At 70.9% G+C, this 47,368-nt stretch carries 53 protein-coding genes, 1 other RNA gene and 1 pseudogene; 27 read left to right on the top strand and 28 right to left on the bottom strand.

The window, feature by feature from the left end; genetic code table 11:
* Positions 1-72: 72 nt before the first annotated feature.
* Both AB0D04_RS02095 and AB0D04_RS02090 read right to left on the bottom strand, forming a co-directional pair.
* Positions 73-240 (bottom strand): hypothetical protein, encoded by a 168-nt coding sequence (locus AB0D04_RS02095; RefSeq protein ID WP_362698250.1) that lies wholly within the window; start codon positions 238-240, stop codon positions 73-75.
* 8 nt (positions 241-248) lie between these two features.
* Positions 249-1,766 carry a hypothetical protein gene (locus AB0D04_RS02090; protein ID WP_362698247.1) on the bottom strand — a complete coding sequence of 506 codons (1,518 nt, stop codon included), beginning with the start codon at positions 1,764-1,766 and terminating at the stop codon, positions 249-251.
* 285 nt (positions 1,767-2,051) lie between these two features.
* Here AB0D04_RS02090 and AB0D04_RS02085 point away from each other — a divergent pair, with 285 nt between their 5' ends.
* Genes AB0D04_RS02085 through AB0D04_RS02075 form a run of 3 tightly spaced genes read left to right on the top strand, consistent with a single transcriptional unit; the run spans position 2,052 to position 4,849 of the window.
* Complete coding sequence (locus AB0D04_RS02085) at positions 2,052-2,918, top strand: Nif3-like dinuclear metal center hexameric protein (RefSeq protein WP_362698244.1); 867 nt, start codon at positions 2,052-2,054, stop codon at positions 2,916-2,918.
* On the top strand, positions 2,915-3,658 hold the full coding sequence (locus AB0D04_RS02080) for a C4-type zinc ribbon domain-containing protein (RefSeq protein WP_362698282.1): 744 nt from the start codon (positions 2,915-2,917) through the stop codon (positions 3,656-3,658). Before AB0D04_RS02085 ends, AB0D04_RS02080 begins: the two co-directional genes overlap by 4 nt.
* Before the next feature lie 3 nt (positions 3,659-3,661).
* The gene (locus tag AB0D04_RS02075) at positions 3,662-4,849 is read left to right on the top strand and encodes a bifunctional RNase H/acid phosphatase (protein WP_362698241.1); all 1,188 of its coding nucleotides are present in this window, start codon (positions 3,662-3,664) and stop codon (positions 4,847-4,849) included.
* Positions 4,850-5,110: 261 nt separating this feature from the next.
* On the opposite strand, the gene AB0D04_RS02070 is transcribed toward AB0D04_RS02075, so the two are convergent.
* Together AB0D04_RS02070 and yaaA are read right to left on the bottom strand one after the other, a co-directional pair.
* Positions 5,111-5,773, bottom strand: a complete 663-nt coding sequence (locus AB0D04_RS02070; protein ID WP_362698279.1) for a bifunctional 4-hydroxy-2-oxoglutarate aldolase/2-dehydro-3-deoxy-phosphogluconate aldolase — start codon at positions 5,771-5,773, stop codon at positions 5,111-5,113.
* Between the two features lie 134 nt (positions 5,774-5,907).
* Positions 5,908-6,705, bottom strand: a complete 798-nt coding sequence (yaaA, locus tag AB0D04_RS02065; RefSeq protein ID WP_362698276.1) for a peroxide stress protein YaaA — start codon at positions 6,703-6,705, stop codon at positions 5,908-5,910.
* A 200-nt stretch (positions 6,706-6,905) separates the two neighbouring features.
* Between yaaA and AB0D04_RS02060 the strand changes: the two genes are divergently transcribed.
* Complete coding sequence (locus AB0D04_RS02060; protein WP_362698238.1) at positions 6,906-8,390, top strand: RNB domain-containing ribonuclease; 1,485 nt, start codon at positions 6,906-6,908, stop codon at positions 8,388-8,390.
* A gap of 485 nt (positions 8,391-8,875) precedes the next feature.
* Here AB0D04_RS02060 and AB0D04_RS02055 read toward each other — a convergent pair.
* Positions 8,876-9,506 (bottom strand): annotated as a pseudogene (locus tag AB0D04_RS02055) (MerR family transcriptional regulator).
* 77 nt (positions 9,507-9,583) lie between these two features.
* On the opposite strand from AB0D04_RS02055, the gene rnpB reads away from it, so the two are divergent.
* Positions 9,584-9,995: RNase P RNA component class A (rnpB, locus tag AB0D04_RS02050), an RNA gene on the top strand.
* A 192-nt stretch (positions 9,996-10,187) separates the two neighbouring features.
* Here rnpB and AB0D04_RS02045 read toward each other — a convergent pair.
* Both AB0D04_RS02045 and AB0D04_RS02040 read right to left on the bottom strand, forming a co-directional pair.
* Entirely contained in the window at positions 10,188-11,456 is a 1,269-nt protein-coding gene (locus AB0D04_RS02045; RefSeq protein WP_362698235.1) for a tyrosine-type recombinase/integrase, read from the bottom strand.
* A 5-nt stretch (positions 11,457-11,461) separates the two neighbouring features.
* Positions 11,462-11,788 carry a helix-turn-helix domain-containing protein gene (locus tag AB0D04_RS02040; protein WP_362698273.1) on the bottom strand — a complete coding sequence of 109 codons (327 nt, stop codon included), beginning with the start codon at positions 11,786-11,788 and terminating at the stop codon, positions 11,462-11,464.
* Positions 11,789-12,174: 386 nt separating this feature from the next.
* Between AB0D04_RS02040 and AB0D04_RS02035 the strand changes: the two genes are divergently transcribed.
* Complete coding sequence (locus tag AB0D04_RS02035) at positions 12,175-12,489, top strand: hypothetical protein (RefSeq protein ID WP_362698232.1); 315 nt, start codon at positions 12,175-12,177, stop codon at positions 12,487-12,489.
* Between the two features lie 64 nt (positions 12,490-12,553).
* Here the strand turns inward: AB0D04_RS02035 and AB0D04_RS02030 are convergent, their stop codons facing one another.
* On the bottom strand, positions 12,554-12,928 hold the full coding sequence (locus AB0D04_RS02030) for a hypothetical protein (protein WP_362698229.1): 375 nt from the start codon (positions 12,926-12,928) through the stop codon (positions 12,554-12,556).
* 14 nt (positions 12,929-12,942) lie between these two features.
* Positions 12,943-14,181 carry a helix-turn-helix transcriptional regulator gene (locus AB0D04_RS02025; protein WP_362698226.1) on the bottom strand — a complete coding sequence of 413 codons (1,239 nt, stop codon included), beginning with the start codon at positions 14,179-14,181 and terminating at the stop codon, positions 12,943-12,945.
* A 169-nt stretch (positions 14,182-14,350) separates the two neighbouring features.
* Here AB0D04_RS02025 and AB0D04_RS02020 point away from each other — a divergent pair, with 169 nt between their 5' ends.
* From AB0D04_RS02020 to AB0D04_RS01990, 7 genes are all read left to right on the top strand, one after another.
* A complete protein-coding gene (locus AB0D04_RS02020; protein ID WP_362698223.1) occupies positions 14,351-14,608 on the top strand; it encodes a hypothetical protein in 258 nt (85 codons plus the stop codon).
* Entirely contained in the window at positions 14,605-14,808 is a 204-nt protein-coding gene (locus AB0D04_RS02015; protein ID WP_362698220.1) for a hypothetical protein, read from the top strand. Before AB0D04_RS02020 ends, AB0D04_RS02015 begins: the two co-directional genes overlap by 4 nt.
* On the top strand, positions 14,805-14,975 hold the full coding sequence (locus AB0D04_RS02010; RefSeq protein WP_362698217.1) for a hypothetical protein: 171 nt from the start codon (positions 14,805-14,807) through the stop codon (positions 14,973-14,975). The genes AB0D04_RS02015 and AB0D04_RS02010 overlap by 4 nt, the downstream gene beginning before the upstream one ends.
* 400 nt (positions 14,976-15,375) lie before the next feature.
* On the top strand, positions 15,376-15,876 hold the full coding sequence (locus AB0D04_RS02005; protein ID WP_362698214.1) for a hypothetical protein: 501 nt from the start codon (positions 15,376-15,378) through the stop codon (positions 15,874-15,876).
* Positions 15,877-15,939: 63 nt separating this feature from the next.
* Positions 15,940-16,149: a hypothetical protein gene (locus tag AB0D04_RS02000; RefSeq protein WP_362698211.1), complete on the top strand. Its 210-nt coding sequence runs from the start codon at positions 15,940-15,942 to the stop codon at positions 16,147-16,149.
* Positions 16,150-16,475: 326 nt separating this feature from the next.
* Positions 16,476-16,631 (top strand): hypothetical protein, encoded by a 156-nt coding sequence (locus AB0D04_RS01995; protein ID WP_362698208.1) that lies wholly within the window; start codon positions 16,476-16,478, stop codon positions 16,629-16,631.
* A 71-nt stretch (positions 16,632-16,702) separates the two neighbouring features.
* The gene (locus tag AB0D04_RS01990) at positions 16,703-17,806 is read left to right on the top strand and encodes a methyltransferase domain-containing protein (RefSeq protein WP_362698205.1); all 1,104 of its coding nucleotides are present in this window, start codon (positions 16,703-16,705) and stop codon (positions 17,804-17,806) included.
* Between the two features lie 57 nt (positions 17,807-17,863).
* Here the strand turns inward: AB0D04_RS01990 and AB0D04_RS01985 are convergent, their stop codons facing one another.
* Both AB0D04_RS01985 and AB0D04_RS01980 read right to left on the bottom strand, forming a co-directional pair.
* Positions 17,864-18,544: a DUF4190 domain-containing protein gene (locus AB0D04_RS01985; protein WP_362698202.1), complete on the bottom strand. Its 681-nt coding sequence runs from the start codon at positions 18,542-18,544 to the stop codon at positions 17,864-17,866.
* Positions 18,545-18,706: 162 nt separating this feature from the next.
* Positions 18,707-18,868: a hypothetical protein gene (locus tag AB0D04_RS01980; RefSeq protein ID WP_362698199.1), complete on the bottom strand. Its 162-nt coding sequence runs from the start codon at positions 18,866-18,868 to the stop codon at positions 18,707-18,709.
* 563 nt (positions 18,869-19,431) lie between these two features.
* On the opposite strand from AB0D04_RS01980, the gene AB0D04_RS01975 reads away from it, so the two are divergent.
* The 4 genes from AB0D04_RS01975 to AB0D04_RS01960 all read left to right on the top strand — a co-directional run bounded on the left by AB0D04_RS01975 (position 19,432) and on the right by AB0D04_RS01960 (position 21,751).
* Positions 19,432-19,635: a hypothetical protein gene (locus AB0D04_RS01975; RefSeq protein WP_362698196.1), complete on the top strand. Its 204-nt coding sequence runs from the start codon at positions 19,432-19,434 to the stop codon at positions 19,633-19,635.
* Positions 19,636-19,841: 206 nt separating this feature from the next.
* A complete protein-coding gene (locus tag AB0D04_RS01970) occupies positions 19,842-19,922 on the top strand; it encodes a hypothetical protein (protein ID WP_362698271.1) in 81 nt (26 codons plus the stop codon).
* Entirely contained in the window at positions 19,912-20,805 is an 894-nt protein-coding gene (locus tag AB0D04_RS01965) for a hypothetical protein (protein WP_362698194.1), read from the top strand. Before AB0D04_RS01970 ends, AB0D04_RS01965 begins: the two co-directional genes overlap by 11 nt.
* A gap of 154 nt (positions 20,806-20,959) precedes the next feature.
* Positions 20,960-21,751 carry a hypothetical protein gene (locus AB0D04_RS01960; RefSeq protein ID WP_362698191.1) on the top strand — a complete coding sequence of 264 codons (792 nt, stop codon included), beginning with the start codon at positions 20,960-20,962 and terminating at the stop codon, positions 21,749-21,751.
* 7 nt (positions 21,752-21,758) lie between these two features.
* Here AB0D04_RS01960 and AB0D04_RS01955 read toward each other — a convergent pair whose 3' ends face one another.
* From AB0D04_RS01955 to AB0D04_RS01935, 5 genes are all read right to left on the bottom strand, one after another.
* Complete coding sequence (locus AB0D04_RS01955) at positions 21,759-21,986, bottom strand: hypothetical protein (RefSeq protein WP_362698188.1); 228 nt, start codon at positions 21,984-21,986, stop codon at positions 21,759-21,761.
* Between the two features lie 439 nt (positions 21,987-22,425).
* Positions 22,426-23,085, bottom strand: coding sequence for a hypothetical protein (locus AB0D04_RS01950; protein ID WP_362698185.1), 660 nt, complete (start codon positions 23,083-23,085; stop codon positions 22,426-22,428).
* A gap of 79 nt (positions 23,086-23,164) precedes the next feature.
* Positions 23,165-24,025 (bottom strand): PASTA domain-containing protein, encoded by an 861-nt coding sequence (locus AB0D04_RS01945; protein WP_362698182.1) that lies wholly within the window; start codon positions 24,023-24,025, stop codon positions 23,165-23,167.
* A gap of 160 nt (positions 24,026-24,185) precedes the next feature.
* Positions 24,186-24,398, bottom strand: coding sequence for a PASTA domain-containing protein (locus tag AB0D04_RS01940; RefSeq protein ID WP_362698268.1), 213 nt, complete (start codon positions 24,396-24,398; stop codon positions 24,186-24,188).
* A gap of 148 nt (positions 24,399-24,546) precedes the next feature.
* Complete coding sequence (locus AB0D04_RS01935) at positions 24,547-25,062, bottom strand: hypothetical protein (RefSeq protein ID WP_362698179.1); 516 nt, start codon at positions 25,060-25,062, stop codon at positions 24,547-24,549.
* Positions 25,063-25,186: 124 nt separating this feature from the next.
* On the opposite strand from AB0D04_RS01935, the gene AB0D04_RS01930 reads away from it, so the two are divergent.
* Positions 25,187-25,654, top strand: a complete 468-nt coding sequence (locus AB0D04_RS01930) for a hypothetical protein (protein WP_362698176.1) — start codon at positions 25,187-25,189, stop codon at positions 25,652-25,654.
* Between the two features lie 794 nt (positions 25,655-26,448).
* On the opposite strand, the gene AB0D04_RS01925 is transcribed toward AB0D04_RS01930, so the two are convergent.
* Both AB0D04_RS01925 and AB0D04_RS01920 read right to left on the bottom strand, forming a co-directional pair.
* Positions 26,449-27,045, bottom strand: coding sequence for a PadR family transcriptional regulator (locus AB0D04_RS01925; protein ID WP_362698173.1), 597 nt, complete (start codon positions 27,043-27,045; stop codon positions 26,449-26,451).
* 332 nt (positions 27,046-27,377) lie between these two features.
* A complete protein-coding gene (locus tag AB0D04_RS01920) occupies positions 27,378-28,112 on the bottom strand; it encodes a hypothetical protein (protein ID WP_362698291.1) in 735 nt (244 codons plus the stop codon).
* A gap of 382 nt (positions 28,113-28,494) precedes the next feature.
* Here AB0D04_RS01920 and AB0D04_RS01915 point away from each other — a divergent pair, with 382 nt between their 5' ends.
* Positions 28,495-28,866 (top strand): hypothetical protein, encoded by a 372-nt coding sequence (locus tag AB0D04_RS01915; protein WP_362698170.1) that lies wholly within the window; start codon positions 28,495-28,497, stop codon positions 28,864-28,866.
* Here AB0D04_RS01915 and AB0D04_RS01910 read toward each other — a convergent pair.
* Both AB0D04_RS01910 and AB0D04_RS01905 read right to left on the bottom strand, forming a co-directional pair.
* Positions 28,842-29,855 (bottom strand): peptidase, encoded by a 1,014-nt coding sequence (locus tag AB0D04_RS01910; RefSeq protein WP_362698167.1) that lies wholly within the window; start codon positions 29,853-29,855, stop codon positions 28,842-28,844. The two genes, AB0D04_RS01915 and AB0D04_RS01910, sit on opposite strands and share 25 nt — an antisense overlap.
* A 256-nt stretch (positions 29,856-30,111) precedes the next feature.
* Positions 30,112-30,945, bottom strand: coding sequence for an SDR family oxidoreductase (locus tag AB0D04_RS01905; RefSeq protein WP_362698163.1), 834 nt, complete (start codon positions 30,943-30,945; stop codon positions 30,112-30,114).
* 255 nt (positions 30,946-31,200) lie between these two features.
* On the opposite strand from AB0D04_RS01905, the gene AB0D04_RS01900 reads away from it, so the two are divergent.
* The 4 genes from AB0D04_RS01900 to AB0D04_RS01885 all read left to right on the top strand — a co-directional run bounded on the left by AB0D04_RS01900 (position 31,201) and on the right by AB0D04_RS01885 (position 36,530).
* Positions 31,201-32,847: an alkaline phosphatase D family protein gene (locus AB0D04_RS01900; RefSeq protein ID WP_362698160.1), complete on the top strand. Its 1,647-nt coding sequence runs from the start codon at positions 31,201-31,203 to the stop codon at positions 32,845-32,847.
* A 136-nt stretch (positions 32,848-32,983) separates the two neighbouring features.
* The gene (locus tag AB0D04_RS01895) at positions 32,984-34,309 is read left to right on the top strand and encodes a multidrug effflux MFS transporter (protein ID WP_362698157.1); all 1,326 of its coding nucleotides are present in this window, start codon (positions 32,984-32,986) and stop codon (positions 34,307-34,309) included.
* Positions 34,310-34,365: 56 nt separating this feature from the next.
* A complete protein-coding gene (locus AB0D04_RS01890; protein ID WP_362698154.1) occupies positions 34,366-35,436 on the top strand; it encodes a serine hydrolase in 1,071 nt (356 codons plus the stop codon).
* A 107-nt stretch (positions 35,437-35,543) separates the two neighbouring features.
* The gene (locus AB0D04_RS01885) at positions 35,544-36,530 is read left to right on the top strand and encodes a small ribosomal subunit Rsm22 family protein (RefSeq protein ID WP_362698151.1); all 987 of its coding nucleotides are present in this window, start codon (positions 35,544-35,546) and stop codon (positions 36,528-36,530) included.
* 5 nt (positions 36,531-36,535) lie between these two features.
* Here AB0D04_RS01885 and AB0D04_RS01880 read toward each other — a convergent pair whose 3' ends face one another.
* Positions 36,536-36,712, bottom strand: coding sequence for a DUF6243 family protein (locus tag AB0D04_RS01880; RefSeq protein ID WP_362698148.1), 177 nt, complete (start codon positions 36,710-36,712; stop codon positions 36,536-36,538).
* A 138-nt stretch (positions 36,713-36,850) separates the two neighbouring features.
* Here AB0D04_RS01880 and AB0D04_RS01875 point away from each other — a divergent pair, with 138 nt between their 5' ends.
* Together AB0D04_RS01875 and AB0D04_RS01870 are read left to right on the top strand one after the other, a co-directional pair.
* Positions 36,851-37,450: a TetR/AcrR family transcriptional regulator gene (locus tag AB0D04_RS01875; protein WP_362698145.1), complete on the top strand. Its 600-nt coding sequence runs from the start codon at positions 36,851-36,853 to the stop codon at positions 37,448-37,450.
* A 142-nt stretch (positions 37,451-37,592) separates the two neighbouring features.
* On the top strand, positions 37,593-38,336 hold the full coding sequence (locus tag AB0D04_RS01870; RefSeq protein WP_362698142.1) for a bifunctional DNA primase/polymerase: 744 nt from the start codon (positions 37,593-37,595) through the stop codon (positions 38,334-38,336).
* A gap of 73 nt (positions 38,337-38,409) precedes the next feature.
* Here AB0D04_RS01870 and AB0D04_RS01865 read toward each other — a convergent pair whose 3' ends face one another.
* The 4 genes from AB0D04_RS01865 to efeO form a co-directional block, all read right to left on the bottom strand.
* A complete protein-coding gene (locus tag AB0D04_RS01865; RefSeq protein ID WP_362698139.1) occupies positions 38,410-39,321 on the bottom strand; it encodes a hypothetical protein in 912 nt (303 codons plus the stop codon).
* Complete coding sequence (gene efeU, locus AB0D04_RS01860; protein WP_362698136.1) at positions 39,272-40,264, bottom strand: iron uptake transporter permease EfeU; 993 nt, start codon at positions 40,262-40,264, stop codon at positions 39,272-39,274. Before efeU ends, AB0D04_RS01865 begins: the two co-directional genes overlap by 50 nt.
* 45 nt (positions 40,265-40,309) lie before the next feature.
* Entirely contained in the window at positions 40,310-41,599 is a 1,290-nt protein-coding gene (efeB, locus tag AB0D04_RS01855; RefSeq protein ID WP_362698133.1) for an iron uptake transporter deferrochelatase/peroxidase subunit, read from the bottom strand.
* Between the two features lie 66 nt (positions 41,600-41,665).
* Entirely contained in the window at positions 41,666-42,820 is a 1,155-nt protein-coding gene (efeO, locus tag AB0D04_RS01850; protein WP_362698130.1) for an iron uptake system protein EfeO, read from the bottom strand.
* A gap of 322 nt (positions 42,821-43,142) precedes the next feature.
* Here efeO and AB0D04_RS01845 point away from each other — a divergent pair, with 322 nt between their 5' ends.
* Positions 43,143-43,865 (top strand): PhzF family phenazine biosynthesis protein, encoded by a 723-nt coding sequence (locus tag AB0D04_RS01845; protein WP_362698127.1) that lies wholly within the window; start codon positions 43,143-43,145, stop codon positions 43,863-43,865.
* Positions 43,866-43,900: 35 nt separating this feature from the next.
* On the opposite strand, the gene AB0D04_RS01840 is transcribed toward AB0D04_RS01845, so the two are convergent.
* Together AB0D04_RS01840 and map are read right to left on the bottom strand one after the other, a co-directional pair.
* A complete protein-coding gene (locus tag AB0D04_RS01840; protein ID WP_362698124.1) occupies positions 43,901-44,575 on the bottom strand; it encodes a biliverdin-producing heme oxygenase in 675 nt (224 codons plus the stop codon).
* A 124-nt stretch (positions 44,576-44,699) separates the two neighbouring features.
* Positions 44,700-45,557 carry a type I methionyl aminopeptidase gene (gene map, locus AB0D04_RS01835; protein WP_362698121.1) on the bottom strand — a complete coding sequence of 286 codons (858 nt, stop codon included), beginning with the start codon at positions 45,555-45,557 and terminating at the stop codon, positions 44,700-44,702.
* A 67-nt stretch (positions 45,558-45,624) separates the two neighbouring features.
* Between map and AB0D04_RS01830 the strand changes: the two genes are divergently transcribed.
* Positions 45,625-45,882: a hypothetical protein gene (locus AB0D04_RS01830; RefSeq protein WP_362698118.1), complete on the top strand. Its 258-nt coding sequence runs from the start codon at positions 45,625-45,627 to the stop codon at positions 45,880-45,882.
* A 16-nt stretch (positions 45,883-45,898) separates the two neighbouring features.
* Here AB0D04_RS01830 and AB0D04_RS01825 read toward each other — a convergent pair whose 3' ends face one another.
* Complete coding sequence (locus AB0D04_RS01825; RefSeq protein ID WP_362698115.1) at positions 45,899-47,272, bottom strand: MFS transporter; 1,374 nt, start codon at positions 47,270-47,272, stop codon at positions 45,899-45,901.
* Positions 47,273-47,368: the final 96 nt, after the last annotated feature.

Below are 47,368 nucleotides of genomic sequence, written 5' to 3'. Positions count from 1 at the left end.
GGGGCCCCCCCCCCGGGCGGGGCCCCCCCCCCCGGCGCGGGGGGGGGCCCGCCACGGCCGTTGGCAGGCGCGTTACGCGTCCTGGGTCTGCTTCACCCGGCGGTGCCGGCCGTGCACATCGGCCTGGCGCTCCTCCGCGGCGGCCGGGCCACGGTGCCTGCCGGAGCTTGCCGCCTCGGCGGCCTGGACGGACCCCTCCTGGGGGCGCGCCTCGGTCGTGTCGGTTCGGGCTTCGGACATGAAAACAGTCACTCCGTCAGATCGCTTACAGCTGTACGCGTCGGGACCTCCCCCAGCAACCGCCGGGGCTGACCCCAGGCGGAACTGTCGGCGGCCGGGTCAACCGGCGGCGTAGCCCCCGACGGAATTCTAACTTGGCGGGAAATAGCGCTCCACCGGGCCTCCTGGGCCGCCAGAGGTGCCTGTTGCAGCGGTACTGGCCTGCACATTTGGGGATGCGAGAGGACGTTCGGCGGTTCCGCTCCGCTGTCCGGAAGTTGTGCAGATGATGTGGAGCCGTTGTCGGCATCCCCTGCATCCGGGACAATCCCGCCCTCGCCTCCCGCCGTGGCGTCCGCCCCGGCCCGCGGAGCCGGCTCCGGTGTGCACTCCGGCCCGCCCCGCGGCTCCGTACGCGAACCGGACCCCCCGCCGTCCGCCTCCGACCCCGACTCCGTCCCCGCCACTCGTACCGGCACCTGCATCTGCCGCGGCCCCGTCCCAGACCCCGTTCCCGGCCCCGGCTCCGTCCCCGGCTCCAGCGGTACGGCCATCCGCGCCACCCCGCACGGCGCCGCGTCCGTCGCGCACGGCAGCAGCAGTTCGCCGCCCGCCGTCCACAGTCCGGTTCCCTCGAGCCACCCCTCCGGCACCGGGAGCCGCCGCAACTGCCGCCCCGACGGCTGCCACACGCCCAGCCGCGTCCCGTTCGCCGTATCGATCCGGAACGCCACCGCGCAGCTCTCCGGCATCAGCATCTGGCCGGGCTGGACGGCGAACGGCGTGACGAACCCGTCGGCCGGACGCAGGCATTCCGGGAAGCGCACCGGCAGGCTGCTGCCGAGCACACCCCAGCCCAGCCGGTCGTGCCCCGGGGCGTCCGACCGCAGCAGCAGCAGTCCGCTGCCCGGATCGGCCAGCAGCAGCCGGTCGTTGCTCTCCTCGGTGATCTGCAGCAGTGGGCTGGCCTCGCCGCCCCGCTCCAGGTCGAGCACCACGGTCTTCGTGCGGCCCGCCAGCTCCCGGTCCAGGGCCAGCAGCCGACCGTCGCGATCCAGCCATACGCCGCCCGTGCAGCGCCCCGGGATCTCGGTGACCCGCTCCGGGCCGTACGCCCCGCCGTGCACCAGCCACAGCACGGTGCCGCGCGCGCCGGGCGCCAGGGCGTAGCCGAGCCTCCCGCCCGGCGTGGGCGGCAGCAGGGTCAGCTCGCGCGCTTCCACGGCGCCCAGCAGGAGTTCGCCGGTCCCCGGACCCGTCGGGTACAGCAGGGAGAGCGCGAAGCGGTCGGCGACCCGGCGCAGGATCAGCACCCGGCCGTCGGCGAGCGGCAGCAGTTCGCTGTCCGGCTCCTCGGGCTGGACGCCGGGCAGCGGCACGGCGTACGGCTCGGGGCCGCTCAGCGTCCAGCGCTCCGGAAACCGGCTCCCGGCGGCGTCGTCGTGACGGGCGAGCCGCGCGGCGTACGAGCCATCGGCGGCGATCGTCAGCGCCGCGCGGTGCGGACTGTTGAGCGCCGTGGCGCCCTCAGGGGCACAGATCGTCATCGAGTGGTCACCTCCAGTCAGGAAGCGACGGTAGTTTTCGCACTTCCGGCCGATCAACGCAAGTTGCCGCACTTCACGCATAAGGGTGGCAGTTGTCCGGTTCGCCGGTCGGGGGAGGGGCGGGTGTGCTTCGCATTTCCGCCATACGTACAGTCGGACCGGCCACGCGCGACGACGGTCACCAGGAGCGCCGGCGCCGCTCACGGCCTCGCCGCGGTGCCCGGTGGAGCAGCCGCCGGAGCAACGACCCCGCCGCTGTCACAGCTGGGAGGTAACCTTCCACCCGTGCCCGTACTGTCTGAAGTCCTCACCGCGCTCGACGCCCTCTGGCCCCCCGAGCGGGCCGAAGGGTGGGACGCCGTCGGCACGGTCTGCGGAGACCCCGACAGCGAGGTCCGCCGTGTGCTGTTCGCCGTCGACCCGGTCCAGGAAGTGGTCGACGAAGCGGTGACGCTCGGCGCCGACCTCCTCGTCACCCATCACCCGCTCTACCTGCGCGGTACGACGACGGTCGCGGCCTCGACCTTCAAGGGCAAGGTCGTGCACACCCTGATCAAGCACGACATCGCCCTGCATGTCGCGCACACCAACGCCGACACCGCCGACCCCGGTGTCTCCGACGCCCTGGCCGGCGCCCTGGACCTGCGCATCATCGGCCCGCTGGTGCCGGACCCGGGTGACCCGGACGGCCGCCGGGGCCTCGGCCGGATCTGCGAGCTGGCGCACCCGATGACGCTGGCCGACTTCGCCTCGTACGCCGCGGCCCGGCTGCCCGCCACCGCGCAGGGCATCCGGGCGGCCGGCGATCCGGACCGCGAGATCCGTACCGTCGCCGTCTCCGGCGGCTCCGGCGACAGCCTTTTCGACGACGTACGGGCGGCCGGTGTGGACGCGTTCCTCACCGCCGACCTGCGCCACCACCCGGCCTCCGAGGCCACCCAGCAGACCCCGCTGGCGCTGCTCGACGCCGCCCACTGGGCCACCGAGTGGCCGTGGTGCGAGCAGGCAGCCGCCCAGCTCGACGCGGTCTCCGACCGGCACGACTGGGGCCTGCGCACGCATGTCTCCCGTACGGTCACCGACCCCTGGACCGCCCACGCGGCGTCCGCCCCCTTGACCACCCCGACGAACACCACAGGAGCCCCCCGCTGAACGCCGCGCCCGCCGACCAGATCCGCCTCCTCGACGTCCAGGACCTGGACGTGAGGCTCACCCAGCTCGCGCACCGGCGCCACAATCTGCCCGAGCTGGCCGAACTGCAGACCCTGGAGGCCGACCTCATCCAGCAGCGCGACCTGCTGGTTGCCGCGCAGACCGAGGAGAGCGACACCAGCCGCGAGCAGACCAAGGCCGAGCAGGACGTGGACCAGGTGCGCCAGCGCGCCGCCCGCGACCAGAAGCGCCTCGACTCCGGTGCCGTCACCTCCCCCAAGGACCTGGAGAACCTCCAGCACGAACTGACCTCGCTCGCCAAGCGGCAGGGCGACCTCGAGGACGTCGTCCTGGAGGTCATGGAGCGCCGCGAGGCCGCCCAGGAGCGGGTCACCGAGCTCACCGCCCGCGTCGAGGCCATCCAGGCCAAGGCCGACGACGCCGCCGCGCGCCGGGACGCCGCCTACGCCGAGATCGACGCCGAGCGCGACACGGTCACCAAGGAGCGCGAGCTGACCGTCGCCGACATCCCGGCCGACCTCCTCAAGCTCTACGACAAGATCCGCACCAAGGAGGGCGGCGTCGGCGCGGCCCGCCTCTCCCAGCGCCGCTGCGAGGGCTGCCGCCTGGAGCTGAACATCACCGAGATCAACGAGGTGCGGGCGGCCGCCGCCGACACCGTCATCCGGTGCGAGAACTGCACGCGCATCCTGGTCCGTACGCCCGACTCGGGCCTGTAGGTCATGACCCGGACGTTCATCGTCGAGGCGGACGGCGGGTCCCGGGGCAACCCGGGGCCGGCCGGCTACGGCGCGGTGGTCCTCGACCCGGCGACCGGTGAGGCGCTGGCCGAGGCCGCCGAGTTCATCGGCACCGCGACCAACAACGTCGCCGAGTACAAGGGCCTGCTGGCCGGGCTGCGCGCCGCGCGTGCCCTGGACCCCGAGGCCACCGTCCACGTACGGATGGACTCCAAGCTGGTCGTCGAGCAGATGTCGGGGCGCTGGAAGATCAAGCACCCGGACATGAAGCCGCTGGCCGCCGAGGCCGCGACGGTCTTCCCGTCCGGCCAGGTCACCTACGAGTGGATCCCGCGGGCGAAGAACAAGCACGCCGACCGGCTCGCCAACGAGGCGATGGACGCGGGCAAGCAGGGCAAGCAGTGGGAGCCGGGGGTCTCCAAGGCGGCCCTGGCCACGGGCGCCGCCGCGGCGCCCACCCGCAGCGCCGCCGCGCGGGCCGCCGACGAGGCCGCCGAGGCGGCCCAGGCCCCCTCGGAGCCGCGCGGCTGGGGCGCCCCCGACCTGGGCGCGCCCGCGACCTTCGTCCTGCTGCGACACGGCGAGACCGCGCTGACGCCAGAGAAGCGGTTCTCCGGCAGCGGCGGCAACGACCCCGAACTCTCCGCCGCCGGACGCCGCCAGGCCGAGGCCACCGCCGCCGCGCTCGCCGCCCGCGGCACGATCCAGGCCGTCGTCAGCTCACCGCTGCGCCGCTGCCGGGAGACGGCCGGGGCGGTCGCCGCCCGGCTCGGCCTGGAGGTCCGTATCGAAGAGGGCCTCCGCGAAACCGACTTCGGGGTCTGGGAGGGCCTGACCTTCGCCGAGGTGCGCGAGCGCTACCCCGACGACCTCGACACCTGGCTCGGCTCCGCCAAGGCGGCACCCACCGGCGGCGGCGAGTCCTTCGCCACGGTCGCCCGCCGGGTCTCGGTCACCCGCGACAAACTGATCGCCCGTTACGCCGGCCGGACCGTCCTGCTGGTCACCCACGTCACGCCGATCAAGACCCTGGTCCGGCTGGCGCTGGGCGCCCCGCCCGAGTCGCTGTTCCGCATGGAACTGTCCGCGGCGTCGCTGTCGGCGGTCGCGTACTACGCCGACGGCAACGCCTCGCTGCGGCTGCTGAACGACACCTCCCACCTGCGCTGAGCCGGTTACGCCGGTCGACGGCGGCGGCGCGCTCGGCTGCTGCGGAGCGTGCCCGCCGCCGGGCCGACGGGCCGCACTGCCCTTGATCCGGACGGAAATTGACGAGGCGTCACGGGTCACCGTCCATTTCGCGTGTCATTCCGGCCCGGCGGAGGGGGCGGAGCGAACAACCCCGGCTGTGCTGCGAACGGCGCAGGTCACGGGGCGGGTTGTTCGCAACGAGCCTCGGCGCCCGCCGCCGCGCCGTACATGCGCCCGCCGTCAGCCGCGCAGCGCCGCCGCCTCGCGGGCGAGGTGCTCGACCCGCGTCCAGTCCTTCGTGGCCAGCGCGTCGGCCGGGAGCATCCAGGTGCCGCCGACGCAGCCCACGTTCGGCAGTGCCAGATACGAGGGCGCCGAGGCCAGACCGATTCCGCCGGTCGGGCAGAACCGGGCCTGGGGGAGCGGGGCGGCCAGCGACGTGAGGTAGGACGTCCCACCTGCCGCCTCGGCCGGGAAGAACTTCAGCTCGGTGATGCCCTCGTCGAGCAGGGTCACCACCTCCGAGGCCGTCGAGACGCCCGGCAGGAACGGCACCCCGGAGTCCTTCATCGCGCCCAGCAGCCGCGGCGACCAGCCGGGGCTGACCAGGAAGCGGGAGCCGGCCGCGCGGGCCGCCGCGACATGCTCCGGGGTGAGGAGCGTGCCGGCGCCGACCACCGCGTCCGGCACCTCGTCCGCGATGGCCCGGATGGCGTCCAGCGCGGCCGGCGTCCGCAGGGTCACCTCGATCGCCGGCAGCCCGCCCGCCACAAGCGCACGGGCGAGCGGAACGGCATCGGCGGCGTCCTGCAGCACGACGACCGGGATGACGGGGGCGAGCCCGAGGACCGAGGGGGTGGCGGCGGGCACGGGGGAGGAGGCGGCGCTGGTCACGCCGCCCATAGTGCGTCCACTGGACCACTCCTCGCAACGACCGTTGCGCATGTTGCAACCGACTGGGGCTGGGCGGCCTCACAGGGGACAGCCCGTCCCGACGCACAGCCCGTCCCGGCGCCCTACGTCCGACGTCCTATGTCCTACAGCTCCGTCACGATCACATCGATGCCCCACGCCTTGCCGCCCTTGGCCGGGGCCTGTGCCTCCACCGCGTAGCCGAGGCCGCGCAGCGCCTCCACCAGCTCCGCGGGGTCCTCCGGCCGCAGCCCCGCCGTCAGCAGGTCACGGACCAGCCGCCCCTTGGTCGCCTTGTTGAAGTGGCTGACCACCGACCGCTTCTCGACCCCGTCGACGATCTTCGACTGGAGTACCCGCACCGTGGCGGTACGCCCCGCGACCTCGCCCTTGGGCTTCCACGCCGTCGCATACGCCGCCGACCGCAGATCGAGCACCAGCCCCTCCCCGGCCGCCTCGGGCATCACCTCGGCCATCGGCGCCCGCCAGTACGCGCCCAGCGCCCCCAGCGCGGGCAGCTTCACGCCCATCGAGCAGCGGTAGGAAGGAATCCGGTCGCCCATCCGTACGGCGCCCCACAGCCCCGAGAACACCAGCAGCGACTCCTCGGCGAGCGCCCGCGCCCGCGCATCCAGGGAGGCCGGCCCCAGGGCGTCGTACAGCACCCCCGTATAGATCTCCCCGGCCGGTCGAGTCCCCGCCGCGCGCAACCCGGCATTCTTGGCGATCTCGCCCTTGAGCCCCTGGCTGAGCCCGAGCACCTCCTGGGCCTTGGTCTCGTCCGCCGCGCACAGCTCGACGAGCTCCTCGAGCACCGCCTCGCGCGCCGCGTTCAGCCCTGGCAGTGACAGTGATCCCACGTCCAACGTCGGACCTCCATCCCCCGCGGCCTTCCCCTCGGACGGCGGCAACAGCACGAGCACGGTGTTCTCCTTCATGGCGGTACGGGCGGGGGTGCGGCCCCACAAAAGCGTATGGCCTGCGCCGGGCGCCCGAAGAACCCGCTCACCTCGTGGGAAGCGCCGCCCCCGGGGCGGACGATCACCCGCGCCGGCGGCGCCGGGAGCGCTGGGCGGACGATCACACCGCGCCACGGGCGCCGGGCCGCCATACGCTCGGTTCCATGCCCCGTCGCCATATGCATGTGACCGACGCCGCCGAGGCCCCGCTCCGCGCCGCCCTGCATGACCTGCGCGGACAGCTGGAGATCCCGGACCACTTCCCGCCCACGGCACAGGCCGAGGCGGAGAGCGCCGCCCGTGCCCCGCGCATCCCGGCCCCCGACGGGGCAGTCGTGACCGAGCACACCCTCGAGGACGCCACCGACCTCCCCCTCTTCACCGTCGACCCGCCCGGCTCCCTCGACCTCGACCAGGCCATGTTCCTCTCCCGCCGGCCCGGCGGAGGCTTCCGCGTCCACTACGCCATCGCCGACGTCGCCTCCTTCGTGACCCCCGGCGGCGCCCTCGACGCCGAGGCGCACCACCGCGTGGCCACCCTCTACTTCCCCGACGAACGCGTCCCCCTGCACCCGCCCGCCCTGAGCGAGGGCGCCGCCAGCCTGCTCCCCGATCAGGACCGCCCGGCCGTCCTGTGGGAACTCGACCTCGACGACCACGGCGCCCTGACCACCACCTCCGTACGCCGCGCCCTGGTCCGCTCCCGCGCCCGCCTGGACTACGCCGGCGTCCAGCGGGTCATCGACGACGGGACGGCCGAGGAACCGCTCGCCCTGCTCCGCGAGATCGGCCTGCTGCGGGAAGAACAGGAGGTCGCCCGCGGCGCCATCTCCCTCAACGTCCCCGAGCAGCAGATCGTCGAGCACCACGGCCGCTACACCCTCGCCTACCGCGCCCCGCTCCCGGCCGACGCCTGGAACGCCCAGATCTCGCTGCTCACCGGCATGGCCGCGGCCGAGCTGATGCTCGCCTCCGGCATCGGCATCCTCCGTACGCTCCCGATCGCCCCCGACGGCTCGGTCGCCCGGCTCCGGCTGACCGCCCGCGCCCTGGGCGTCGACTGGCACCACCACACCTCGTACGCCGCCCTCATCCGCACCCTCGACCCGCGCCGCGCCACCCACGCGGCCTTCCTCCAGGAGTGCACCACCCTGCTGCGCGGCGCCGGCTACACCGCCTTCGACGGCACCCCGCCCGACCCCTCCGCCGCCCAGCACGCCGCCGTCGCCGCCCCCTACGCGCACGCCACCGCGCCGCTGCGGCGGCTGGTCGACCGCTACACCTCCGAGCTGTGCCTGGCCGCCTCGGCCGGCACCGCACCGGCCGACTGGGTCCGCGGCGCGCTGGCCGTCCTGCCGCACGAGATGGAGACCGGCACCCAGCGCGCCAACCGGGTCGAGCGGGCCTGCGTCGACCTGGTGGAGGCGGCCGTGCTCCGCGACCGGGTGGGCGAGACCTTCGACGCCCTGGTGGTCGAGGTCGACCAGGACGACCCCACCCAGGGCACCGTCCATCTCTCCGACCCGGCCGTCATCGGCCCCGTCGAAACCACCCCCGACGGCCCGGAACTCCCCCTCGGCCACCGCATCCCGGTCCGCCTCACCGCCGCCGACCCGGGCCACGCCCTCGTCCGCTTCACCCCTGCCTGACCGCCGCCCGCTCACCGCCATCGCCACCACCCCTTCCTCGCTCTTCCCGTCGTGGGCGCCCTTCCCGCCGTGGGCGGACCGGAGATCACGACGTACCGAGGCGATCGCCTCCAGAGGGATCCGTATCTCCCTCCGGGCGCCGGCACGCAGCAGCAGGGTGTCCGCCCCGAGCACATGCGGCCGGGTGACCGCCGCCGCCTGGAACCCCACCATCATCAGCACCGTGTAGACATCGACGGCCGGCATCACCCCGTGCGCCACCAGCTGGTCCGCCAACAGCACACCCACCACGACCGTCTCCACCACGACCGTCTCCACCACGCACACAAACGTCAGCCCGTACGTGAACGCCGCCTGCCCCGCCGCATACGCCAGGGCCCGGTCGCCCGTCGCGACCCCGATCCGCCGGCGCGCCACCCACCACACCAGGCCGGCCGGCCACCGGCCCTCGTAGGCGGCCAGCCGGGGCAGCGCGCTGCCCCGGCTCACCGTGCCCCCGCCAGCCGCGGCCCCGCTCCCTGTGCACGCTCCGCGACCAGCCGGATCGCCCGGCGTACGGCCTCGGCCTGCGCGGGCGCGGAGTGCGCGTAGTACGCCGCCAGAAAACCGCTGTCCGCCGCGGCGCCCTGCCCGGCCACCCGCTCCCAGTTCTGCCCGCCGAAACCGTCGATCCGGGCGATCACCGCGTCCGGAACGCAGTCGGCGAGCGCCTGCGCGGCCTCCGCGACCCGCGGATCGTCCGGCGTGGCCTCCGTCAGCGCGTCGAGCAGCCCCTACACCTCGTACGTCCGCTCCATCGCCCCCGGCGCCGCGGTCACCTCCCCGAGCAGTTCCAGCACCCGCTTGCCCCCTCCGTCTTCCCCCACCGAATCGAGCAGCGCCACCACCTCGTGCAGCTCGCGCCCGGAGTCGTCGGCGAGTACGTCCCGCACCTCGTCCAGCCCGCCCCAGCTCCGTCAGCCGGCGCACCCGCGCGAGCGCGACGGCGTCCGGCGGCCCGTACTCCCGGTAGCCGTTGGCGCGGCGTGCGGGCTCGGCCAGCAGCCCCAGGTGGTGGTAGTGGCGTCCGGCGCGCGTGCTGACGCCGCCCAGACCTGCGAGTTCCCCGATTCTCATGGGGCCAGGAGGAACGTTGCCGCTGCGGCAAGGTCAAGCGGCCGTAGCGGGCCGGGTAGCATGGTCGGCACGGCGGACGAGCCGGCCGGGCGGCCGCGTGGGGACCTTCTGGTCTCCCCGAGGAACGTCCGGGCTCCACAGGGCAGGGTGGTGGGTAACGCCCACCCGGGGTGACCCGCGGGACAGTGCCACAGAAAACAGACCGCCGGGGCCGCAAGGCCTCGGTAAGGGTGAAACGGTGGTGTAAGAGACCACCAGCCTCCGAGGTGACTCGGAGGGCTAGGTAAACCCCACCCGGAGCAAGGTCAAGAGGAGCTGTCGTTCCGGAAGGGACGATGGCTCTGCGCGGATGACCGAGGGCTGCCCGCCCGAGTCCGCGGGTAGACCGCACGAGGCTGCCGGCAACGGCAGCCCTAGATGGATGGCCGCCTCCCCTCGGCCCGCAAGGACCGGGGGAGACAGAACCCGGCGTACAGGCCGACTCGTCCGCCACCCTCGCTCTGACCTGCGCAGATGCGAGCCACGCCCCTTGCGGGGGCAAATCCGGGGCGAATCAGCCCGGCGACGCTTTTACCATCAGCGACACCGGACCTCGCGCCACGGCGAGTCTCTCGATGACACCTTGCATACTCGCATGCACGGTCCGGGTCGCGCTGCTACCCCGAACCGCGAACTACTGCCTCACCCCGTAGCTCGTGACGAATCGTCACCCTTCGGAGTGAATGCCTTGGAGAACGCGGAGATGTGCACCTCCTCCATCCCCTCGCCGCTCTCGGCATAGATGTCCCAGGTGACCTCGAAACGATCGTGCCGCGAAAGCCGCTGCACCGTCTTCGGATCATGATCACCCGATTTCACCAGGGTCCGGGTGTAGAACTTCTTCAGGTCGTGGAAGACGGCGCGGGGGTCCACCCCGGCCGCCTCTACCGCGGCCCGCCAGTGATCATTGAACATCTGCCGCCGCAGCGCTCGCCCCTGGGCATTGACGATGATCAGCCCCTCCTCCGGCGGCGCCACATAGCCGCGCCGCAGCCGACGCGCCTCCGATGCAGCGGCCACGGGCGCCGACTTGTCATAGCCGGCCGCGAGGTGCGCCGCGATCTTCTCGACCAGGAAGTCGTCGATGGAGATCCACGTCATGCTCGCCTTCGTCTTGGTCTCCACCGCCTGGCCCTCCTGGCGCTGTTCTTCGACGTACCAGCGCTTGCGGAGGAAGTCGACGCGGTCCCGCGTCATGCCGAAGACCTCGCCCTCTCGAAGGCCGCCGCAGGCCGCCATCCACACCGTGACCTCCAGCCGAGGATCGATGCAGGCCGCGATCCGGGCGACGTCCTCCGGCGCGATCTTGGCGGGCTTGCGCTTGGACGCCGGAGGCAGCGCGACCCGAGAGACGACGTTGGCTGGGAGGGGAACATCCCTTTCATCGATCAGCCAATTAATCCAGATTCTCCACGTTTTGAAAATCTGCTTCAGGTAGGTCCGGGATTCGACAGCCTCCGCCAACGCGTCCACCAGGGCGTTACTGTCCCTGCGGCGCAGATCCCGGACCCGTAGGGGCCGACGCCTCTCCAGAAACGGGATCAGATGCGTGTCCATGTGTGAGGTGTAGGTGTTCCGCGTGTTCTTGTTCTTGTACTTCCTGGGCACCCACTCCTCCACCCACGCACGTGCCAGAGCGGCCGCGGGCTCAATGCCGATATCCGGATCGGTCCACGTTCCGCGCCGCAAGTCCGTACGGGCCTCGGCGAGTTTCTGCATGGCTTCGTCCCAGTGCGCGAAGGTGGGCCTCCGCGTCTGGCCGTGGGGGTCGACGTACTGCGCCCGCCACCACATCCCCCGGCCGTGATCGGCCGACGGATACAGCGGATGTTTCTTCGACCCGCACCGGCACGGCTCGTCGTCGGACTTCGGGTGTTTCTTGTGCCAGCGGTCGTACGGCCGCTCACTCATTCCTGTCACGCTGCCGTGGTCCCTTCGGTCTGCGCGCCAACGTCGGCGCGTCGACCGGCAGATGTACCAGCAGTTCGCGGTGGCCGGGCCGATTCACCGGACTTGATCAGCTCTACGAGCCCGGTGACCTCGCGCTCGGAATACCTGCGCCGCGCCCCGTGGTGGGGAGACAGCGGGTAGGAGCGGATCCGGCCCTCCCGCGCCCAGTTCTTGAGCGTCCCAGGGCTGATACCTAGCTGCCGTGCTGCCTCAACAGGAGTCAGGAGACGATCTGGTGCGCCACAGGCGCACGCCTTACGGCCAGGCCGGCCGGATCGGGCAGCAGAAGGCATCGGCATCCAATCAAAAGTGACGCACTTAGGTGCACTTAGGTGCATCTCGGCGTGTCATCCCGCTCAGGGCACTCTGACCCGCAGATCGCAACAAACGCGAATCAAGAAGACAGAAGAAACGTTTTTGTGCCAATGCTTCCCTCGTTGAGACGCGTCACCAGTCTTCGCGGTGGGAGGCGAGAGCTGTCGAAGCTGAGGCCAACACATGACGCCGTGCTGCGGGCGCCAGCCGGTAGTCTCCCGCCCGGCTAGACGCGTACCGCCTACCGCCGACACCATGCGCCCACGCCGCGGTGATCGACCGGCCAAGGTCCTCCGGGGCCCGCGCTCCGTACGGCATGGCGATCCGGCGGGAGCGTGGGAGACCGCCGAGAGACGAGCACACGATGCCCAAGAATCAGCCCACCGCCGCGCAGAAGGCCCGGCGAGCCGGCGGCAAGTACATCACCGTCCTCCGCTGGGAAGAGGGTGTTGCTCAAGGCCGGGCAATGGTCGCCGCCGAGCTTGATCGCTGTCGACAGCTCGGCGAGATCATCCTGCGCGGAGCTTCCGCCGACCGTTCCGATGCGGAGGTCGCCGCTGACCCCAACTTCCGGTGGTTCATCGGGGAGGTGGGCCTGACGGCCGACGAAGCGCTTGCCTACCGGCGGTACGCCATCACACGGGACAGGCGGGATCTTCCTGCCGACGCCGCGCTGTAGGAGCAGACCGCACGCGCCGACGGCCCGCCTCCCGAGGGAGAGCGGGCCGCCGTGGAGCCGGAGGTTACTGCGCCGTCGCCATCGCCCTCTCGATCGCCTCGAAGATGTCCGTGTCGGTCTTCTGCTGCCAGTCCGGCAGGTCTAGCCAGTCCGCGACGTACCCCGGCTTCGGGTCCTCGAAGTGCCGGTACATCTGGGCTGTCCAGCACGTTGCGACGAACCGGCCCTTCTGCTCGGGTGTCAGTCGGGAGGCGTGGCCGGCGCTCAGGTCGAGGAATTGTCGTACCTGTTCGTAGACGGCGCCCGCGGCCTCACGCTCCCACTCCGGGGTGTCCTCCCATGGCGTCACGTAGCCGGCCTTCGGCTCTCCGGGGAAGTGCTCGCGTACGCCCGCGATCCAGGATTCCCGGAACAGTCGCGCGCCCTCAATGGTCGACATGCCACTCCCTCTCTTCACGCCGTGCTCAGTGCGTCAATCTCCGCGGTCAGCTCAGCCACCCCGGCCGCCTTGGTCAGCGGTCCGAACTCGGCTCGCAGTCCGCGGAGTCTACGACCGACGTACCCAGACGACGACGCCCGAGCAAGTTCTACGGCCTGGCGCCCGTAGGCGACGACCTGTTCGGGATCCCGCCGTTTGGCACCGATCGCGGCCAGGTCCACGAGCACGACGCCGCGGCGACGCCACGACTGGCCCACGGCAAGATCCTGTTGCTTCAGTGCGTCCATCAGGGCTTTCTCTGCCAGGTCGAGACGTCCGAGCTGGACGTACCGGGCTCCCCGTTCCTCCGCCAATCGTGATCCGTCGAACCTCAGCCATCCCCCGTTATGGCCAGGCGTCGTCAGCTCCTGCACTCGTTCGGCCTCCGCGAGGGCGCGCTCGCAGGCCGCCAGATCACCCGAGCCGGCGAGCGCCTCAGCCTGGACGGCCGCGACCCAGTACCGCGTGGACAGGGCACTGTCTCCGCGACGAGCGACTCTCTCCGCGGCCGACAGAATGTCTGCTGCCGCGCGGTACCGGCGTTCGTACACATCGACGTAGGCATGCCGGACCAAGGAGCAGGCCCAAAGGTCATAGGCTCCGGCTTCCTTGCTGGCCGACGCCGCGAGGGTGTACGACGCCGCCGCATCGGTGTAGCGGTTGTTGTCAAAGGACAGTTCTCCGGCAAGCTGGAAGAGGTCACCGGCCGCGCTGCACAGTGCGCCGGTCTTCCGGCTCGTCTTAAGCGCGTCGGTCAGCGCGCTGAGCTGATCACGCACGACCGCAGCGACGGAGCCTTTAGACCGGGCGAGTTGATAGACCTGCCAGAGGTGGGTGTTCATCCGTCGGAAGTCGGTGGCCGGCCGGTCTTCGACCGCTTCGACATCAGCGGGCGGCAGGGCTGTCAGCGCGCCCGTCACAGCTATGGTCCGGAGGAAATTGCGGCGGATCATGTCGTCTGTGTCCCCTGGGCTGTAGTGATCGCTGGGCCGCGCCCTTTCGGGGTCCTGGGAAGATGCCCCCGACTGGGCCACCAGGGCGTCAAGTTCGGAAAGGTCCACTTGCAGCACCTCGGCCAGCGGCGGCCGAAACTGTGGCTGCGGCGCGGTTTCTCCGCGTTCCCATCGGCCGACCGTTGTTCGGTCGACGCCGAGCGCGTGGGCGAAGTTCTCCTGACTGTAGCCCAGGGATTTTCGCCGTTCGGCAAGACCCACCGCCGCCCCCTTCCCGTCATCCGGCGCGTGCATCAGGTGTGCATCAAGACTGCCGCATGGATGCCGTGGAGTAACCGAAGTTGCCGCGGAACTCTTGGGACATGCGGGCCTGTTGGCGTCCACCCGTCGCAGGCGGGCCCGCCCCGCAGACAATTTCGAGGCGGCGACGATGACCACGGGTATCCCCCAGAAGATGCAGGCCAGCACGAACGTGCACTACGCGCCGGGCACGGCCGTCTACGACGTCATCGCGGATGCCGTCGGCCGGGTGGCGGACCCGGAGGCGTACCCGGCGGTGCCGCCGGACGTCGCCCTGGTGGTGCCGCTGGCCGGGTCGGCTCCGGCCTGGCAGGCGGAGCCGGGCGCGCTGCGGCCGGCCACCCCCGATGAGATCGCGGCCGCGCTCCCGAAAGAGGCCGCACGGTGAGCGACGAGCAGCGACCGGCGGAGGTCGGGGACCTGGTGCGCGACCTGGCCCGTGGCGTCGAGGCCGTAGTCACGGACGTGCGTGACGGTGTTCTCCTGCTGCGTCGGCGCTATGGCGGTGGGCTGTTCCCGGAGCCGTGGGCGGCGACGGATGGCGCGGTGAGGATTCTGGCCCGCCGTGGTGCGTGGGACCGGCCGTGAGGGGCGAGGAGCTCCTCGCCGGCCTGGACGATGTCCTCCGTCAGCAGCGGCCGCGCCGGTTACGTGTCCGGTGGGGGTGGCGGCAGATCGCCGTGCAGGTGCTGTACGTCATCGCGGTTTCCGTCCTGGTCGTGTCCCTCGTCGTCGCTGGCGAGGCGGCCCCTTGATCCCCGGCGGCGCGGTGCCCCCGTGAAGCCCGCGCCGCCGGACGACTCCCGCCCACCCCCGTGGGTGGGTTGGACCGGGGCTTCGTGCCCCCGCCGCCCCGGTCCCCGAACGCCGCCGTGGGGAATGGTCGCCGCCCGGCGGCACTTGGGACAGGTTGAAGAGGCCCTGTCCCGCAAGCCGTCCGCCCGGACGTCATCTCCGGGCGGGCGGCCCACGGCTCCCGCGCCTCACCCCCGAGAGGGGCGGGACTCCCCGCACCGGTACAGACCGGCCGGAGCGGGACGGGGTCCGCGGGTTGATCATCCCCGCGGGCCCCACGCACCACCCTGCCGGGCCGGATCCGGTCCAACGAGCCCGGCCCGGCAGGTCCACCGCCCCACCCAACGAAGGGAGAACACGGTGACCGTCCTACAAGAGCACGTCGCCACAACGGTGGCCAGCCCGCACAAACTGATCGGCCCGCGGGCATTCACTGGCGTCGTGGACACCGTCCAGGCCAACAACCCCGACATGGAACGCGACATCGCCGAACAGATCGTCGCGGAGGCGTTGAAGTTCATCGCCGCCTGCGCACAGTTCCCCGGCGAGCGGCTGCGACCGTCGCGGGTCGTAGACGAGGGGTGGCACGCCCTCATTCTGCATACGGGCGTGTACGCCACCCTGTGCCGATCGCTGCACCGGTTCGTGCACCACGTGCCAGAGCGGCCGGACACCACCCGGCACGACCCAGGTGCGCTGAAGCGCACCATGCAGCGGATCGCGGATGCGGGATACGAGGTCGACGTGCGGCTGTGGCTGCCGCCGACCGACGAGACGATCCCGGTCGCGGCCACCTGCGAGCACTCCGAGCCGCCGCCGGCCGGGTGTGGCGCGGACTGCTCGAACACCGGCCGCAACTGACCGTCCCCCTGCGCCCGGTCGCTCCACAGCCGTACCGTCGTGGAGCGACCGGAGGAGGCGTGCATGAGTGAGTGGATGAGTCCGCGGCATGCGGAGACGGTGACGGCGTACAGGGCGGCGGTGGAGGCCGGTGGGCATGACCGGCCGGCTCGCAGATGGGCCGAGCTGTTCGGGCGGCCGCCGCGGCGGCGGTGCCCCGGCGGTGTGATGGTGGTGGACCCGGCGACGGGGAACCCGTACACCGTGAGCTGCGGCTGCGCCCGCGAGCACTGAACCGAACGCCGAGCGCCCCTCCCCGAGTTGGGGCTGGGCGTCGTCGTGCCGTCGGCCAGTTCGGCGGCGGCCTGGACGCTGCGGAGAGTTCCGCCGCCGCGCTGCCGGGGACGGGCACCTACGCCGCCACGCGCCCCAGACTCCGGCGCCCTTCCCGCCGAAGGGCGACCGGTGCACCATCAACCGGTATGCGCAGGAGAGTTCATGTGCTACGTGATCAGCACGACGCCCGGTGAGCCCTGGCCCGGTCCGCAGGACCCGCCATCCCCCGACGGCGGCCACGGCATCCCGAACCCTCCCCAGACCAGCGGAAGGAGCGCCACAGCATGAGGAACACGCAGAACCTCACGGCAGTTGACGGCGGAGACCACGACAGCGGCGGCGACAGCGACGACGGCCACCCCGGCACCCCGTGGACCCCGCCCGACGACCCCAGCCCCGACGGCTCCACCCCGCCCGGCGACGGGGACCACCGCAAGTGAACGCCAGCCCCGTGCAGGTGGAGCGCCCCAGCCGAACACTGCTGGGGCGCGCCCTCCTTGAATCGCGCGCTATGTCGTCGGAGTGGGCTCCGACCTTCGCAGCCATCGACCGTGCAGCTTTCCTGCCTGCCCTGATGTGGCCGTACGACATGACCGCCAGGAAAAGCGTCCCCGTCAACCAGGCCATCGACCCTGATGCCTGGTACGCGTACGCCGACGCCGACGTACCGATCGTCACTCAGTGGGATGACGGCCAGCACACCGGCACCAAACCGGGCCGGGTGTCGACGTCCTCCAGCTCCATGCCCTCCGTCGTCTACGGACTCCTCGCCGACCTGGACATCGACAAGGGCATGAGCGTGCTGGACGTCGGCACCGGCACCGGCGAGACCGCCGGGGCCCTGACGCACCGCACCGGCGCCCGGAACGTCGTCACCATCGACGTGGACCAGGCCGTGTCCCACCACGCCCGCGAACGGCTCTGCGCCGCCGGCCTGTCCCCGACGGTCGTCGTCGGCGACGGGTACACCTACAAGGACAGTGGGCTGCGGGATCGCACCCTGGCCACGTGCGGACTCCGGGAGATTCCTGGGGCCTGGATCGAACAGACTCGGACCGGCGGCCTGATCGTCGCACCGTGGGGCACGCACTACTCCAACGCCGATGCCGTCGTCCGCCTGGTCGTGAGGGACGGTCAGGCATCGGGGCGCTTCACCCGGCCGGTGGAGTTCATGAAGCTGCGCGCCCAGCGGGCGCCGCGCATCGTGCCCGGCGACTATGTACCGGCGGATGGCGTGCAGGGTGCCGACACCTCCACGACGGACATCACCGAGGCCGAGTTCGTCACCGGCCCCTACACCGCCTGCCGTTTCGCCCTCGGTCTCCGCGTTCCTCGCTGCACGCAGGCCGTTGCCGACAAGCGCGAGGGCGCGCGGCCGGTGTGGTTCTACGAGCGCGGGGGCGGCCGGTCGTGGGCCTGCATCGTGTTCCGTGACGGCCAGGACCAGGCCCGCGTCTGGCAGTCAGGATCCCGTCGACTGTGGGACGAGGTGGAGGCCGCCTACAGGTGGTGGGTCGGCAACGGCCGCCCCCTGCACGACCGGTTCGGCCTCACCGTCACCCCGGATGGTCAGCGGGTGTGGCTGGACGATCCGGGTACCCCCTGGTCCGTCTGACCCGCCTGAACGACGAAGGCCCCGCCCAGATGGGCGGGGCCTTTCGCGTGCGTGGGGTCAGCGGAGGACGCCGGTGCGGTCGACGTCGAGGATCTTGCAGGTCACCTTGGTGACGTCCTTGAGGTCGTCGTCCATGGCGAACGCGGCGTCGTTCTCCCTCTTCTTCGCGCCGTGGTTGAGGTCGCTGACGTAGGCGTCGATGGTGGTGATCTGGTCGCCGTTCTGGTCGACGGCTTCGCCCTCGATCGAGTATCCGGCGCGGTCCTTGCCGTTGTTGGTGACCAGGAGCTTGACGTCGAGTTCCCGGCCGCCGAGGCCGTCGGGCTTGATGGCGCAGGTGGTGATTTTGACGTCTTCGGTGGCGGCGCGTTTGTTCTCGACCTGGCCCTGCTTCTGCTCGTGCTTGATGTCCTTGCGGGCGCCGTCGACGGCCTTGTCGACCTCGTTGACGAAGGCGGCGTTGATGACGAAGAACATGATGATCGAGGCGAGCGAGGTGGCCAGGGCGGTGATTCCCGGTCCCTTGCCCTTGCCGGTCTTGCCGGACTTGGCCAGGCCGATGGAGCCGAGGACGAGGCCGATGATCGCGAGCGGCCAGACGACGACGTTCAGGACGGGTATGAAGCTGACGACGAGGGCGATGATGCCGAGGACCATGCCCGCGGTGGCGATGCCGTTGGAGGCGGCCGGCTGGGGTGCGGCGGGCGGGTAGCCGTATCCGGGCGGGGGCGTGCTCATGGTGGGCTCCTGGCGTGGTGTGATGGTGGCGGCGCGCCCCCCCAGCTCGAATGGGGGGCGCGCTTGTTGTTGGCGCGGCCGCGTCAACAGTCTGTTGATCGTACTGGCGGTACGCGGCGTGGCGTGCCCAGGTGGCATGGTCTGCCATCTGTCCGCCGGGGGTTAGCCGGCCGCCCCGGTGGCGCGCTGCTCCTGGTCCCCGTCGTCGCTGAGATCGAGCTCGGCGAGCGCGGCGGTGAGGTACTGCGCGATGGCGTCGGCGTCTCCGCGGCCGACGAGGCGCCGGATGCGGTCGGGGTCCAGGTTCTCGGCGGCTGCCTCCACAGCCGCGGCCTGAGGGCGGCGCGGGCCTGGCCGATCAGATCGTCGTGCGCGGGCAAGGGGTCGCGTCCTGGTCGGGGATCCGACCCGCCCTGCACTACGCCCCCGAACTCGTCGCGGCGGCCACCGGCGCCACGGACCTCATGGACGCCCGAATCGCGGACGAAATGCTGCGGGAACCTCAAGATCAAGATGTTCCGCTGGGCCTGGGGAAACCTGGTCGACAACCGCCACGCCTCATAACCGCGCCGAGCAGCATCACCGCGCCCCGCCAGCCGACCGGCGGGGCGTTTTCGTGCCGGTACCGAACTCCCCCCGCATGCCGAGCCAGTGACGAATCATCAACTCGCAATGTGACGTCCGTCACTAGATGCCTGAAAACCCTCCGGTTAGCTGTTGTTGTACTACCCTCACCCTCGCGAGGGTGAGGGTAGTACAACAACGCGCTAAACACCCTCTGACCTGCAAAAACGCGGTTTGCAACCCCCCGTATCCCTGTGGTCATCCTTGAGTCACGCCGAGGCGCCCGGCGGCCGAACTCACCGACACCCACAGGGGGAACCACCGTGATCAGCACGCTCAGCCAGATCGTCCCCGCACTCCTCGGCCTCATCTGGCTCACCGCCCTCGGCTCCGACCCCACCGCCCCATGCGGCCCCAAAGCGACCGAACCCGCCGTCACCATCCCCGAACACCTGCGCGCCATCGCCAACCACACCCGCGCCATCGCCGTACGCATCGCGAAGAAGACGGGCGCTAACGGATCCTGACCTCGCACGCCGGCGCCCCCGTCACCGGGCTCCGACGTACCGTCAGTCGAGGGGCGCGCGTTCCTGACCTCGCTGCCCGGCCCGCGCCCCTCAGGGCGTCGGCCGGGAGGCCCCCCGAGAGCCAAGCAAAACGTGAAGGGCACCGCTGCGGCACGGTTCAGCCGGACGCGGAGGCAGCGTCGGCGGAGCTGTGCTTCCTGGATACGATGTGGCCCAAATTCAGCCGGGCCGCCTTCGATACGGCGCTCGCCGTATACGCCGAAAGGGAGCGCCGCCATGGCCGCTGACTACGGGATCCCCTTCGAGGCCCGCCGCAACCCGGAGACCGACCGGCTGGGGCCACCACACATTGCGTGGATGAGTCGGGTCGGGCTGCTGTCCGCCAAGAACACCGCACCGTACGAGCGCATGGCCCTGTGGGAGGCCGCGGCCTTCGCATACCCGGACGCCCGCGGCGAGGGACTGGCCAAGGCGGTGGACGCGGTCGGATGGATGGGCGTCCTGGACGACTGGGCGTCCGCTACCGCCGACCTGGACGCCGTACAAGCGGTCAGGGACGGCTGCGCGGCCGTGACGCGCGGCGAAGCAGAGACCGACCACCCTCTGGTCACGGCGTTCGGCAGCCTGTGGGAGCGCCTGAAGAACGGTCGCAGCACGACCTGGTGCGAGAGGTTCGCATCGGATCTCGACCTGTGGTTCGAGGGAGCCTCGGAGGAACTCCGGCAACGGGCCGGGGGCCAGGTCATCACCCCGGCCTCGTACTGGACATCCAGATACACGGCCTGCGGACTGGAATTCTTCGCGCACCTCGCGGAATCCGCTACCGGATTTGAGACCGCGGACGACTACTGGAACAGCGAACACCGCGTCCTGTTGATCCGCGCCGCCGTCCGTATGGTCGTCTCGGTGAACGACATCCAGTCCGCCGACCGCGAAGAACGCGGCGGTGAACCGCACAACCTCGTGCTGATCCTCCAGCGGGAGAAGAGCTGTAGTCGCGAAGAGGCCGTCCAGGCGGTTATCGACGGCATCGGCGAGGCCGTCGACGAGTACACCGCGCTGGAGCGCGCGCTGCCGGATTCCTGCACCGCCCTGGGCACCTTCCTGCGGGACGTCACGGCGTCCACCGTTGTCTGGGGCGACAGCAGCGGCCGGTACCGGGCCGGCTGAGAACGCCCCGGTTCCGGCGTGGGGCGGACAGTGGCTGGGCCAGTGGCCCAGCCACTCCGTGATTCAGGCCCGCGCTGGCGCGGGGTGGACGTGCACCGGATCGCGATCCGCCTCGCGCAACGCGGGCGTACGGGCGCCCGGCTAACCTGCCCGCATGCCACAACTCACCGCGTACCGGTCGATCATGGACTATCAGGGCATGCTCCCCTGCTGCACCTGCGGCGGCAGCACCCCCCGCCCCAACGTCTACGGCAGGTCCGGCGCAACACAAACCATGATCGGCGGCCGGGGCTGGCGACAGTGCGAAGACTGCCGCACCCAGAACCCCCGTGCCGAGCTCGCCGAACTCCTCCGCGCCCGCCTCGCCCTCGCCCCCGGCGCCCTCGCCGCCCACCTACTACGAGCTGCTCGCATCGACCCCGCCCGGCTCCTGGCCCCCTATCACCACACCCCCGGCGCGGAACCCACCGCCGACCCGGCCGGACGGTGGGACCACATCCCCACCACCACGCTCCGCACCGCCACCGCCCAGGATCACGAAGATCAGCAGCAGCGTGCCGCACGTCAGCAGCACCGCCGCATCCGGCGCACCCTCGCCCCGCACCGAACCGGCAGACATCCCCGCCATCAGCCCGCACTTGCGGCAGAAGTGGCCGCCCGGGGGCCCGTAGTAAGTGATGCGCGACCCGCACCTGTTGCACGACGTCGTGTTCGCCCCGCCGTTGTTCATCGTCTCCGCTCCCCGCCTGCCCTGGTCCTGGTGCTCATCCCCGCCGCCAGTCAGCACTCCGGGCGCTCCGGCACATCCGAGCAGCGCGGTGCACGCCGCGGAGCGTCATCGGCGGGCGCCGGACCGTGGACCGTCTGCGACATGATCACAATCGCCACCACGGCCACGCCCATGCACACCAGCCAGATCATCAGCCGCTCCCGCCCGGTCACCTGATGCCGCGTCATGCGGTCACCAGGGCCACCAGGAGCAGGAGCACGGCGCCCCCGACGACGAGCGCGACCAGGAGCATTTCCAGGCCGAACCCGCCAGGTTGGACAGTTGCGCGCACAATGGCGCCCCGGTTGAGGAGTCCGCAGCGGCGGCACGACTCCGGGCCGACGGGACCCCCGTAGGCGTTCCTGTGCCCGCAGCGGGGGCAGACGTAGACGGACGACTGTCGGGGGCGCATGGCGGGTTCCTTCTCTGTGTGGTCCTGGTGGTTATCCTCGCCGGTCATGCGCGAACGGCCGCCCGGCGGCCTGTTCCTACCCGCAAGACCGGCGCCGGCCCCGGATCGGCGATGCTGCCCAGCACCCCGAACAGGTCCACCCCGCCTCGCCGCAGGCCCTCACCCGGGGCGTGTGCGCACGGACACCCCACAGCACGCCGCACTACCCGCAGAGCCGCCGCCGCACGGTCCCGGATCGAGTCAGCCGCGATCTTGACGACCTTGGGCGGTCGTCCTGGCCGCTGCCGTATTTTTTGCTGTCGGTGAAGCTGCCGGCGAGCACCACAACCAGGAAGATGACAGCGAAGATTCCGCAGCGATCTGCCCGCAGCTGGGACTGCCTGGGTTGGGGGTGGGTGTGTTCACGGTTGCGCTTTTCTGCTGGTCGAAGGTAGGGGCGTCAGCGGTGGGTGGTGGAGTGCAGCTCATCGAGGACGGACAGGCCCGTCCACAGCCGGTCAGTGAGACCGCTGGCCTTCTCGTTGTTGGTGGGGGCAAGTTCGGCGGTGGCACGTCCGATCGTGGCTGCGGTCTGCTGAACGGTCTGCAAGTTCAGCCACAGTGGCCCACCTTTGTGGGCGGCGGCGGCCTTCTGTCCGGCGGCCAGCTGCTTGCTGAGACCGTCGAGCGCGTTGCAGAGGATGTCGGCAGCTCGGGACTGGGCGATGGTGTCCATGGTGGGCTCGCTGACCATGGAGGCGTCGATGCTTTTGCGCAGCTCAATGCACCTCTTGTGCAGGTTCTGGAACAGGGCGGCAGCTGACCGGTACATCGCCCGGTACTGCTCGTAGTCGTCCGCGGTCTGCCGACGTATCCACGCCCACGCCTTGCGTTCTTCCATGGCGGCTGCACGTTTTTTCCAGGCGACGCACACACAGAAGACCGTTAGGGCCACGCACAGGAAGAACAGTTCCCCTTCCTCTTTGGCTGCTGCTGCCACCGCCAGGATCAGGAAACTGGGAACGCCTGCGCAGCTGGCGCCGAACTGGGAGAGGGCGGTGCCTTCCTTCTGCTGGGAAGGGCCGGAGGGCGTGGAGTTCGGGCCGGGGAGCTGGTTCATGGGGAGGGGGAGGTTCCTTTCAGTTGAGGGGCCGGGCAGGCCGAGAAGCGTCCTCGGCCTGCCCGGTTGTCGGCCGCGGTCAGCTGGTGCAGCCGCCGGGCGGGCAGTGCCGGGAGTTGTCGCAGCCGCCGGGCGGGCAGCCGCCCGGGTTGTAGTGGTCGCCTCCCGTGCTGCCGCCGCTGGTGGAGCCGCCGTCGGAGGAGTCCCCGCCGCCCGAGCTGCTGCCGCCGCCACTGTTGAAGGGGTCGTTGGCGGGGTTCCGGTAGTGCACACCATCCCCTGACGGGCACGTGTCGCCGGGCCGCACCACGTCCAGGCCGACGATGGGCTCAAGGTCGAGGTCGTCCCCGGACTTGACGTCCTGGGAGCAGACCGTCCATTCGCCGACGGGGTCCGATTCCTCGTCTGTGTAGGCGGTGGACTCGTCGATGTAGCTGTCGGGGAAGCCTTTGCCGTGCAGGATATGGCGGGCATCGGCGAGGGACTTGCCCTTGACGCTGGGCATCTTCGGGGAGCTGGTGCGGGGCTTGTGGGGGCAGGTGGCGCCCTTGTACACGGCGCCGAAGCGGGCGGTGACGCCGGTCTGCTTGTGGAAGCACACCTTCCAGTCGCCGGGGAAGTCGGTGGGGTCGTTGTCCAGGCCCGACGCGTCGTACGGTTCGACCGTCAGCCCGGCGGTTTCGGCGGCGTCCTGGGCGTCGTCGAGGCCCTTGCCGACCTGCGACGGCAGCTTCTCGGCGGTCTTGCTCGGCTTTCGGCTGGGGCTGGGGCTGTGGGTGGCGGTGTGCGACGGCTTCGGGTGGGACTTCGGCTCCGGTATGGCGTCACAGGAACCGAGCAGCGCCAGTCCGACCAGGCCGAAGATGACCAGCCCGCAGCAGCCCGCCGCGGCCTCAGCAGCTCCGCTGTCGTTCTTCTTGTTCTTCTTCTTGTTGGCCACGCTGGGTGCCTTGTCTGTGAGGAGGCGGGTCCCCCTTGGCGGGGCGTCTTCATCTTTGGGAGCCGGGTGGGCCGGGTCGAACCCACCGCATCCGGGCTGGTGTGAGGTGACCCATAGGGGTGCCCCGCCCGGGAGTTCGGGCGGGGCGCGGGGTTCGGTGTCAGTTCTTGACGGCGTACAGGTTCAGTCCCTGCCCGGGGCCGTCGATGCAGTACGTTCCGGGCTCGGTGCCCTGACGGCTGACGGTCCAGTCCGCGGGGACGGCGATGAACAGCCGCCCGTCCGCTGGGTGATGCGAGTAGTTGATGCCGGCCGAAGCCAGCCGTGATTCGGCGACTGCCAGGTTCTGGCCGGTCACGTTGGGGACTGTCACCTTCGTTTCCCCCTGCCCGCAGGTGGAGATGACCTCTGCCGGGTCACGACCGTCCAGCCAGTGCAGCCCAAGCCACACGATCACGGCGCCAAGAACTATCCCGCCAAGTGTCTTCAAGGTCCAACCCTCGTCGGTGTACTTGCGGGAGTCAGCGAAGGACGCCGGAGCGGTCGACGTCGAGGATCTTGCAGGTGACCTTGGTGACGCCCTTCAGATCGTCTTCCGTGGCGAGAGCGGCGTCGTTCTCTTTCTTCTGCGCACCGTGGTTGAGGTCGTCGACCAGCGCGTCGATGGTGGTGACCTGATTGCTGTCCTGGTCGACGACCTCACCTTCGACGATGTAAGAGGCCCGGTCCTTGCCGTTGTTGGTCACCAGCAGCTTCACGTCCAGCTCTCGGCTGCCGAACTCGTCGGGCCTGATGGCGCAGGACGTGATGTCCACGTCCTCCTTGGCGGCGCGCTGGTCGTCGGCCTTGCTGGACTGCTGGTCCTTCTTGATCTCCTTCGATGCTTCGTTGGCGGCGGAGCCGACCATGGCGGTGCAGCCGGCAGCGAGGAGAAGGATGAAGGCGGCGGGTATGCCGCAGCCGAGGGCGATCTTCGTTCCGGTGGACATGCTCTGCTTCGGGGCCGGAGAGTAGGGCTGCTGGGGTGGCGTGGACATGGCAATCCTTGCTCGGGGCGCGGCTCGTGGTCGGTGGTCGAGATGGGGCAAGATGGGTGCGACGGAGCAAAATGCCGCCCCACGCTTAACTTGAGCGAGCATATTACAAGAGAGTGATCAGCGAGTGCGCAGCGATGACGAACAGCTCAAGGTCTCGACCAGTGCAGATGGGGTAACCGTGGCCAATCTCCCGGGGTATGACGAATGCCTATTCGTCATCGGATTCGCCCCCGGGGACATCCATCCGAACGGCTTCTTCATCCGGACGACCAAACCGGATGCCGTCCGGCTCACGCCCACCATGCTCCGGCGTCTCCCCTACGACCGCCTGCTCAAGATCGCCACAGAAGTGCGTACGAAGCAGCTCGGTGAGGCCATGGCACCCGACGCCGGCGCAAGGCCCTACGGGGGCGGAGACGAGCACGCACGCGCTGTTGCCGAGGTGTACCACTGGGCTGTGGATCACGGCGTCCCGCCGCGCAAGGCCATCGCCGCCAGATGGGCCAAGTCAGAGGCGACAGCGGGCCGATGGATCACCCAGGCGCGGAAACTGGGGTTGCTGCCGCCCTACGGGGAGCAAGTGGCGCAATGAGGCGGTGCATGTCGCGTCTGCGCCCTGCCAGGTGATCTGGCAGGGCGCAGCGCGCCCGTCGGCGTAGAGCAGGCGGAGCGGTTCGTGCGTCGGCTTCGGCTTCGGCTCCGGCTTCGCCTTCCGCCTCGGCGTCCGCCAGGCCGCGCCGACCCTGCCGGGCGGCAACTCGGCCCCCAGGGCCTCCCGGTCGTAGTGGTCCTTGAGCCAGGCGGCCAGCCAGACGCGGTGGCATTCTTCGTGCGGCACTCGTTCGTAGCGCAGCAGCGCGCCGGCCTGCCGGGGGTGCCGCTGCGCGATGTCCCGCAGCGTGTCAGGACGGCGACAGTTCCCTGCGCGGCTGGCTTTCGCCCCGCGCGTCTGCCCGCGTGAAGTTGTGTCGATCCATCACATATGTCGTGCACCGGATGTGCACCGCGCTGGGCCGAGGGCCGCATTCGCGCAGGTCACAACGCCTACCGTCAAAAGCACCAGCAATCCCCGGCGTACGGGCCGGTCTCGTCCGCCGCTACCGTCTGACCCGCGGAGACGCGGGTCAGACCCCTTTCGGGGTCCGGATCGGGCCCGATCAACCCACTGCATCTGTTACCCGGATCCAGCGTGTCTCGCGAACGGCAATGCGGGCAGATCGAGGTCCACCCGCACGGAATCGCCCTGGCCGGTGCGAATCCGGTCGCCCTCGATGGCGTAGCGCTGCTTGTCCATGCCTTCAGGGTGCCGCGCGGAGGTATGCGGAGGCAGCTGAATTCGGGGCCGGGCCGGGGCCGAGGCCGGGGTTCAGGGTCGGCCGACCGGTGTCATTCCTCGTTCCCGGGCGCTTCCTCCGGCAGCTTGTCCTTGTGGCGGTCCCGTACGAGCTCGCTGGCCCGCCTCGCCTTCGCGCTGGTCACCTCGTCGGCCGCCCAGCGGGCCCACTCCTCCAGGGTCGCCGTCACCCGCAGGCCGTACTCCAGGACGATCCGCCCGTGTACCGAGATCATCTCCTCGTCCCAGTTGGTGTTCGTTTCGATCTCCTCGTACTGGGCGTGCGCGCGGGCGGCGAGCTCGGCCTTCTGGAGCAGGTAAGCCTGCGCTTCGAGCGGTGTGAGGATGCCGAGGAAGAAGACGCGCAGGACGCTGTCGTCGCGCGTGGGGCCGCCGGGCTCGACCTCGGTGAGCCAGTGGCGCAGCTCCGTCAGGCCGTCCTCGGTGATCGCGTACTCCTTGCGGCCGCGGGGGCCGCGGGCGGCGACCTCGACCAGACCGGTGGACGTGAGCTTGTTGAGCTCGCCGTACACCTGGCTCTGCGTGGCCGGCCAGACGTTCGTGAGCGAGGTGTTGAACAGCTTCATCAGGTCGTAGCCGCTTGCGGGGGTTTCGGCCAGCAGGCCCAGCACGGCATGTCTCAGGCTCATGGGCAGCACTTTACCTTCCACTGTTGACATGCCAAAGGTGGAGGTTCTACATTGGACATGTCGATGTTGGAATGTAGCGGCGGGGGGGGGTGGCCAACACCCGCCCTCGCGGTTGCTTCACGCCCGCCGAGGGAAACGGCCCAGAGCCGCGCCAAAGGGACTGTGCAGGCCAGAGCGACCGACGCGAACACCGCGCATTCGATCCACCAGTTGCGAGAGTGGTAGCTCGGACCCGTCATCATCGGCTACTTGGTGATGAAGTGGCACTGCACTGCACTGCACTGCACAGCGCGCCGCGAACCGTCCCCCCCGCGCGGGCCGAGGGTGTGGGGTCAGTAATTCCAGCGGTTGTAGTTGCCCTCGTCCCGGCAGTAGATGATGCGGCCGTTCGCGGCGTGCGTGTGTGCGCCGACATCCGCATTGCGGCAGAACTGGCCCGCGGAGTAGCAGTTACCGGCGTTGGAGACGATTTCGCAACCACCGTTCCACGCCGTCTTGCTGGGTCTGGGTGTGGGCTTGGGCTGCGGCGGCGTGTAGGTGGGCCGGGACGGGGTGGGCTTCGGCGTGGGCTTCGGCTTCGGCTTGGGCTTCTCGCAGTCGGCGAGATCCTTGGCGAAGTACACCGGCACCGAAGCGGAATCGGCGCGTACGGGCTCCTGGTAGCAGATGACATCCCAGTGGTACGCCGACAGATCGTCTCTGGTGACGGGCTTGAGTTTGCCGTCGTCGGCGTGCGCCTTGTACGCGGCGGGCTGTGGGTTGTAGGTGCCGACGTAGGCGCTCTTCCCGGCCTTGACCTGGTAGAGGGCAACGCCGTTCGCACTGTCCCTGGCGTGGGTGTCCAGGACGGTGCGGAGCCTTTCGCCCCGGAAGTGGTGCTTGCCGGTGGGGAACGGTGTCGGGGTGGCGGTCTTGACCGCAGCCTTCGGGGTGGGGGCCTCGGTGGTCGCCGACGCGGTCGCGGCGGCGGCGTGGTCGGCGGTCCGCTTGCTGTCCGTGCAGCCGACGAGGAGTACGGGCGCCAGGGCAAGGGCGGCGATGGACGCCTTGTGTCTGCGCAGGTTCAACGAGTCTCCTCGGATGGGGTGGGGCTGGCATGCAGATTCAACAAATTGTTGATGGCGGGTGGATGCTACCGGTCGGCGTGGTGGCACCGCGCCCTTTCCCGGCACACGAAAGCCCCGCCGATCGCTTGCCGGCCGCCCGGCGAGGTTCCACCGATGGCCGCACCGGCCGCACCGGCCGCACCGGCCGCACCGGCCGCACCGGCCGCGGCGGGCCTTCGGCTTGGCGTGATCGCGCTTCGTGGTGGCGGTGTGGCCAGTACCCTCATACGGATTTTGTTCGAATGAACGTGCGGGGCGGGGCGGGGTGGCCGGGTGGTGGGCAGGGGTGTTCCGGTGCCGCGGTCCCGGATCTTCGCCGTGGTGGCGATACGAGGGGGCGGCGGTGCTCAAGCACTACTACCGGCTGGTCTATTGGAAGCGGCGGATCACCTGGGCGCTGGGGTGGCGCAGCGGCGGCCAGGGTGCGGGCCTGCGGAGTCATCCCCGGACGTACGGGCGGCGGGCCCCGCGGCGCGGGCGGCAACTCGTCCACGGCGCCCGGCCGTTGCTGGTGTTCGGGGTGCTGGTGGCGATCGTCGTGGCGCTGTCGGCGCTGTCGGCGCTGCTCGCATGGGCGGATGACCCGTTCGGCCCGGAGGGGCTGGGGGTGGGGCAGCCGGCCGGATCCATCGAGCAGGGCGCGGAGGCCGCACGGCATTCCGCCCTCCGTACGGCCTCTGCGCAGTGCGGTCAGGAGGACTGGGCCTTGGTGTAGAGGTTCTTGGCGTCGTCGCCGAAGTACGGGCCGAACATGGTGTTCGGCAGGAACTGGTAGGTGAAGCTGTTCACCGAGGACTGCAGGCCGGTGCCGGTGGACTCGTTGAACGAGGTGAACCAGGGGCCGCCGCTGGAGCCGCCGGTCATGTTGCAGGGCAGGCCGTGGTCGTTGGACAGCAGCGGGTCCTTGATGGTGGTGCCGCTGCAGTAGATGAGCTTGCTGCCGTCGTACGGCGCCGCCGCCGGGAAGCCGAAGGCGTACATCTGCTTGTTGTAGCCGGAGTTGAAGGCGAGGCCCTGGCCGCCGACGACATCGGTGAGCTTCTTGCCGCCGAGCGGGGCGACGACCGCGGCGCCGACGTCGTAGTTGATGTCCTCGCTCTTCGTCCACTGGGGAGTGGAGAGCGTCTTGTCGGCCGCCCATTTGCCGTACGGGGCCTGGCCGTCGTGGTAGCCGGGCACGAAGACCCAGTTGGTGTGCCAGGCGCCCTCCAGCTTCACACAGTGTCCCGCGGTGATCACTGTGCTCTTGTTGGCGCTGGTCACGGCGTCGCCGGAGCAGGAGGCCTGGCGCCCCTGATAGGTGAAGAACACCCGGCCGGTGGTCTTGACGTGCGCGCCGCCGCCGGTCCAGGGGCCGCCGGTCTGCGGGAGGACGCCCTTGAGCGCGCCCTTGAGCGCGTCGAGGCCGGGAAGGCCGGGCTTGGTGGGCTTCACCAGGCGCTCGACGCCGCTGCGCAGGGACTTGGTCAGCGCACCCGGTGCGACGGGCAGCAGGTCCAACGGCGTTGCCGCGCGCATGCGTTCCGGTGTCCAGAAGGAGGCGGCGGGGCGGGCCTGGGAAGCGGCGGGGGCCGGTTCGGTGGCGCCGGCGGCGCCTGTCTGGAGGATCGAGGCGAACAGGGTGCCGATGGCTATCAGGGCGCCCACGGCGGGGCGGGGGAGACGGGCGCCGGGGACGCGGGGGACTCGAGGGGATCGGCTCACGCGTGACTCCTTCCGTACGGCGGACGAGCGGTGCGGGGAGGGTGCTCGAGGAAGGGTGTCACTGGAAGGGGCGCGCGGTAAGGGGTCGTGCAGTAAGGGGCCGTGCGGCAGCGGAAGTTGCAGGGCGAGGGCGAGGGCGAGGGCGAGGGCGAGGGTGAGCAAGGGCAGGGGGAACGGCGGTCCCTGCCCCTCGTGCAGCGTCAGCGCGGCCGGTCCAGGGCGGCGCCGGCCGAGTCGCCGCCCTGAGTGTCGAACCTCAACCCCGCCCGATGTACGGCATGTTCGTCGCCAGCACCGTCGCGAACTGCACATTGGCCTCCAGCGGCAGTGACGCCATGTGCCGGACCGTACGGGCGACGTCCGCCGCATCCATCACCGGCTCCACGGCGGTCTGGCCGTTGGCCTGGAGGATGCCGGTCTGCATCCGGCCGGTCATCTCGGTCGCGGCGTTGCCGATGTCGATCTGGCCGCAGGCGATGCGGTACGGGCGGCCGTCCAGGGAGAGGGACTTGGTCAGGCCCGTCATGGCGTGCTTGGTGGCGGTGTAGGCGATGGAGTGCGGCCGCGGCACATGGGCGGAGATGGAGCCGTTGTTGATGATCCGGCCGCCCTGGGGGTCCTGCTCCTTCATGGTGCGGAACGCGGCCTGGGCGCAGAGGAAGGAACCGGTGAGGTTGACGTCGACGACCGCGCGCCAGTCCTCGTACGCCAGGTCCTCCAGGGGCCCCGGCCTGCCGAACGTGCCCGCGTTGTTGAAGAGCAGGTCCAGGCGGCCGAAGCGGTCGCGGACGGCGGAGAAGAGGGCGTCGACCTCGTCGGGGCGGGTGACGTCGGTGGGCACGGGCACGACCGTGGGGCCACCGGTGCCGAGGTGGCCGAACTGCCGGGCGGTTTCGTCGAGGGGCTCCGGGCGCCTTCCGGCCAGGACCACATGCCAGCCGGCGGCGATCAGCTCCTGGGCGACGGCCCGGCCGATGCCGGAACCGGCGCCGGTGACCACGGCCACCCGGCCGTCGGCGGGCGTGGCCTCCGCCCGGTCCGTCCCGTCCGTCACGTCCACCAGGCCGGCCTCGTTCGTGTTCTGTGCCATGGCGGCAGCGTAAACGGCACCGGGGGAGCGTACGGGCCCCGGCTCGGCCGTCGGCGGGGAAACGCCGCAGGACTGCCGCGCCCCGATCCTGCGGAGGACGCCTCGACGGGCGGCGGGGTGCCGCGATTGTCCGGCGGCGTCCGTTGCGGGCCCAGTCCTCATCCAGCTGTCATGTATGCGTCGGACCGGCGACAGCGCCGCGCCAGGCCCGCCCCCTCCAATCGCTGATGACAACCACCGTCAGGGGAGGGGCAGATGACTCAGCACGCCGCGCACCGGCAGACCCCGGCGCACCAGCAGGAGATCCGGGCCGCCGCCGCACACTTCGGCCGCCGTCGCTTTCTCACCGTCACCGGCGCCGCCGCCGCGCTCGCCTTCGCGACCAACCTGCCGGGCACCGGCGCCTACGCCGCGGAGGCCGACGCCCGGAAGATCAGCGAGAACCCCTTCACCCTGGGAGTCGCCTCCGGCGACCCGCTGCCCGGCTCCGTGGTGCTCTGGACCCGGCTCGCCCCGCGCCCGTACGAGGTCGGCAACGGCATGCCGAACGCGAGAGTCACGGTCCGCTGGGAGGTCGCCTACGACGAGCAGTTCAAGCGCCTCGCGGGCCAGGGCCGCGCCGACGCGCACCCGGAGTTCAACCACTCCGTGCACATCGAGCCCACCGGCCTCGCCCCCGACCGGGTCTACTACTACCGCTTCCGCGCCGGCAGCTGGATCAGCCCCGTCGGCCGCACCCGCACCGCGCCCGCCCGCGGCGCCAAGATCTCCGACGTCAAGCTCGCCGCGGTCTCCTGCCAGGCCTACCACGACGGCTACTACACGGCCTACCGGCACCTGGCGGAGGAGGAGCTGGACGTCGTCTTCCACCTCGGTGACTACCTGTACGAGTACCCGGTCGGCGCGACCGGCGGCGCCCGCAACTACACCGACCGCACGCTGCCCGCCCTCTTCAACCGCGAGACCGTCACCCTGGACGACTACCGGCTGCGCTACGCCCTCTACAAGTCCGACCCGGACCTGCAGGCCGCCCACGCCGCGCACCCCTTCATCGTCACCTGGGACGACCACGAGGTGGAGAACAACTACGCCTCCGACATCAGCGAGGACAATCTCCCGCCCGCCGAGTTCCTCGTCCGCCGGGCCGCCGCCTACCGCGCGTACTGGGAGAACCAGCCGCTGCGCCGCCCGCAGCAGCCCAAGGGCTCCGATGCCCGGCTCTACCGCCGCGTCCAGTACGGGCAGCTCGCCCAGTTCGACATCCTCGACACCCGGCAGTACCGCTCCGACCAGGCCTACGGGGACGGCTGGCACGCGCCCGGCCCCCAGTCGCAGGACCCGGGGCGGACCCTGACCGGCGCGGCCCAGGAGCGGTGGCTGATCGACGGCTGGCGCGCCTCCACCGCGCGGTGGAATGTGCTGCCGCAGCAGGTCACGTTCTCCGAGCGGCGCAATGCCACGGGTGACAACTACCAGGTCAGCATGGACGGTTGGGACGGCTATACGGCCTCGCGGGAGCGGGTGCTGGCGGGTGCGGAGTCGGCCGGGGCGGACAACCTCGTCGTCCTCACCGGGGATGTGCACGTCCACTACGCCTTCGACATCAAGAAGGACTTCAGGGACCAGGGCTCGCGCACCGCGGGCGTGGAGTTTGTGACCAGCTCGATCGCCAGCGGCAAGGACGGCGCGGAGAAGCCGCCCAACTGGGCCACCTACATGGCCGCCAACCCGCATCTGAAGTTCTACAACGGGCGGCGCGGCTATGTGACCGTCACCCTCGGGCAGGACACCGCCCGCGCCGACTACCGGACCGTGTCCGCCGTCACCACCCCCGGTGCGCCGGTGCGGACCGCCGCGTCGTTCGTCTCCGAGGCGGGCGATCCGGGGCTGAAGTCGGCCTGAGGACGCCCGGCGTAGGACCTTGTGCAAGCCCCGTAGGACGTCCGACGTAGGACCAATGGACGGGCCGGAAACCCGGCCGGGCGCCGCTGTGTGCGTGTCACCATGGTGCGGTCATCACTCACCCATGGAGTCGCTCATGACGGAGCCCGGTCCCGGCACGGCCGAAACCCAGGACCAGCCCGCAATATCCGGGCGGGGCGCGGCGGAAGCACCGTCCGCGCCCCGCCGCACCAGCCTTCTGGTCACCCTCGTCCTCGGTGGCCTCACTGCGGTCCCGCCGCTCTCCATGGACATGTATCTGCCGGCCCTGCCGCAGGTCACCGCCGCCCTGCACAGCCCGGCCGCCACCGTGCAGCTGACCCTCACCACATGCCTGGCGGGCATGGCCCTGGGCCAGATGATCGTCGGCCCGATGAGCGACAAGTGGGGACGCCGCCGCCCGCTGCTGGCCGGCATGGTGATCTACGTCCTGGCCACCGCCCTGTGCGTGATCGCCTCCAGCGCCGAACTGCTCATCGCCTTCCGGCTGTTGCAGGGCCTGGCGGGTGCGGCCGGCATCGTCATCGCGCGTGCGGTGGTGCGTGATCTCTACGACGGCGTGGCGATGGCACGGTTCTTCTCCACCCTCATGCTGATCTCGGGCGTCGCCCCGGTGGTGGCACCGCTGATCGGCAGCCAGATCCTGCAGGTCACCGACTGGCGCGGCGTCTTCGTCGTCCTGACCGTCGTCGGCGTCCTGCTCACCCTCCTGGTGTGGCGCACACTGCACGAGACGCTGCCGCCCGCCCGGCGGCACTCCGGCGGCCTCGTCGAGGCCCTGCGCACCATGCGCGACCTGCTCGCCGACCGGGTCTTCTCCGGCTACCTGCTGGTCGGCGCCTTCGGCTTCGCCGCCCTCTTCGCCTACATCTCCGCCTCACCGTTCGTCGTCCAGGAGATCTACGGCGCCTCCCCGCAGGTCTTCAGCCTGCTCTTCGGGCTCAACTCCATCGGTCTGGTGCTGGTCGGCCAGATCAACGGCAAGGTGCTGGTCGGACGGGTCGGCCTGGACAAGGTGCTGGGCACCGGCCTGGCGCTGATCGCCGTCGCGGCGGCGGGGCTGCTGCTGATGTCCTCAGGGGTCTTCGGCACGGTCGGCCTGGTGCCGGTGGCCGCCGGACTGTTCGTGCTGATGGCCTCGATGGGCCTGGTCATGCCGAGCACCAACACCCTGGCCCTGCTGCGCACCCCGCACGCGGCGGGCTCCGCCTCCGCCCTGCTGGGCACCTCGACGTTCCTCCTCGGCTCGATCGCCTCCCCGCTGGTGGGCATCGCGGGTGAGCGGACCGCCGTACCGATGGCCGTCGTGCAGCTTTCGTGCGCCGTTCTGGCGCTCGTGAGCTTCCTGGGAATGTGCCGCCCGTGGCAGCGTAGGGGGGAGGACGGCAACGGGAGCAGCGCGGGCGAGAGGAAGACGCTCTGAACGCACCGAGACTCAGATACGGCACACCGGCCCGGGCGGGCCTCGACCCCGCATGGATGGAGCGGCTGGTCCAGGGTGTGCGGGCGCTGCCCGAGGGGCGGCCCGCCTGGTGCGCGGGCGCGGTGGTGCTGGCCGGGCGCGGCCCGGTCGTCGCCGCCGAGGCCGCCGCGGGCTGGGCGGTGCGCTACCGCGCGTACGACCCCGAGCGCTGCCGCGGCCTCGATCTGCCCCGCGACCAGTGGGAGCCGATGCGGGTCGGCACGGTCTTCGACCTGGCCTCGCTCACCAAGCTGTTCACCGCGATCGTCGCCCTGCAGCAGGTGGAGTGCGGCCGCCTGCACCTCGACGACGCGGTGCACACCCATCTGCCCGCCTTCGCCCCCGGCGCCACGGTCCGCCGGCTGCTCACCCACACCTCGGGCCTGCGCCCCGAGCTGCCGTTCCACGAACGCAAGGGGCGCGCCGCCCAGCTGGCGATGCTCTGGGCCGAGTCGGCCGCCCCGGCGGGGCCGCCCGGTGGCGCGTACCGCTACTCCGACCTCAACCTCATCGCGCTCCAGCTGGTCCTGGAGTCGCTCACCGGGCGCCGCCTGGACGCCCTCGTACGGGACGGCATCACCTGCCCGCTGGGCATGGCCGGCACCTCCTACGGCCGGCTGGCGCCGCCGGGTGTGGCGGCGACCGAGGACCAGCGCAGGCCGTGGGCCAAGGCGGACCGGGGGCTGCTGCGGGGCGTGGTGCACGACGAGAACGCCTGGGCCCTGGGCGGCGTCGCGGGCCATGCGGGCCTCTTCGCCACCGCCCAGGACCTGGCCGTCCTGTGCCGGACGCTGCTCAATGGCGGCGCGTACGGCACGGCGCGGATTCTCGGGCCGGCGGCGGTGGCCGCCCTGCTCGATCCGCCAGGCCTCGGCTTCGGCGTCGACCAGCCGTATTTCATGGGTGAGTTGGCGGGGCAGGGCGCGGCCGGCCACACCGGTTTCACGGGCACCAGCCTGGTCCTCGACCGGGCCACCGACACGTTCCTGGTCCTGCTGGCCAACACGGTCCACCCTCGGCGCACGGACGGCGGCAGCGCCCCGCGGGCGGCCGCCGCGACTTGTCTGGCCCGCGCGGTCGTCCGCTGACCGGTCGGGCGGCCCGCTGCCCGTAGTCGCCGACCGGTCGGGGGCGCCCGCTGCCCCGTGGACGCTGACCGGTCCGGCGGCCTCGGCCGCCCCGTAAACTTGGCCGAATGCACGAGGAACTGCGCGCCGCCCTGGCCGGCCTGCTCGACGGCCTGCCGCCCAAGCAGGCCGCGCAGGCCGTGGAGCGGCTGATCGCCAACTACCGGGGTACCACCCCCACCGACGCCCCGGTGCTGCGGGACCGCGCCGATGTGGCCGCGTACGCCGCCTACCGGATGCCCGCGACCTTCGAGGCCGTACGGGCCGCGCTGACCGCCTTCGCCGTCCGCGTCCCCGACTGGTCCCCGGCCACCCATGTCGACATCGGCGGTGGCACCGGTGCCGCCACCTGGGCCGCGGCGGCGACCTGGGAGGGCCACCGCAGCACGGTCCTGGACTGGGCGCAGCCCGCCCTCGACCTTGGCCGCGAACTGGCCGCCGGGATCCTGCCCGACACCTCCTGGCAGCGGCAGATCATCGGCGAAGGCCTGACCGTCCCGGCCGGCACGGACCTGGTGACCGTCTCCTACGTCCTGGGCGAGCTGCGGCCGGAGGCCCGCCGCGCGGTGGTCGACGCGGCGGCCGCCGCCCAGGCGGTCGTACTGATCGAACCGGGCACCCCCGACGGCTACCTCCGCATCCGCGAGGCCCGCGACCAGCTCATCGCGGCGGGCCTGCGGGTCGTCGCACCCTGCCCGCACAGCGACACCTGCCCCATCGTCCCGCTTGTCGGAGGCGTGGGGGCACCCCCAGCGGTAGCTGGGGGAGACTGGTGCCACTTCTCGGCCCGGGTCAGCCGCTCCTCGCTGCACCGCCAGGTCAAGGGCGGCTCCCTGCCCTACGAGGACGAGAAGTTCAGCTACGTCGCGGCCACCACCCTCGATGCCGCCCCGGCCCCGTCCCGGATCGTCCGTAAGCCCCAACTCCGCAAGGGCCAGGTCCTGTTGGACCTCTGCACGGCGGAGGACGGGCTCCAGCGCACCACCGTCACCAAGCGGCACGGCGCCGATTACCGTGCCGCCCGGGACGCGAACTGGGGCGACGACTGGGCCTGAGCCCGCTACCGGGCGCCCCGTTCCTCCTGGAGTTTGCGCAGCAGCTCGCGGCGCTGCGCCTGTGGATCGGGGCGCCCTCCGGCGGCGTGGCCGCCGTGCCCGCCGCCGCGCAGTGCGCCGCGGGAGAGCTTGTTACGGGTGCCGCCCACGCCGAGCATGCCGCCTGCGTTTCCCTTGCTCATGGGGTTGTCCTTCCCTCGAGATGAGGTGAGACGCTTCGTCTCGCCTGCAGTGGGTCGAGCATGCCGCAAGACGCTTCGTCTCGTCAAAGGATTTCAAGACGATACGTCTCGCCTTACGCCCTGGATAGACTCGGCCACATGGCCAACAAGACAGCCCCCGACTCCTCCCGCCGCAGCGAACGCTCCCGCCGCGCGATCTTCGACGCCGCCCTCGCGCTGGTCGGCGAGGTCGGCTACGACAAGCTCACGATCGAAGGCATCGCCTCCCGCGCCGGCGTCGGCAAGCAGACGATCTACCGCTGGTGGCCCTCCAAGGCGGCCGTCCTGCTGGACGCGTTCACCGACAGCGCGGACGAGGACTACGAAAAGGGCCTCCCGGACACCGGTGATCTGGCGGCGGACCTGAAGTTCGTGCTGCGGGCGACGGCCGACGAGTTCAACGACGCCGTGTGGCAGGCCCCGTACCGTGCCCTCGCGGCGGCCGGCGCCAACAACGAGGAGCTCTCGCGTACCTTCGTCAACCGTCTGCTGGAGCCCGGCATCCGCGTCTACACCGACCGGATCCGCGCTGCCCAGGAATCCGGCGAGGTGGCCGCCGACGTCGACCCCCGGGTGGCCGCCGAAATGGTGATGAGTCCGTTCTCACAGCGCTGGCTGATGCGCACCGGGGAACTGACCTACGACTACGTCGACACCCTGGTCGACCTGGTGTTGAGTGGCCTGCGGCCGCGCGACTGACCCGCCCGGCGGATTGCCGGTGATAGTGGCAATTGCCGGGATTCACCCCTCATTCGTTCACCCCGGATCCGTGCACCGGTCACCTGGGGCGCAGGATGGTGGCAGCATTGATCCCAGACCACCGCTCGAAGTGAGGGGATAGATGGACCGCAAGAGCAGGTTCTCCCAGTGGCTGCGCCGCCCGAAGAGCGGAACGAACGGCGGCGATACGGACACGGGAGCGACGGCTGCGCGCAGCCGTGAGAACCTGCTGCTGGCGGCGGTCGACGCGGGTTTTCCGGTGGCCCCGGCGGCGCACCCCTCCGGCTACGGCTGTTCCTGTGAGCGCATCGGCTGTCCCACCCCCGGCCGGCACCCCGTCTCCTTCGGCTGGCAGACCGTCGCCACCACCGACCGTGACAAGGTCGCCGCCTGGGTCCGCTCCCTTCCGCAGGCCAACTTCATCACCGCCACCGGCATCACCCACGACGTCCTGGACGTCCCCGTCGAGGCGGGCCGCAGCGCGCTGGACCGGCTGGAGGCGGCGGGCGTCGACGTCGGCCCGGTCACCCTCAGCGGCGCCGGCTTCGGCGACGGCCGGATGCTGTTCTTCACCGCCACCCGCGGCACCCCGGACGACGAGGACGAGTGGTGGCCCTGCGAGCTGGACTGCCACCCCGAGACCCTGGACGAGCACCCCGGCCTGCGCTGGCACTGCCGCGGCAGCTATGTCCTCCTGCCCCCCTCGACACTCCCCGGCGAACAGCCCGCGGTGAGCTGGCTGCGCGGCCCCGAGCTGCCGCTGCCCGACCCGCTGACCCTGCTGGAGTCGCTCACCGACGCCTGCGCACAGTTCCTCGAGGGTGCGCCCGACCACGAGACGGCGGCCTGGCCGATCGGCCGCTGAGCCCGTCGGGCACGGCAACGGGGCCGCCGGAAAACCGACGGCCCCGTCACCTGCCGCTCTCCGCGGCCGATCGCTACAGCGCCTTCGCCGACGTCTTCACATCGAGCCGGTTGAGGATCTCGACCTTGCCGCCGGAGCCCTTGGCCGGCACCTTGACCGCCTGCCCCGAGATGTTGGTGAAGGCCATCCGGTTGGTCTTCTTCATCGGGCCCTGCAGGATGCCCTTCAGCTCCGGCGTGATCGTGATGATTATCCCCGGGGACACCGTCTTCTGCCGGTGGTAGTACGTCGCGAAGAACGCCAGCGCCCCGCCGTCCTCCGTGCGCAGCGCCACCGGCGGGAAGTTCGCGGGAGTGTCCTCGTAATCGATCCGCGAACCGACCCCGGTGGCCTCCTTGGCCCGCGTCGCCCGCCACTCGGTGGTGTCCGGGCCGGACGCGAAGACCTCGCCCTTACCGGTGCGGAGATAGTCCGCGTACGACGTGCTCAGCTTGCCCGGGGCCGCAGTCAGACCCGACGCGCCGCCCGTCGGCACCGCCTCGGCGAAGCCGTCCGCCGCCTCCTTGATCTTGGGCGCGTCGTTGTTCTTGAACGTCGCCAGATACACCGCACGCCACTTGGCATCGATGCTGTCCCGGCTGAACACCAGGTACCAGCGGAGGGGCTGTTTGTCCTTGTCCACGCGGTTGGTGACCGCATCCGCGACGAACGACTTCGGCCAGCCCGCCTGCTTGGGGATGCTGAAGTGCGCGTCCTTGAACGTGAGCGGGGTGAAGTTCGGGAAGCCGCCCGGATGCCGGCCGCGCACCTGCTTGACCGACGCCTGGTCGCTGGCGAGCAGCGCACCCGCCTCGAAGGTGGAGTTTATTTTGGGATCGACCGTGCTGTAGGCCTTGTTGAAGCCGTCGGCGAAGCGCTGGAGGGCCTTGGCGCCCTCAGCCTTCGTCACCGCCGGCAGCTTCTCCCGCTCGCCGTGCACCGTCATGCACCCGCTCAGTATCACCATTGCCGCCGCTGCCGACGTCAGTGTTGCGGGCACCCGGAACGGCGACCTGCGTGTCATGGGGCTCGGGCTCCTTCGGGGCGACCGGGGCGGACTGAGGGCCCGCCGGGGTGGCACGATTCGGCGCCACCTTACCGGGGGCGAAGAAGAACCCGAGAGTGGGGATCAGATACAGAGCCCACACCGTGACCTGAAGAACGGTCGGGTCCGGCTGGAAGTTGAAGATGCCCTTCAGCAGCGTGCCGTACCAGCTGTCCACCGGGATCTGCGCGCTGATGTCGAACGCCTGGGTGCCCAGGCCCGGCAGGAAGTCCGCCTCCTGCAGATCGTGGAAGCCGTACGCCAGCACGCCCGCCGCGACCACCACCAGCATCCCGCCGGTCCAGGTGAAGAACTTCGCCAGGTTGATCCGCACCGCACCGCGGTAGAACAGCCAGCCCAGCGCCACGGACGTCAGCAGGCCCAGCAGCGCCCCGATCAGCGGCCGTACGCCGTCGTGGGCCGACTGCGCCGCCGTCCAGATGAACAGCGCCGTCTCCAGGCCCTCACGGCCCACCGACAGGAACGCGGTGACCACCAGCGCGACGGTGCCCATCTGGAGCGCCGCGTCCAGCTTGCCGTGCAGCTCCTTCTTCAGGTGCCGCGCGGTGCGCCGCATCCAGAAGACCATCCACGTCACCAGGCACACGGCGATGACCGACAGCGAGCCGCCGAGGGCCTCCTGTGCCTGGAACGTCAGCGTCTGCGATCCGAACTGGAGCGCCGCGCCGAACGCGAACGACAGCACCACGGCCAGTGCGATGCCGAGCCAGACCGGCCGCAGCGCCTCCCGCCGGCCCGTTTTGACCAGGTAGGCGATGAGAATGCAGACCACGAGGCTGGCTTCCAGGCCCTCGCGCAGACCGATCAGGTAGTTGCCGAACACGTCGGTTCCTCCCCTTCCTTCGTTGAACTGACGATGCCCGACGGGTCAGGCGAACAGGGCCCGGCCCCACCAGTCGTCCGCGTCCCGGACGCCCGGCGGCACCGCGAACAGCGCCGAACCCACGTGCTGGATGTATTCGTTGAGGGCGTCATTGGCCGCCAGCTGCTTCTGGAGCGGAACGAAGCCATGGCGGACATCGCGCTGGTAGGCGAGGAAGAACAGCCCCGCGTCCAGCCGCCCCAGGCCGTCCGTACCGTCGGTGAAGGAGTAGCCGCGGCGCAGGATCCGCGCCCCGCCGTTGGAGTCCGGGTGCGCGAGGCGGACATGGGCGGTCGGCAGCATCGACTTCAGATGCGGCTCGTCCCGCTCCTTCTTCTTGCCGACCGGGGCGCCCTCACCCTTGTCCCGGCCGAAGATCTCCTCCTGCTCCTGGAGCGAGGTGCGGTCCCAGGTCTCGATGTGCATCCGGATCCGCCGCGCGACGAGATACGAGCCGCCGGCCATCCAGCCCGCGTCGCCCTTGGCGTCCTGCTCGCCGACCCACACATGCTTGTCCAGCGCCGCACGGTCGGTGCCCGCGATGTTGCGGGTGCCGTCCTTGAAACCCATCATGTTGCGCGGCGTCTGGGCGTCCGGCGTCGTCGAGGACGTCTTGCCGAAGCCCAGCTGCGACCACCGGATCGCGATCTTGCCGAAGCCGATCCGCGCCAGGTTACGGATCGCATGCACCGCCACCTGCGGGTCGTCCGCGCAGGCCTGCACGCACAGATCGCCGCCGCTGCGCGCCTTGTCGAGGTTGTCGCCGGGGAACTTCGGCAGATCGACCAGCGCCTGCGGCCGCCGGTCCTTGATGCCGAACCGGTCCTTGCCGTCCTTCTCGAACAGCGTCGGGCCGATGCCGAAGGTGAGGGTGAGCCGGGACGGCGGCAGGCCCAGCGCCTCGCCGGTGTCGCCCGGCGGCGCCTCGGCCAGTCCGCCGACCGCGCCGTCGCCGACCGCATCGCCCGTGGTCATCCGCGCCGCCGCCTTCGTCCACGCCTTCAGCAGCGCGATCAGCTCGTCGCGGTCGTCGGTGGTGACATCGAAGGAGGCGAAGTGCAGCCGGTCCTGGACGGCGGTGGCTATCCCCGCCTGGTGCTTGCCGTGGAAGGCCACCGCGGAGCCCGCGGTGGCGTCCGCGCCGGCCGGCTGGGCGTCGCTGCCGGTGCGCAGCGCCGCCGCCGTACCGCCGGCCGCGACCGCGCCGAGCGCCAGCCCCGCGCCGCCCCAGCCCAGCAGTGACCGCCGCGAGGGCACCTGCCCGGCCGCGCTCTCGTTCGTCTCGTCATTGGACATGTGAAGACCCCTCGACCCCTGTGACTGACCCTGGCTGACGTGGACTGACCTGTTGTCCGTGCCGGACTACTTGGATTCGGCCACTGTTGCGGCCAGCTTCGACAGCGGCTCGGCCAGCGCGTTGACGCTGTCGGAGAGCGTCTTGGTCTCGCCCTTGCTCACCGTGTCGTAGGAGACGAAGCCGTCGGCCGACTTGCTGTCGCGGTGCTTGTCGAGCTGTCCGAAGATCGCCTTGAACTGCTTGTCCAGCTCCTTGACCAGCGCCGGGTCCTTCTTGGCGGCGACCGGCTTCAGCAGCTCGTACGCCTTCTGGGCGCCCTCGACATTGGCGTGGAAGTCGATCAGGTCGGTGTGGCTGTAGCGCTCTTCCTCACCGGTGACCTTGCCGGTCGCCACCTCGTCGAGCAGCTCCTTGGCGCCGTTGGCCATGGTGGTCGGGTTGATCTCGGCCTTCCCGACCCGCCCCTGCCAGTCCTTCAGGTCCTTCATCAGCCGGCCGGCCAGCTTCTTGTCGTCCCCGGAGATCTTGCCCTTCTCCCACAGGGACTTCTCCAGCTTGTGCCAGCCGGTCCACTCCTGGCCGTCCGACAGCCCGTCCTCGCGGACATCGACCTTCGGGTCGATGTCACCGAACGACTCGGCCACCGGCTCGGTCCGCTCCCAGCCCACCCGCGAGACCGCGTACGCCTTCTTCGCGGCCTTGACGTCCCCGTCCTGCACCGCGTCGGCGAACTTCTGCGCCGCGGGGACGGTCAGGTCGGCCTGCTCCTGGGCGTACTTGCGGTACGCGGCGACCGCGGCGTCCAGCTTCGGGTTCCGCTTGACCGCCGCGCCCTTGCCGCTCGCGGTCACCTTCTGGCGGATGCCGTGGCCCTTCATGCCGGGCTTGCACGCGACCTCGTACGTACCGGCCTTGATCTCGGCGGTGATCTGCACCGAGGTGCCGGGACCGATGTTCTCCCGCTCGGTCACGATCCGGTCGCCGGGTGCGTAGACGTACATCTCGGTCACCATGGAGCCCTTGTTCTGTACCTCGAACTGCACATGCCCGGCCGGGAACTCCTTGGCCGAAAGCGTGCACTCGCGGTCGGTCGCGGTCACCTTGACCGCGCCCTTGCCGCCCGTGCTCTTGCCGTCGCTCTTCTCGGCGCAGCCGGCGACGGCGGTCAGGGTCGCGGCCACGGCGATGGCGGCGACGACGGGGGAGCGGTGGGCTCGCATACGGACTCCAGGCGGGCTCGGGCGGTGCAAAAAACAGGGGGCGACACTGAGGGCCGCCACTAAGGCAGCCCTAAGTTATCTGAGGCTTACCTGCTTCTGCCCACCCTGTCCAGTGATCCCGCTCTCATGGACAACGACCCCATCACGAATTGACGCGACCCCGGTCACGGAATCGTCATCGGCCGGTCAAGGTAAGGAGCACTGCTGGCGACGACTCATGACCGGCGATTTTCGGACAGCGGGCTGCCGAGAAGCGCGGGGTCCATGGCGCCGGTGCCGCACATGATCGCAAGCGGGGGAAAGCGTGCTGTTGAATACGGACATGAGCGATACGGGTGGGACGGAGGCGGGTGTGACCGCGACGGGACCGACGACGCTGCACGTACTCCGGGTCTTCTGCGGCAGCGGGGACCGGGGCGGCAACCTTCTCGGCGTCGTACGCGACGGCGCCGCCCGGCCCACCGAGGCGGACCGGCAGGCCCTCGCCGTCCAGCTCGGCTTCAGCGAGACGGTGTTCCTCGACGACGAGGCCCGCGGCGTGGCCGACATCTACACCCCGAGCGCCCGGCTGCCGTTCGCCGGGCATCCGCTCGTCGGGGTGGCCTGGCTGCTGCGCCACCTCGGGCGCCCGGTGGCGGCGCTGCGGCCGCCTGCCGGTGAGGTGGCGGTCGCCCACGACGGGGAGTTCACCTGGGTGCGCGGCCGCCCGGAGTGGGTGAGCGGCCGCCGGACCGAGGAGTACGAGTCCCCCGGCGAGATCGATGCGCTGCCCGCACCGCCGCCGGGCGAGGGCTGGCTGTACGCCTGGGCCTGGCGGGACCGGGAAGCGGGCGGCGTACGGGCCCGCGCCTTCCCGCGCCGCGGCGACGGCATCGACGAGGACGAGGCCACCGGCGCCGCCGCGCTGATGCTCACCCATGAGCTGGGCCGCGCCCTCGACATCCGCCAGGGCGCCGGCTCGCAGATCCTGACCCGGCTGCGGCCGGACGGCGCCATCGACCTCGGCGGCCGCGTCGCGCTCGAAGAGGTCAGGGAGATCCGATAGGGCCTACGGCCCACCCGGCAGGCCCCGCGCGCTCCTCACGCGCTCAGCGGGAACTCCTCGCCCAGCTCCCGGAAGACCGCGCTGTTCAGCGCGAACGCGCGCTTGCACTCGTCGACCACCCGCTGCTTCTCCAGGTCGTCGACCGGCAGGGCGTCCAGCAGCTCGCGGTATTCGCGCTTGAAGGCGGCGGGGTTGCCTATGTCCGCGAAGACGTAGAACCGCACGCCGTCGCCCTTGCGCGCAAAGCCCCAGGTCTTCTCGGCCGTACCGCGGATGATCTGGCCGCCGGAGAGGTCACCGAGATAGCGGGTGTAGTGGTGGGCGACATAGCCGGCCGGCCACTCGCGGGCGCAGGTGCGGACGCGGTCGGCGTAGGCGGCGGTGGCCGGCAGCGGCTCCAGGTCCGTGTGCCAGGACGGGCCGCCCAGGTGGGTGAGGTCGCGTTCCAGCTCGGCGGTGCGGGCGAGCTCGGGACGGATGAAGGGGCCCGCCACCGGGTCGCCGGCGAGCGGCGGGGAGGTCTCCTCCAGCGCGCGGTAGACGAACCACAGCTGCTCGGTGTAGCGCCGGTAGGCCGCGACCCCCAGTCGGCCGCCGAGGAGGTCGCTCATGAACGAGGAGTTCTCGGCCTCGGTGTGCTGCTCGTGCGAGGCGGTGCGGATGACCGTCGAGAAGGGTGGGGATGACGGAGTCGGGCTGGACGCTTCCAAGGCGGGCCTCCGGGGCCGAAGGAGCGGATGGGAACAGGACGTCAACCCGTTCCCGACAACCTGTCGGTAACCAGCCTACCCCTGTTCCCGACGCCCTGTCGGTAAAAATTCGGCCCCGCTTGCGTCAGGGAAGCGTGAGGATCTCGGTCCCCGTCTCCGTGACCACCAGGGTGTGCTCGAACTGCGCGGTCCGCTTGCGGTCCTTGGTGACCACCGTCCAGCCGTCCTCCCACATGTCGTACTCGTGGGTGCCCAGCGTCAGCATCGGCTCGATGGTGAAGGTCATGCCGGGCTTGATGTCGGTGGTGTGGTGCGGGCTGTCGTAGTGCGGAACGATCAGGCCGGAGTGGAAGGCGGAGTTGATGCCGTGACCGGTGAAGTCGCGGACGACTCCGTAGCCGAAGCGCTTGGCGTACGACTCGATGACCCGGCCGATGATGTTGATCTGCCGGCCCGGCTTGACGGCCTTGATCGCGCGGTGGAGCGCCTCGCGGGTGCGCTCCACCAGGAGCTTCGACTCCTCGTCCACCTCGCCGCACAGGTAGGTGGCGTTGTTGTCGCCGTGCACGCCGTTGATGTACGCGGTGACGTCCAGGTTCACGATGTCGCCGTCCTTGAGGACGGTCGAGTCCGGGATGCCGTGGCAGATGACCTCGTTGAGCGAGGAGCACAGGGACTTGGGGAAGCTGCGGTAGCCGAGCGTGGACGGGTACGCGCCGTGGTCGCACATGAACTCATGGGCGACCCGGTCCAGTTCATCGGTCGTCACGCCCGGCGCGATGTGCTTGGCGGCCTCCGCCATCGCCTGCGCGGCGATCCGGCCGGCGATCCGCATCTTCTCGATCGTTTCGGCGCCTTGCACCTCGGGCCCGGTGTACGGGGTCGGTGCGTCCTTCCCGACGTACTCGGGGCGCGGGATCGAGGCGGGGACGGGGCGGGTGGGGGAGATGGCCCCCGGGACAAGAAGCGACTGGCCAGACATGCCAGCGAGTGTATCCGCGGGCTGTCGGGCAGGATGGCGGCACCGGAATTACCCACAGGAGGCGGCAATGGCGCTGTTCAAGAGGCGTACGGTCGGCAAGCCGGGCGAGTGGTACTACTGCCTCAATCACCAGGCCGTCGAGGAGGGCCCCGAATGCCGGGCCGCCGACCGCTTCGGCCCGTACGGCACCCGCGAGGAGGCGGCGCACGCCATGGAGACGGCGCGGGAGCGCAACCAGGAGTGGGAGACCGACCCCAGGTGGCATGACAAGGGCGGGGACAAGGGTGAGGGCGAAGGGGAGGGCAAGGGGGACGGGACTTCCTGAGGGGCTCGGGGCGGTCTCAGGGGGCGCCGGGGGACGTCAGACGTAGGACGTCGTCGCCCCCGGTCTCGCCCCCGGTCTCCTCACCGGCCCCGCCTCCGGCCGCCCGGCGTGCGCGCAGTGCCCGCGCATGCTCATTCGTCCTGGCGTCGTACGCCATCAGCTTCGGCAGGGTGAGCGCCAGCAGTCCCACCGCGCCGAAGCACAGGGCCCCGCCGGCCCAGACCGCGGTCCGTACGGAGGTCAGTGCCGCCATTCCGCCGATCCGGAGCTGGCCCAGCTGCGGGCCCGCCGAGTACGACAGCAGCTCGATCCCGGCCAGACGGCCGCGCAGCTCGTCGGGGATGGTCTGGTTCCACATCGCCGAGCGGAAGATGCCGCTGATCATGTCGAAGGAACCGGCCAGCATGAGGCACAGCAGCACCAGCCAGACGTGGTGCAGCAACCCGGCCGCGGCAACCGCCAGGCCCCAGCCGGCCGCCGCCAGTGCCACGGCCCGCCCCTGCCGGTGGACGTGGGACGTCCAACCACTGGTCAGGCTCACGAGCGCGGCCCCGGCGGGCAGTGCCGCATACATCAGGCCCAGCGCCCAGGGGGCGTGCAGGTCGTCGGCGAGGAACGGGAAGATCGCCAGCGGAAAGGCGAAGAGCATCGCGGTCAGGTCGAGGGCGTAGGTGCCCAGCAGCTCCTTGCGGCTCCAGGCGTAGCGTGCGCCCTCGGCGATCCCGCGCAGCGACGGTTTGACGGCGTCGTGCGAGGCGGGCGCGGGCGCCAGCCGCAGCGCGAGGGGTACGGAGAAGGCGAAGGTGGCCGCGTCGGCGGCATAGGCCCAGCGCACCCCGGCGTAGGCCAGCAGCCAGCCGGCCACCGCGGGGCCCGCGATGGTGCCGAGCTGCCAGCGCAGCGAATTGAGCGCGGCGGCCGCGGCGAGCTGGTCGTGCGGGACGATCCGCGGCACGAGTGCGTCCAGCGCCGGCCGCTGCAGACCGGTCAGCGCGCTGGACACTGCGGCGAGGGCATAGAGCGGCCACACCAGAGGGTGCGGCAGCAGGCTGTTGAGCAGCAGGAGCAGGGACATCAGGCCGAGCGCGACCTCGGTCCAGATGATCAGCCGGCGGCGGTCCAGGGCGTCGGCCAGTGCGCCGCCGTAGAGGCCGAAGACGATCAGCGGGACGAGTTCGACGGCGCCCAGCGAGCCGACCGCGAGCGTGGAACCGGTCAGCTCCTTGAGCTGGAACGGTACGGCGACGAAGGTCAGCGAGCTGCCGAAGACGGTGATCACGCCGGCACACCACAGCAGCCGGAAGTCGCGGGAGGAACGCCAGGGGGCCAGGTCCGGAAGGAGGGCGGCCGCGCGGCGACGAGCAGGTGATGGGGGGTGGTCGGAGGTCACGGGCCACCATCGTGCGCAGCCCTGCCGGGCGCCGCAACGGATTTACCGATGATCTTGCGTGAAGGCTCCGCCCTTCAGGGCGAGGAGGAAACGCAT

The organism is Streptomyces sp. NPDC048483 (assembly GCF_040651455.1).
In the GTDB taxonomy this organism is placed as follows: domain Bacteria; phylum Actinomycetota; class Actinomycetes; order Streptomycetales; family Streptomycetaceae; genus Streptomyces.
The sequence above is the reverse complement of the archived record's forward strand: the minus strand, read 5'-3'. Positions and strand labels throughout refer to the sequence as shown.

What these genes read in the sequence shown, in the direction of transcription:
- AB0D04_RS02095 (WP_362698250.1), bottom strand. Translation starts at nt 240, where the DNA reads ATGTCCGAAGCCCGAACCGACACGACCGAGGCGCGCCCCCAGGAGGGG.
- AB0D04_RS02090 (WP_362698247.1), bottom strand. Translation starts at nt 1,766, where the DNA reads ATGACGATCTGTGCCCCTGAGGGCGCCACGGCGCTCAACAGTCCGCAC.
- AB0D04_RS02075 (WP_362698241.1), top strand. Translation starts at nt 3,662, where the DNA reads ATGACCCGGACGTTCATCGTCGAGGCGGACGGCGGGTCCCGGGGCAAC.
- AB0D04_RS02070 (WP_362698279.1), bottom strand. Translation starts at nt 5,773, where the DNA reads ATGGGCGGCGTGACCAGCGCCGCCTCCTCCCCCGTGCCCGCCGCCACC.
- AB0D04_RS02060 (WP_362698238.1), top strand. Translation starts at nt 6,906, where the DNA reads ATGCCCCGTCGCCATATGCATGTGACCGACGCCGCCGAGGCCCCGCTC.
- AB0D04_RS02045 (WP_362698235.1), bottom strand. Translation starts at nt 11,456, where the DNA reads ATGAGTGAGCGGCCGTACGACCGCTGGCACAAGAAACACCCGAAGTCC.
- AB0D04_RS02040 (WP_362698273.1), bottom strand. Translation starts at nt 11,788, where the DNA reads ATGCCTTCTGCTGCCCGATCCGGCCGGCCTGGCCGTAAGGCGTGCGCC.
- AB0D04_RS02035 (WP_362698232.1), top strand. Translation starts at nt 12,175, where the DNA reads ATGCCCAAGAATCAGCCCACCGCCGCGCAGAAGGCCCGGCGAGCCGGC.
- AB0D04_RS02030 (WP_362698229.1), bottom strand. Translation starts at nt 12,928, where the DNA reads ATGTCGACCATTGAGGGCGCGCGACTGTTCCGGGAATCCTGGATCGCG.
- AB0D04_RS02020 (WP_362698223.1), top strand. Translation starts at nt 14,351, where the DNA reads ATGACCACGGGTATCCCCCAGAAGATGCAGGCCAGCACGAACGTGCAC.
- AB0D04_RS02000 (WP_362698211.1), top strand. Translation starts at nt 15,940, where the DNA reads ATGAGTGAGTGGATGAGTCCGCGGCATGCGGAGACGGTGACGGCGTAC.
- AB0D04_RS01995 (WP_362698208.1), top strand. Translation starts at nt 16,476, where the DNA reads ATGAGGAACACGCAGAACCTCACGGCAGTTGACGGCGGAGACCACGAC.
- AB0D04_RS01990 (WP_362698205.1), top strand. Translation starts at nt 16,703, where the DNA reads ATGTCGTCGGAGTGGGCTCCGACCTTCGCAGCCATCGACCGTGCAGCT.
- AB0D04_RS01985 (WP_362698202.1), bottom strand. Translation starts at nt 18,544, where the DNA reads ATGAGCACGCCCCCGCCCGGATACGGCTACCCGCCCGCCGCACCCCAG.
- AB0D04_RS01970 (WP_362698271.1), top strand. Translation starts at nt 19,842, where the DNA reads ATGTGGCCCAAATTCAGCCGGGCCGCCTTCGATACGGCGCTCGCCGTA.
- AB0D04_RS01965 (WP_362698194.1), top strand. Translation starts at nt 19,912, where the DNA reads ATGGCCGCTGACTACGGGATCCCCTTCGAGGCCCGCCGCAACCCGGAG.
- AB0D04_RS01960 (WP_362698191.1), top strand. Translation starts at nt 20,960, where the DNA reads ATGCCACAACTCACCGCGTACCGGTCGATCATGGACTATCAGGGCATG.
- AB0D04_RS01955 (WP_362698188.1), bottom strand. Translation starts at nt 21,986, where the DNA reads ATGCGCCCCCGACAGTCGTCCGTCTACGTCTGCCCCCGCTGCGGGCAC.
- AB0D04_RS01950 (WP_362698185.1), bottom strand. Translation starts at nt 23,085, where the DNA reads ATGAACCAGCTCCCCGGCCCGAACTCCACGCCCTCCGGCCCTTCCCAG.
- AB0D04_RS01935 (WP_362698179.1), bottom strand. Translation starts at nt 25,062, where the DNA reads ATGTCCACGCCACCCCAGCAGCCCTACTCTCCGGCCCCGAAGCAGAGC.
- AB0D04_RS01925 (WP_362698173.1), bottom strand. Translation starts at nt 27,045, where the DNA reads ATGAGCCTGAGACATGCCGTGCTGGGCCTGCTGGCCGAAACCCCCGCA.
- AB0D04_RS01905 (WP_362698163.1), bottom strand. Translation starts at nt 30,945, where the DNA reads ATGGCACAGAACACGAACGAGGCCGGCCTGGTGGACGTGACGGACGGG.
- AB0D04_RS01900 (WP_362698160.1), top strand. Translation starts at nt 31,201, where the DNA reads ATGACTCAGCACGCCGCGCACCGGCAGACCCCGGCGCACCAGCAGGAG.
- AB0D04_RS01895 (WP_362698157.1), top strand. Translation starts at nt 32,984, where the DNA reads ATGACGGAGCCCGGTCCCGGCACGGCCGAAACCCAGGACCAGCCCGCA.
- AB0D04_RS01890 (WP_362698154.1), top strand. Translation starts at nt 34,366, where the DNA reads ATGGAGCGGCTGGTCCAGGGTGTGCGGGCGCTGCCCGAGGGGCGGCCC.
- AB0D04_RS01885 (WP_362698151.1), top strand. Translation starts at nt 35,544, where the DNA reads ATGCACGAGGAACTGCGCGCCGCCCTGGCCGGCCTGCTCGACGGCCTG.
- AB0D04_RS01880 (WP_362698148.1), bottom strand. Translation starts at nt 36,712, where the DNA reads ATGAGCAAGGGAAACGCAGGCGGCATGCTCGGCGTGGGCGGCACCCGT.
- AB0D04_RS01875 (WP_362698145.1), top strand. Translation starts at nt 36,851, where the DNA reads ATGGCCAACAAGACAGCCCCCGACTCCTCCCGCCGCAGCGAACGCTCC.
- AB0D04_RS01870 (WP_362698142.1), top strand. Translation starts at nt 37,593, where the DNA reads ATGGACCGCAAGAGCAGGTTCTCCCAGTGGCTGCGCCGCCCGAAGAGC.
- AB0D04_RS01865 (WP_362698139.1), bottom strand. Translation starts at nt 39,321, where the DNA reads ATGACGGTGCACGGCGAGCGGGAGAAGCTGCCGGCGGTGACGAAGGCT.
- efeB (WP_362698133.1), bottom strand. Translation starts at nt 41,599, where the DNA reads ATGTCCAATGACGAGACGAACGAGAGCGCGGCCGGGCAGGTGCCCTCG.
- efeO (WP_362698130.1), bottom strand. Translation starts at nt 42,820, where the DNA reads ATGCGAGCCCACCGCTCCCCCGTCGTCGCCGCCATCGCCGTGGCCGCG.
- AB0D04_RS01845 (WP_362698127.1), top strand. Translation starts at nt 43,143, where the DNA reads ATGAGCGATACGGGTGGGACGGAGGCGGGTGTGACCGCGACGGGACCG.
- map (WP_362698121.1), bottom strand. Translation starts at nt 45,557, where the DNA reads ATGTCTGGCCAGTCGCTTCTTGTCCCGGGGGCCATCTCCCCCACCCGC.
- AB0D04_RS01830 (WP_362698118.1), top strand. Translation starts at nt 45,625, where the DNA reads ATGGCGCTGTTCAAGAGGCGTACGGTCGGCAAGCCGGGCGAGTGGTAC.